The organism is Actinosynnema sp. ALI-1.44 (genome assembly GCF_001984155.1).
Lineage (GTDB): Bacteria > Actinomycetota > Actinomycetes > Mycobacteriales > Pseudonocardiaceae > Kibdelosporangium.
The window spans coordinates 1-55,794 of sequence record NZ_MTQO01000041.1; the positions used below are offsets into that span (position 1 = coordinate 1).

Sequence of the window (55,794 nt, forward strand, 5' to 3'; positions counted from 1 at the left end):
CTGCGTCCGGCTGGAGGATTACGCCAGCCGCAAGATCGAGTACCAACTCGGTCAGATCCCCGCGCTGCTGCATACCGAGGCCTATGCGCGCACGACCATCGCGCAGCAACGCCCATCGCCCTGCTGCGCCCCAGCCGCTATCGCGACTGATGGCTGGAGTATCAGCTGCTGACGATGTCCGCCGGGCTGCTCGACGTGCGTGTCATGCCATCCGACAACGCCCGAGTATTCGGCGAACTGCATGAAGCACAGCGAGCCTTGTCGAACACAGCCTGCCCACCGTCACACGCCCGACGTTCCTTTGCCGTCGCCAAGCTACCCTGAAAGCAGCACTACCCGAGACGTGAGCCGTGTCTGGGGGTAGCACGCCAGACCTACGAAGATGGGCAGGTCGTGATGAGCGATCAGACGGGCATTGGCGCGAACATCAAGCGGCTGCGCGGCAAGCTGTTCACCCAGCGGGAGCTTGCCGACAAGGCCGCTGTCAGCGTGGATCTCATCAGGAAGCTGGAGCAGGGCCAGCGCCACACGGCTCGCATCTCCAACCTGCACAAGATCGCGCGGGCCTTGGACGTGCCGCTCGTGCGTCTGCTCGGCAAGCACAGCGCCCTGCCAGGCAGCGATGGCGGCGTGATGGCCATACGTCGCACCATCACCCCGGTTGACGATCTGCTCGACCCGAACGACCTCGACGACGAACCACTGTCACTCGCCGAGGCCGAGCGCGAGGTGGACTATCTCTGGGGTCAGTACTGGACCGGCAAGTACGAAGAACTCGGCAGCCTCATCCCTCTCACGCTCCCACGCGTCCGGGCAACCCATCGGGCGGTGGCGGCCAACGAAAGGGCCCGCGCGGCCCAGGCGCTTGCTCGGGTGTACCAAGTCGCGGGCGACACCCTGGTCCACTTCGGACAGCAAGACGGGGCCTTCCTGGCGATCCGCGAAGCCCTTACGGCGGCGAACAACGGAGAAGACGAACTACTTGCCTCAGCCATGTGCGTTTCGGTGGCGTGGCAACTGTTGGTGCAGGGCCGCTCCGCGGAGTCTGAAGGTGTGGCCCGCAGAGCCGCCGGACAGATTGAGCCGGGCGGGACGGTGCACGACTCGCAGCTCGCGGTGTACGGCCTCCTGACGGTCACTGCCGCCACCGCAGCAGCTCGCAACCAGAAGCGCGACAGCGCCAACGAACTGCTGGACGTCGCAGGTGAGGTAGCACACCGGCTTGGCTACGAGCGTACGGACCACCAAACCACGTTCGGCCCAGCCAAGGTGTCCATGCTCGCCGTGGATGTTCACGTCGTACAGGACAACTTCGTGGAAGCACTGAGCGCTGCGAAGTCTCTGCCCCGTGACGCGGCCCTCCCGCTCGCGTCCCGTGCCCGCCACCTGGCCGACGTGGCGCTGTCGCATCTTCGGCTCGGCCACCGCCAGCGCGCGACAGACGCGATCTTCGCCATGGAATCCCTCGCCCCGGAGTGGAGCAAGTACCAGTCGCTGCCGAAGCAGATAGTAAACGAACTGCTGGAACACGAGCGTCCCAGCCGCCTGCGGGAGTTGGCGGGCCGAATGGGCGCAGGCGTGGACTAGGACACTGTGTCCTACTGCCTGATCGGGTAGTAGGACACAGTGTCCGAGCCAGACGTCCACGGGCCTTCATATCGTCACCGTCAAGATGCGGAAGGTGACGACTTTGAGCACACGAATCGGCAGTTCACAAACGGCGGGCGTTGCCGAACGCGGGCCAATCGGGTGATCGTGTGGAGACACCTGACGCCGTCGTCTGGGGAACCAACCCCTCTGGCAGTAAGTACTACGCCGGTCGCGTGCACATAGTGTCGTTCAACGACGACGTGCCAATCGCGGTGTGCGGACTCCCCGTCGAACACGTGTGGGAGCACCGTCCCCGTACTCCTGACTGGTTGTGTCCGGAATGCTGTCAGATCGCGATCGCCTTGCTATATCCCGCTACGACACAGCAACGCCTGCGGCACGACACTACCGGCCAAGGCGACTCGTTCCACGGGCAGCAACGAGTGTTGCTGCCGTCCACATAAATGGGTGTTGACCCGGTATACCTAGTCCACAGTAGATACAACGCGACATCGTGCCACCCATGACACGCCGTGGTCGCGGTATCGCTGGAGGAACAAGCATGGCAGGGTCGATCCCACCCCTGAACTACCACGGCCGCAAGCTCGTGCGGGTGTTGAAGAAGCTTCGTGAACAGGGCAGGTGGACCCAGGAGTAGGCGGGTGAGCGTGCTCGCATCGAGCCGAAGAAACTCGGTAGGCTCGAACGTCACCAATTGCCGACGTACCACGAACTGGTCATCCTGTTGGACGCCTACGGTGTTCTCAGCTGTGACTACACGCCGTACGCCGAACTGTGGGAGCTGGCCAAGCAACGGCCGTGGTGGCAGGAGTTCGACCTCGACGACGTCCGCTGCGTCCGGCTGGAGGATTACGCCAGCCGCAAGATCGAGTACCAACTCGGTCAGATCCCCGCGCTGCTGCATACCGAGGCCTATGCGCGCACGACCATTGCGCAGCAGTGCCCGTCCTTGGTCGCCAAGCGGGTCGCGTTCCTGACGCGGCAACAGGAGCGTCTGACCACGCAACCGTTGCTGGAGTTCCACGCGTTGATTCATGAGTCCGTGTTGGGGCATGGGGTGGATCGCGCTCAACTGGCCAAGCTGGTCGAGTGCGCGCAGTTGCCGAACGTGACGATCCAGATCGTGTCGGAGCGACCTGTGAGCGTCGGGCTCACCAGTTCCGTGTGCGTGTTGTCCTTCGACGACCACGACGAGCCCGACTGCGTGTTCACCGAGTCGGTGATCGGCCTGCAGGAAAGCCATGTCCCCGGCCAAACCCGCAAGATCAAGCACCTGCTCGGGAACGTCGCCCGACGTGCGACGAACCCAGAACAGTCACTCGCGATGATCCGCGCCATGCTGACGTGAGCGCACGTGGAAGTGGGGCTCAGGCACGACGCACCTGAGCCCCACAGTCTTTGTGCGAGTTACTTCTTCGGGGTGAGGGTCAGGTCGATCGTGTTGCCCGGTCCCGAGGTGAAGACGCTGATGAAGTCGTTGAGGCCGCCGCAGCCCTGCAACTTCGCCAGCGTGTACTCACCGGTCAGCTTGCCGCCCGCCAGCGGGTCGAAGTTCGGGCCGGACTTCAGGTTGATGTCCGACGGCGAAACCGTCTGGCAGTCAGGTGAGTTGCTGATCGGGAAGCCGAACACGCTCACCTGCGGCAGCTTCACCTGCACCTTCGAGCTGGAGGTCAGCACGCCACCGGTCAGGCTGCCGGTGGTCTTCGCCGCCTGCTCGAACGCCACCTTCGCCGTCACCGGCAGGAAACCCAGCACCTTGAAGTCACCGGTGGTGGGGTCCAGGGTCAGGTCGGCGGTGTACTTCGCGGTCGCCAGGTCCAGTTCGGCGTCGATGCCACCGGAGAGCTTCGTCGTCCCGTTGGGGGCCTTGATGAACGACGAACCGGCGAGCGTGTAGCCGTACTTGACCGTGTTGCCGCCGCCCGGCTGCGTCTTCGCCGTCACCGGGGCGCTGGCCGCGGACGCGTTGTTGGCGGCGTCCTTGGCCTTGACCGTGAAGGTGTAGCTGGTGTCGGCGGCAAGGCCACCCACCGTCGCCGACGTTCCGGTGACGCTGGTGGCGAGGGTGCTTCCGTTGTAGACGTCGTAGCCGGTGACGGCGACGTTGTCCTTGGAGGCGTCCCATGCCAGTGACACGCTGTTGTTGGTGGTACCCGACGCACGCACGTTGGCCGGAGCGGACGGTGCCTCAGTGTCCGCGCCACCGCCGCCCTGCGTCTTCGCCGTCACCGAAGCACTGGCGGGCGAAGCGTTCCCGGCCGCGTCCTTCGCCTTCACCGTGAACGTGTAGCTGGTGTTCGCGGCGAGGTTGCCGATCGTGGCCGTGGTTCCGGTGACGCTGGTGGCGAGGGTGCTTCCGTTGTAGACGTCGTAGCCGGTGACGGCGACGTTGTCCTTGGAGGCGTCCCATGCCAGCGACACGCTGTTGGCGGTGGTGCCGGTCGAACGCGGGTTGGCCGGTGCGGACGGCGCCTCGGTGTCGCCACCGCCGCCACCCGTGATCTCGGCTGTGGCCAACTCGTTGTTCTGGCCGGGATCCTGGGTGCACTGCGAGTCGAACTCGCCGAGCCCGGTCAGCGACCCGTCCGCCTTGCGGGGCACCAGGTGCAGCAGCAGGTCGCCGACGGTGATCTTCACCGTTCCCGGCTTGGTGAACGACAGCGACGGCGTCTTGCCGTCCGCCCCGATCTGGAACTCGCCCGACGCGGGGATGTCGACCTTCTGCAGGGTGACGGGCACCTTGACCGGCAGGGTTCCCTCAGGTGCCGCGACAGCCGCGTCGGCGAGCGCGGTCCCTTCGAGTGTCTTGGCCTGAACCAGGTTCAAGCCCTGTGTCGCAGTGGCTCCGACGGTCGAGATGGTCTTGATGTCCAACTCGGGGGTCGGCGTGTTGACCGGGATGGTCTTCGGGAAGTCCGCGTCGATCTTCACCGAGATCGGCTGGACACCGATCAGGGGGAAGGGGCACTTGTAGGTCAGGGTCAGCGAAACGGGATCGGCCGCCGCGCTGCCAGCACCCAGCAGTACTGTGCCCGCCACTGTTCCCATCACCGTGGCCGCCGCGACGAGTGCCGTGCCGATCTTGGGCCCGAGCCGCCTCGACCCTCTTCGATTGTTCACAATCTTCCTCCGTGTATCAACGATGATACGAAAACCGCGGTCGAATACCCCGCGGTCCGGCAGGGGCTGTTCAATCGCCGATTTGCCGGATGGGGAAGTAGCCACCCGAACGTTAGGCTACTGGCCAGTAAGGTAACCGTTCGGCCGATCTGTCGCAAGCGTTCCTACTCTTTCCGCCCTGGGCGTCCCCGAATTTGTCGGAGCATGACATGTGCGGCTCGTCGCGTTGGCGAAACGGCATAGTTTCGCAGGTGGGGCCCTGGTCGTGCGCACTGTGCGACAAGTGTGCGCCGCCGGGTTCCTAATCTGCTGACAAAAACGTTCGACATGATTGTCGGAGCCGTCATTCGCCGGTAGCGTACCGCCGAGTAAGTTCCGATTTCCCGAAGTGGGTGGCGATGGCGCTCCGGAATGCGTTCTGCGGTGTGGCAGTGGCGTTCTCGCTGCTGTCGGCCCTCCCGGGATCGGCTGCGCCCGCCCCGGCGGCCCAGCCGGTCGCCCAGCCGGGCGCACCGGATTCGGCCGCCGCGAAACTCAAGGTCTCGTTCTACGTCAGCGGCCACTCGACGATCGCGAAACTCGGTTCCGACATCGTGCTGAAAGAAGGCACATTCGACGCCGAGATCGACATCGCCGACAACTCGATCGAAGGCACGCTGGCATTGCCGCCGTCGCCCGGTTACTTCGTGGTGTTCCGGTTCATGCCGGTCACCAACACCACGGACTTCGTCCAGGACGGCCTGGCGACGGGCAAAGTAGTGGTGACATTGCCGGACGCGCAGGCCGACATCACCCTCAAGTTGTACATAGCGCTTCGTGACGTGCGCCAGGACGGCGTCCCGCTCAACGTCGGCGCCCATTGCCGGACCGCGACACCGGCCGTGATCCGCATCAACGGCCCGATCAAACTCCTGCCGGAGGGGTCGGTCAGCGAGATCACGTCGAAGTACGACATCCCGCCGTTCAGCGGCTGCGGGGTGACCGAGGACCTCGATCCGCTGCTCACCGGCCTGGTGTCCGGACCGGGCAACACCCTCGTCACCAAACTGCGTGTGCGCTGCATCGGGTGCCCGTGATGGTCGCGATGTCGATGATTGCCGCATCCCTGCGCGCGTTCGGGCGCTTGTTCGTGATGGGCCTCGAAGTGATCGCGGGCATGTTCCGGCTTCCTTTCCAGGGCAAGGAGTTCGCGCACCAGTTCTGGTTCGTCGCCAGCGTGTCCATCCTGCCCGCGGCGCTGGTGTCGATCCCGCTCGGCGCGGTGATCACGTTGCAGCTCGGGTCGCTGACCGCGCAGATCGGCGCGGATTCCTTCAACGGCGCGGCGAGCGTGCTCGCGATCATCCAGCAGGCCAGCCCGATCGTGACCGCGTTGATCGTGGCGGGCGCGGGCGGTTCGGCGATCTGCGCCGACCTGGGCGCCCGCACCATCCGCGAGGAGATCGACGCGATGCAGGTGCTCGGCGTGTCGCCGATCCACCGGCTGGTCGTGCCGAGGGTGCTGGCGTCCATGCTGGTCGCGGTGCTGCTCAACGGGATGGTCAGCGTGGTCGGCGTGGCGGGCGGCTACTTCTTCAACGTCATCGTGCAGGACGGCACCCCCGGCGCGTTCCTGGCGAGTTTCGCCGCGCTGGCGCAGTTGCCGGACCTGTGGGTGGGCGAGCTGAAGGCGTTGATCTTCGGGTTCCTCGCCGGGCTGGTCGCGTCCTACCGCGGCCTGAACCCCAAGGGCGGGCCCAAGGGCGTCGGCGACGTGGTCAACCAGTCCGTGGTGATCACGTTCCTGCTGCTGTTCTTCGTGAACTTCGTGATCAGCGTGCTGTACCTGGAACTCGTCCCGGCGAAGGGAGCATAGGGCGTGAACTCGCTGGAACGGCTGGGCGACCAGCTCGGGTTCTTCGCCAGGTCACTGGCGTGGGCGCCGCTGACGGTCACGCGGTACTACCGCGAGGTCGTCCGGCTGCTGGCCGAGGTCAGCTTCGGCAGCGGTGCGCTCGCGGTGATCGGCGGCACCATCGGCGTGATGGTCGGCATGTCCGTGTTCACCGGCACGGTCGTCGGCCTGCAGGGCTTCTCCGCGCTCAACCAGATCGGCACGTCGGCGTTCGCCGGGTTCCTCTCGGCCTACTTCAACACACGCGAGATCGCGCCGCTGGTCGCCGGGCTCGCGCTGTCGGCGACCGTGGGATCCGGGTTCACCGCGCAGCTGGGCGCGATGCGGATCTCCGAGGAGATCGACGCACTCGAAGTGATGGCCGTGCGCAGCCTGCCGTACCTGGTCACCGCCCGGATGATCGCCGGGTTCATCGCCATCGTCCCGTTGTACGTCCTGGGCCTGCTGACCTCGTACCTGGCGGCGCGCACGATCACCGTGGAGGTCTACGGGCAGTCCGCGGGCACCTACGACCACTACTTCAACCTGTTCCTGCCGCCGGAGGACGTGCTCTGGTCCTTCGTGAAGGTCCTGGTTTTCAGCGTCGGCATCATCCTGACGCACTGCTACTACGGATTCCGCGCGGCGGGCGGGCCCGCGGGCGTCGGTGTCGCGGTCGGCCGCTCGGTGCGCACGTCGATCGTGATGGTGAGCATCCTGGACTTCTTCCTCAGCCTCGCGATCTGGGGCGCGACCACGACTGTGCGGGTGGCCGGATGAGCCGCAGGCGCAACATCCGTGTCCGCAACCACATCCTCGGCATCGCGTTCCTGCTTGTCCTGGTTTTCCTGGCCTGGCTGGCGATCGCTGTGTACGACAAGCGCTTCACCACCACCGCGGCGATCACGCTGCGCGCCGACCGGGTCGGCAACCAGCTCAAACCCCACGCCGACGTGAAGGTCCGCGGCATGGTCGTCGGCTCCGTGCGCGCGGTCCGGGTGACCGACGCCGGTGTCGACGTCGAGATGGCGTTGCAACCGGACAAGCTGGACCGGGTGCCGCGCAACGTTTCCGCCCGGTTGCTGCCCAAGACCCTGTTCGGCCAGCGGTACGTCAGCCTGATCATCCCCGACGCGCCGGACCGGCACCGGCTGGCCGACGGGGACGTGGTCGACCAGGACCGCACGCCGCACGCGATCGAACTGGAGAAGGCACTGCGCGACCTGATGCCCGTACTGCAGGCGGTTCAGCCGCAGAAGCTCGCGGACACGCTCGGCGCGATCTCGCAGGCGCTGGACGGCCGTGGCAAGCAGATCGGTACGACGATCACCGACCTGAACGCGTACTTCGCCCAGCTGAACCCGAAGATGCCCGAGCTGCAGGCCGACATCACCAAGTTCGCCGACACGCTGGCGGGCTACGAGAAAGCCGGTCCGGACATCGTCGAGGCGTTGTCGGAGATGACCACGACCAGCAGGACCATCGCCGAGCAACGGCAGTCGGTCGCCGAACTGCTGACCGCGATGACGTCCGCGTCGGACGACCTGACCGGGTTCGTCAAGTCCAACAAGGACACCCTGATCCGCCTGTCGGACACCAGCAGGCCGACGCTGGAGCTGCTGGCGCGGTACTCGCCGGAGTTCCCGTGCCTGCTCGAATCGGTGAACAAGCTCAAGCCGTCGGTGGAGAAGGTGCTCGGCGCGGGCACCAACGAGCCGGGCCTGCACGTCAACCTCCTGGTCAAACCGTCGCGCGGCCCGTACGTGCCGGGCAAGGACAAACCGGTGTTCACCGCGACCGGCGGCCCGAAGTGCTACGGCGCGAACGGAACCGCCACCCAGGTGGCGAACTCGCCGGAGGAGAACCGCTTCATCGCCGAACTGTTGGCGCCGGTCCACGGCACCACCCCGGCCGAGATGCCCCAGTGGGGCAGCCTCCTGGTCGGTCCCCTGCTGCGCGGAGCCGAGGTGACGATCCGATGAAATGGGCCATCGTGAAAGGCGCGGTCTTCGTCGTGCTGACGCTGGCGGCGACCGCGCTGCTCGGGATCACGATCGCCAACCAGGGCGGCGGGGACACAGTGTCCTACCGCGCCCGGTTCACCGACGTGACCTCGGTGAACCCCGGCGACGACATCCGGATCTCCGGTGTTCGCGTCGGCCAGGTCGACGAGGTGCGCGTGGTCGAGCAACGCGTCGGCGAGGTGGAGTTCTCCGTGTCCAGCGACCGCTCGCTCACCACCACGACCACCGCCACCATCAAGTTCCGCAACCTGATCGGCCAGCGGTACGTCTCGCTCGAACTGGGAACGGGCAACGACGTGCTGGCGCCCGATTCGCAGATCCCGCTCGAGCGCACGAAACCCGCGCTCGACCTGACCGCGATGCTCAACGGGTTCCGCCCGCTGTTCCAGGCGTTGTCGCCGCAGGACGTCAACCAGCTGTCGATGGAGATCATCCAGGTCCTGCAAGGCGAAGGCGGCACGGTGGACAGCCTGCTCGGGCACACGGCGTCGCTGACCAAGGCGCTGGCCGACAAGGACCGCGTGATCGGCGAGGTGGTCACCAACCTGAACACGGTGCTCGACCAGGTCAACGGGCGCGGCGACAAGCTGTCCGCGTTGATCACCACGACCCAGGACCTGGTCTCCGGCCTGGCCAGCGACGCCAAACCGGTCGGCGACGCGGTCGACGGACTGGCCGCGCTGACCACGGCCACCGGCGACCTGCTGCGCGACGGCCGGGAACCGCTGCGCAAGGACATCGCCCAACTGGGGCGCCTGTCGCAGGTCCTCGCCGACAACTCGCCGGTGTTCGAGGCGTTCGTGGCGAACCTGCCGACCAAGTACGAGGCGATCGGCCGGACCGCTTCCTACGGGTCGTGGCTGAACTTCTTCCTGTGCTCCGCGGTTTCCGACGCGCCGCGGGCGCCGGGCGGCCCGCCGGTCGGCGTGCCGAACACCGAGGCGAGGTGCAAGGGATGACATCGCTGCGCAACCGCAACCCCGTGACCGTCGGCCTGATCGGCGCCGCGGCGATGCTCATGGTCGGCCTGCTCACGTTCTTCTGGTCGGACCTGCCGTTCGTCAGCGGGACCGAGTACACCGCCGAGTTCGGTGAGGCGGCCGGGATCAAACCGAACGACGAGGTCCGCGTCGCCGGGGTGAAGGTCGGCGAGGTCACGGACGTCGAACTGGACGGCGACCACGTGAAGGTCACCTTCCGCGCCCAAGGCGTGTGGCTCGGCGACCAGACCGTGGCCGTGATCCGGATCAAGACGTTGCTGGGACAGAAGAACCTGGCGCTGGATCCGCTGGGGACACAGCCGCTCGACCCGGACGTGCCCATCCCGCGCTCCCGGACCGTGACGCCCTACGACGTGAACGACGCCTTCGGCGACCTGGCCAAGACCACGGGCGCCATCGACACCGCGCAGCTCGCGACGAGCTTCCGGACCCTGTCGGAGACGTTCTCGAAGACCTCGCCAGAACAGGTCCGCGCCGCGTTCGACGGGCTGTCCAGACTGTCCACCACGATCTCCTCGCGTGACCAGGAACTGCGCAAGCTGCTGGGCAACACCAGTTCGCTCGGCAGGACCGTCGCCGACCGCAACGCCCAGTTCGAGTCGTTGATCTCCGACGGCGGGGTGCTGCTGGCCGAGTTCGCCAAGCGCCGCGAGGCGATCGCGTCGTTGCTGGCCGGGACACGGGAACTGGCCAAGCAACTGGGCGGTGTGGTGGCCGACAACCAGGCCCAGCTCGGGCCGGCGCTCGCCCAGCTGGAACGCGTCACCACTGTGCTGCAACGCAACCAGGACAACCTCGACCGCGGCCTGCGGCTGGCCGGGCCGTTCTACCGGCTGATCGGCAACGCCGTCGGCAACGGCCGGTGGATCGACACGTACGTCTGCGGGCTCGTGCCCAGCCCGAACGGGTGCGTACCGCCGAAGGGAGCGGGTCGCTGATGCGCCGCAAGTACCTCAAGATCGGCGCGCTGGTGGCGGTTGTCGCCGTGCTGGCCGTGACGGTCGCCATGGTGACCGGGCGGGACGCCAAACTCGTCTACGCGTACTTCACCTCGGCGGTCGGCGTCTACCCCGGCTCGGACGTGCGCGTGCTGGGAGTGGCGATCGGCCGGATCGACGCGGTCGAACCGATGGGGGAGCAGGTCAGGGTCACGATGGCACTGGATCGCGGCGCCGCCGTCCCAGCCGGGGCCAACGCCCTCGTGGTGACGCCCAGCCTGGTCAGCGACCGGTACGTCCAGCTCGCGCCCGTCTACCAGGGCGGCGAGCAGATCGCCGACGGTGCTGTCATCCCGGTGCCGAAAACCGTGGTGCCGGTGGAGTTGGACGAACTGTTCGGCAGCCTCGACAAGTTGACCACCGCACTGGGGCCGCAGGGCGCCAACTCCGACGGCGCGTTGAGCGAGTTCATCGAGGCGGGCGCGAAGAACCTGGACGGCAACGGCACGCAGCTCAACCAGACCATCCGGGAACTGGGCAAGGCCAGCCGGACGCTGAGCGGTTCCCAGGAGGACCTGTTCGGCACGATCGACAGCGTGCAGAAGTTCACCACGATGCTCGCCGCCAACGACACCCAGGTCCGTACGTTCAACAACCAGCTGGCCCAGGTCTCCGGGATCCTGGCCGACGAACGGGACGCCTTCGGTGCCGCGCTGCGGGAACTGGCCGGGGTGGTCGACCAGGTGCGCGCGTTCGTCGAGGACAACCGGGGCCGCGTCAAGTCCAATGTGGACAAACTGACCGGTGTGACGAAGGTGCTGGCCGACCAGAAGGCGTCGCTGTCCGAGGCGTTGGACACCGCGCCGCTCGCGCTGGGCAACCTGCTCAAGGCCTACGACCCGGCCGCGAAGACCATCGACGGCCGCGCCAACATCCTGGAGTTCTCCGGAGCGCCCCTCCCGGTCCCGATGGTCGGTGGCCGGTGATGCGCCGGGGTGTTTCGGTCGTTGCCGTCTGCCTCATGGTGGCCGGGTGCAGCTCCACCGCCGGGCTGTACGACGTGCCGCTGCCCGGCGGCGCGGACATCGGCGACCACCCGTACCGCGTGACGGTCGGCTTCCGCGACGTTCTCGACCTGGTCCCGCAGTCCGGTGTGAAGGTCAACGACGTCCCGGTCGGCCGCGTCGAACGCATCACACTGGCCGCCGACGGCCGGACCGCCGAGGTCACCCTGGCCGTCAACGGCACGGTTCGACTGCCGGGCAACGCGATTGCCCGGCTGCGGCAGTCCAGTGTGCTCGGTGAGAAGTTCGTCGAACTGGCCGCGCCGTCCGGTACGGCGGAGGGTGTGCTCGGGGACGGCGCGGTGATCCCGGTCGAGCGGACCAACCGCAACCCGGAGATCGAAGAGGTGTTCGGCGCGTTGTCCATGCTGCTCAACGGCGGTGGCGTCGGCCAGATCCAGCAGATCACCCAGGAGCTGAACCTCGCGCTGGGCGGCAACGAGACCGCGATCCGGTCCTTCCTGACCAATGTGGACACGTTCGTCGCCGGGCTCGACGCCCGCAAGGGCGACATCACCAGGGCGATCGACGGGATGAACAAGCTGGCGGGCGAGTTCGGCGCGCGCAAGGACAAGATCGCCGACCTGCTGGACAACCTGGGGCCCGGGATCGAAGTGCTGGCCAAGCAGCGCGGCTCGATCGTCGGGATGCTCAAGTCGCTCGACGCGTTGTCCTCGGCGGCGGTCGGCACGATCAAGCAGTCCAAGGACGACCTGATCGCCGACCTCAAGGCGTTGGAACCCACGCTGCGCCACCTGGCCGACGCGGGACAGAACCTGCCGCAGGCCATGGAGATGCTGCTGACGTTCCCCTTCCCCGACTCGGTGCTCAAGGCGTTGCAGGGCGACTACCTCAACGTGCACTTGAAGCTGGACAGCAAAGGCGGGCCCGCGTTGCCCCTGCCGCCGGTCGACCAGGGAGGGCGCTGATGTTGAGCAGGACGGTCCGCATCCAGGTGATCGTCTTCGTGATCATCGCGATGCTGGGTGTCGGCTACGTCGGCGCGCGGTACGTGGGCGTGTTCGGCGGATCCGGCTACGTGGTCAAGCTCCGGCTCGCCGACTCCGGCGGGATCTTCACCAACGCCGAGGTCACCTACCGGGGGGTGGCGATCGGGCGGGTGGGCCAGCTGCACCTCGCCGACCAGGGCATCGAGGTGGACCTGCGGATCGAGGACGGCGCGCCGCCGGTGCCGGTCGACGTGGAAGCCGTCGTCACCAACCGGTCGGCGGTCGGTGAGCAGTACGTCGACCTGCGACCGCGCCGCGACGCCCAGCCGTATCTCGCCGACGGCTCGGTGATCGAGATCAAGCAGACCAAGCTGCCGCTGCCGACCGAGACAGTGCTGCTCAACCTGGATCGGCTCGTCGAATCCGTCCCGACGGACGCGTTGCGCACGGTCGTCGACGAACTGCACGAGGCCACCAGGGGAGCGGGCCCGGACCTGCAGGCGCTGCTGGACTCGACGACGAGCTTCACCAAGCTGGCCACCACGCACCTGCCGCAGACCACCCAGCTGATCACCGACGGCGGCACGGTGCTGACCACACAGGTGCAGACGTCGGAGGCGATCAAGTCGTTCGGCACCAACGCGAAGCTCATCGCCGAACGGCTCAGGGCGTCCGACGGCGACATCCGCGGCCTGCTCAAGTCCGTTCCCGCGGTGGCCGGGCAGGTGAGCGGGCTCGTGCGGGAGACCGGGCCGAACCTCGGTGTCGTGCTGGCGAACCTGCTGACCACGTCGAACGTCGTGGTCACCCGCCAGCGCGGCCTGGAGGAGCTGCTGGTGGTCACCCCGGCGGCGGTGTCCGCCGCGTCCCAGGTCATCCGGCCCGACGGTGCGAACTTCGGTCTCGCGGTCACGTACTTCGAGCCGCTGCCGTGCACGACGGGCTACGGCGGCACGCCGTACCGCAACGGCCGTGACACCGCGCCCGCGCCGCTGAACACGGCCGCTCGGTGCGCGCTCCCACCCGGTAGTCCGACCGGGGTCCGTGGCTCGCAGAACTCGCCAGGAGGCTGACGTGCTCAGGACGATCTGCGTCGCGGCGGTGGTGGTGGCCGCGGGGTTCGCGGGGTGGAGCGGCTGGACGTGGTTCACCGCCGACCAGACGGCCGATCGCGAGGTCGCCCTCGACAGCGGCCGACGGGCGATCGCCACGTTCAACACCCTGGACTACCGCAGGATCGACGAAGGACTGGAGCGGTGGCAGCGCGTGTCCACCGGCGCGTTGACCGACGAACTGCGGCAGACCGAGGAAGGCAGCCGCAAACAGATCGAGCAGGCGAGGACGGTGACCGAAGGCCGGGTGCTGGACGCGGCGATCACCGAGTTCGACCCGTCGAGGGCGGTCGTGATCGCCGCGGTGGAGATCGTGGTCACGCCGGACGGCGGGCAGCCGGTGACCAAACGCAGCCGGATGCGCGCCGAGCTGGTGCGCACCGACGCGGGCTGGAAAGTCGGCGCACTGGGCCAGATCCCGGCTGGAGCTGTCTGATGAGGACACTGCGCAGGGCACCGAAGCCGCAGAAGCCGCAGTCCCCGCCCCGCCGCCGGGCCGTCGTCGCCGGGACCAGGCGCCGCCCCGAACCCGGCCCCGAACCTGGCCCCGAACCTGGCACCGAGCCGCAAGTCGAAGTGCCGCAAGAGGCCGCGGCTGAGCCAGTCACCCGGCGGTTTCCCTATGTGCTGCTGGCGATCGCGGTCGCACTGACCAGCGTGGGACTGTGGCTGCGGACCGATCGTCCCCACGACGACCTCGCGGCGGTGACCGCGCAGGTGCGCGACTCGCTCGAGCAGGTGTTCTCGTACCACTACGACGACACCACGACCACCGAGCGCGCCGCGCGGGAAACGTTGACCGGCGAGGCACAGGGCCAGTACGCCAAGCTGTTCGAGCAGATCAAGGCGCACGCCGGGGAACAACGCATCACCGTGACGTCCAAAGTGGTCAGTGTCGGCGTCGTTTCGCTCGACGGCGACCAAGCGCGGCTGCTCGCGTTCGTCGACCAGTCCGCGACACGAGGCGACACCCACACGACAAGTGCGGGCGCCGCCCAGCTCTCGATCTCGGCCCGCCGGATCGACGGCCGATGGCGAATCAGCGAACTCATCCCCCGTTAGCTGTGGCCTGAAGGCACCGGACCTGCTCTGTCAGGTTCTCTGCCTCAGAGTCCGGCCAGCTTGGCCAGTCGTCGCATCAGGTCCAGTTCGGTGTCCAGGTCGACTGAGACGTTGTTGGCGAACAGCACCTGGTCGACGCGGTGGCCGTCCAGGGTCGCCAGGTCCTCCACGATCTGCTCGGGCGAACCGGCGAGGAACGGCCGTTCGCCGTCGATCGGCTTGTCGGTGATGTCCACGTTCGCGCGGCCGATCACCGTCAGCTCGTCCGGGTCGCGGCCGAACTCCTTGGCGGCGTTCAGGAACGACGACGAGACCTGCAACAGCTGGTCGCGGGAGAACACGACCGGGTTGACACCGTCGGCGATCCGCGCGGCCCGTTCGATGCCCTTCGGCGTCACCGCGCCGACCACCACCGGGATCCGGTCCTGGACCGGCTTGGGGTTGATCTCCGACGGCGCGATCTTGTAGAACCGGCCGTCGAACGACACCGGGTCCGGCCCCCACGCCGCGCGCACCGCGGCGACCACCTCGTCGAATCCCGCGCCCTTGCGGCTGGTGGGCACGTTCGCGGTCTCGAACTCCTCCTTCATCCAGCCCTGGCCGAGCCCGGCGATCACCCGGCCGCCGCTGAACTGGTCCAGCGTGGCGAACCGCCGCGCCAGCAGCACCGGCGGGTGCAGCAACGCGTCGATCACGCTGGTGCCCAGCTTGACCCGGCTGGTCGACGCGGCCACGTGGCTGAGCGTGACCAGCGGCTCGTAGACGTTCCGGTAGCTCTCCGGCAGCTCCTGCGGCTCGTCCATGCCGAGCATGGCGACCTTGCCGACCGGCCGCAGCAGCCGCTCGAAGGTCCACACCGCCGCGTATCCCAGTTCCTCCGCCGCCTGGGCGACCTTCACGATCGCCTCCGGTGACGCGATCGCGCCCGCCGTCGGAAGCCCGACCCCAAGTTCCACGATTGCCCTCCCAGTGTCAGTCCTCGGCGCAGTCCGCCGAGTCGTGCGGCGCGGCGAGCCTGCGCAGCAGGTCGTCCAGCCGGGCCAGTTCGGCCGGGTCGAAGTCGGCGAACACCGCGCGTTCGACCTCGTCGACGGCCGCTTTGATCCGGCCGACCACCTCGCGGCCGTGCTCGGTGAGCACGACGACGTGTCGGCGCCGGTCGGACGGTTCACGTTGCCGCGTGGCCAGATCACGCTGTTCCAGTTCGTTGAGGATCGACACGAGCACGCTCGGGTCGACCTCGAGTGCCTGTGCCAGGGCGAGTTGGCTCATCCGCCCGTCCTCGGCGAGCACCATCAGCGTGAGGCACTGCCGGGGCTTGAGCCCGGTGACCGTCATCGCCGACCGCAGCCGCGCGTTCACCGCCAAACCGACCCGCGCCAACCGGAAGCAGGGCCGCTCCGCCGCAGGCTCGTCAGACGCCATGCGACAACGTTAACGGGCCTCAGTGATTGACGCCAGTAATTAATTGAAGGACATCAATGATTGACTGGCTACCACTCCAGCACCCGGTCGAGCGCGGCGTAGCCCGCCGGTTCCCACGTCGGCTTGCCCCCGGGGAGACCGAGCCTGCCGTTGCGCCCGATCCCGATCAGCCCGAGGGCGCGCAGAACAGCCCAGCCACGGGCCCGGGTGACGGTCGCTTCGTCGGCCTGGCCGTACGCGTCGAAGAACCGCGCCGCCGCGCCGTCGGGCAGCAGGATCCAGGCGGCTGACAGGTCGGTCGCGGGATCGCCCGCGCACATCTCGCCGAAGTCGATCACCCCGGCGAGCGTGCCGTCCCGGACGACGACGTTCGCCGGGTGCAAGTCGCCGTGCAGCCAGCGCGGAGTGCCACGCCAGTCCGGCGCCGCCAGGGCTTTCTCCCAGACTTCCCGCGCGCCGTCCGCGTTCGCGTGTCCGGCGATGAGGTCGAACCACGTGTCGGTCCCGTCCCGCATTCCGGCAAGGGGAATGCCTCGCGTGGGGTTGACCGGTGCGTCGGCTGGTGCCTGCTTGTGCAGCGCGGCAAGGAACTCCGCCAGAACCTCGGCTGCTCCGACTCGGGTGACCGGCGCGCGATCGGCCGGGTCGCCGTCGACCCAGCGCACGATCGTCCAGGTGTGCTCGAACAGGCTCGACGGTTGTCCGACACGCACCGGCGTGGGCGTCGGCAACGGCAGACGTTCGGCCAACACCGGCAGCCACTTCTGCTCGGTGCGCAGCAGCCCGGGCGCGCGCTGCGTGCGTGGCAGGCGCACAGCCAGTTCGGCGCCGAGCCGGAACTGCTGGTTGTCCCAGCCGCCCTCGACGTCCTGGAGTTCGAGGTCCGCGAGATCCGGGTGTTGGTCCCGCAGCAGCGACCGCACCAGGTCCGGCCCGAAGGTGATCTTGTCCGTCACCCGCACATCGTGTCAGTCGTCGAACCGGGCGCGTTCGGCCCGCAGCGCGACCTCGATCTCGAACCGCATGTCGGCGTCCTCCAGGCTGTCGCCGAACAGGCGCTTGAGCTGACGCATCCGGTAGCGCACGGTCTGCGGGTGCACGTTGAGCATCTGCGCGATCTCCACCGCCGTGCGCCTGGTTTCCAGCCAGATCAACAGGGTGTCGCCCAGCGTCGTGCGTTGGGTCGGGGTCAGGCCGTCCAGCGGCGCCAGCACACGCGCGGCGATCTGCTGGACCATGAACCGGTCGTTGAGCAGCCACAACGTCGACAGCTGCTCGTCGAACCACGTCACCGGCGCGTCCGGCAACGAACCGCACTGCACCAGTTGCGTGATCCGGCGGGCCCACCGCAACGACTTGCGTGCGTCACCCAGCTCGGTCGCCGGGCCGACCGCGGCGCGCCACCCGGGCATGATCATCGGCAGGGTGTCCACCAGCTCGCTGTGCTCCTCCGCGACCAGCAGGCACGGCGCCGACCCCTCCAGGTCGACCAGGATCCGGCTGTCCAGCGCGGGTTCCTCCGGGTCCGGCCACGCGTCACGCACGTCGAGCGACACCGCCAGCACGCGTTCGGGCAACGGCCAGTGCGCCGCCTCCGACAGCCGTGCCAACGCCTCGTGCGTCGCCCCGCCCAGCAGCAGTTCGAGCAGTTGCCTGCGCCTGCGCTCCAGCGCACCGGCTTCGCGGATCCTCCTCGACACGCTGCCTTCGACCGACAACGCGGACAACTCGTCGATGTACACGAAGATGGTCTCGGCGAGCAGGCACAGCGTGTCGGTCGGGACACCGATCTTGGTGCCCTCGTCGGCCACACGCCGCCACGCGACCCTGGCGCCGACCCGGTACGCGCTCTGCAGGATGTCGAGTATCGGGCTGCCCTGAATGTCGTCGTGCAGCGCCAGTTGGCGGAATCGTTCGGCCGCGTAATCACGGGGACCGGTCGGGTCGGCCAGTCGGTCGACGAATTGCGTGACCGCCTGCTGGATATAGCCGGTGACTTTTCTCGTGCAGGCGTCGCCCATCTGGCCGAACGCGGGCACGGTGCGCCGCAGCTCGTCGGCTATCTCACCGGCCAGTTCGGGGATCCGCGGCCGGTACAGCACCGCGAGCTCGGCGGGCAGGCGGAACCACAGCGTGGCCGACGATCCGTCACCGGACGCCGACAACAGGGAATCGAACGCGATCCGCTGCGCGGGATCGGGGGTTCCAGTCACCGTGGGCCTTTCCCGCCGAATGGATTTCCCTGAACCTATGATTGTGCGGCCGGATATGTCAATTATCGATATCTGCGGATCGGGCCCGGCGGTTTTGTGTGTTATCGATGGTTTTCGGTTCCGTCATTGTCCGGTGGTGTGCCGCGTCTCTAGTGTCGTTTTCATGAATCGTCTCGCGGTGCTCGCCGTCGCTGTCGTGCTGGCCGCCGGGTGCTCATCGGGTGATGACGGGCTCAACCGCCCGGCCATCGCGTGGGCGGACCAGGTCTGCCAGACCGTCCAGGACGGCGGTGCGAAACTGTCCCAGTTGCCGCGGATCGACGCGGCCGACCCGCGGCAGGCCAAAGCCAGCCTGCTCGCGTACCTCGGGTCGATCGGCGCCGCGATCGACTCGGTGTCCGCTCGGCTCAGACAGTCGGGACCGCCGCCCGTCGCCGAGGGCCAGGCCGCGGTCGACAAGGCGATGGCGACCCTGGACTCCGCTCGCGGCACGCTCGACTCCGCCCGCGGCAGACTCGAGCAGGCGCAGGCGAACGACCCGGTGTCCTTCCAGAAAGCCGTCGAGTCCGTCGGCTCGGGCCTGGAACCGCTGAGCGGCGCGGTCGGCCCGACCAAGGACCTGCGGGCGAACAAGGAGTTGGACGCGGCCTTCTCACACGCCCCCGCCTGCCAGCGCCTGGACGGCCAGAAAACCGGGTGACCCGGCAGCGGGGGATGATCTAACCTGCTGGACGTGATGCAAACACCTATGTACCTCTGAGCGACGACGCCTCCACCGGTGCCGCGGACCGAGAACGGGTCCTGCGGTGCCGTCCTCGTCCTGCTCACGCATCACCTCTAGCTGGAGGCATTTCCCATGTCATCCCCTGTTGCGCTGGCCCCTGCCCGCGCGGCGCACGTCCGCGCGTCCGGCGTCCACCTTTCCTTCGGCGGGCGGCCCGTGCTCGCCGGGGTCGACCTTGTCGCCGCAGCGGGCGACCGGGTCGCCATCGTCGGTGAGAACGGCCGCGGCAAGACCACCCTGCTGCGGGTCCTGGCCGGGCAGTTGCCCGTCGACCACGGCGAGGTCTGGCACGCGGGATCGGTCGGCGTGGCCGATCAGCAGATCCCGCTCGCGGCCACGGACACCATCGGCGATCTGATCGACCTCGAACTGGCTGCCGTACGCACCGCGCTGGCCGATTTGGACAAGGCGACCGAAGCCCTCACCGAGGGCGCACCCGGCGCCGACGACGCGTACGCCGACGCGCTCGCGGTGGCCGAAGCGCTCGACGCGTGGGACGCCGACCGGCGAGTCGAGATCTCGTTGGCAGCACTGAACGCTGTCGGCGACCGCGACCGTCCACTCGGCACACTGTCGGTGGGGCAACGGCACCGCGTGCGGCTGGCGTGCCTGCTCGGGGCACGGCATTCCATCCTGTTGCTCGACGAGCCGACCAACCACCTCGACGCGGGCGGCCTCGATCACCTCACCGAACAACTGCGCGCGCACGTGGGCGTGGTCGTCATCGTCACACACGACCGCGCGTTGCTCGCGGACGTGGCCACGACAGTGATCGACCTCGACCCGTCCAGCGACGGCAGGCCACGGGTGTACGGCGGTGGCTACGCCGCGTACGTCGAAGGCCGCCGAGCCGAACGCGCCCGCTGGGAGGCGTCGCACGCCGACCAGGTCGCGGAGCGGCAACGGCTGGCCGACGACCTGTCGGCGGCGCAGAACCGGCTCAAGGACGGCTGGCGTCCGGCCAAGGGCACCGGCAAACACACCCGCGCCACCCGCGCGCCAGGTCTCGTGCGTGCCGTGCACCGCAGGCAGGAGGACCTGGAGGCGGCGGTGGTGGCCGTCCCACCGCCGCCCACCCGGTTCGCCATGCCGCAGTTGCCGGAGTACCGCGGCGCGACCCTGCTGCGAGCCGACGACGTGACCGTGACCGGACGACTGGAGCGCCCGGTGGCACTCGCATTGGACTCGGGAGACAGGTTGGTGGTCACCGGCCCCAACGGTGCCGGGAAGTCCACGCTGCTCGCGGTGCTGGCCGGCTTGATCGAACCGGACACGGGCGCGGTCAGGCGTGCCAAACCGGTCCGGGTCGGGCGGCTGGGCCAGGAATCGGACACGCCACCCCGCCGCACGGCCCGGCAGTTGTACGAGGAACTGGTGGCCCGGTCGGGGATTCCCGCACCGGGGCTCGGCGAACTCGGCCTGCTGGACCGCGGTGACACGCACCGGCCGCTCGGTGAGCTCTCCGTCGGCGCACGGCGACGTGTGGACCTGGCGCTCGTCTTGGTCAGCCAGCCGCACGTGCTGCTGCTCGACGAGCCGACCAACCACCTGTCCGCAGCGCTCGTCGACGAGCTGACGGCGGCGCTCACCACGACCCCCGCCGCGGTCGTGCTCGCCACGCACGACCGGCAACTGTTGCGGGACACGCGATCCTGGCCACAGCTGACCCTCTGACCCGGTGCTGGCGGACGCCGGACAACCCCCGGCGTTCGCCACCGACTACGACTGTCCTTTGTCGAGCGTGGCCAGCTGGGCCAGGATGGTCGCGGTGGTGATGTCGGGTTCTTCTGTGTACGTGAGGTTGACGTTCGCGAGGATGGCCAGCGCGGCGTTCCAGTGCTCGCGGCTTCGGTCGGTGTCACCCAGGGAGCTGAGGGCATGGGCGATACCGTTGTGGGCACGCGCTTGCACACTGGGTTGGCCGAGTTCGTCCGCCAGTTCGAGCGCTGTTCGATGGTGGCTGAGGGCGTCGCAGTGGCGTCCGTCGGCTTGATGGACCCGGCCGATGCCTTGGTGTGCCTCGGCTTGGAACATCGGGTCGCCGGTTTTCATGGCGATGGTCAGTGCTTCCTGGTAGTAGTCGACGGCCTTCCGGTACTGCGCCAGTTGCCGGTGGACGTTGCCGAGGGCGCGGAGCGTGAGCTGTTCGCTGATGGGGCTGCCGGAGGCCCTGGCCATGGCCAGAATCTCGTGGTAGGTGTCCACGACTGATCCCGGTTCGCCTTGCAGCCATTGGAGGTTGGCGATGCAGCGCATCGCGTGTTGCACAGCGCGGTAGTGTCCGATGCCGCGGCTCACGGTGAGTGCGCGCTGGTACCAGGCGGCAGCCTTGTCGTAGTCGCGCAGCGACTGGTGGGCGCCACCCAGGCTGAGCGTCGTGCCCAGTTCGGCGACGCGGTTGCCGGTTTCCACCGCGATGTCCAGCGCCCGCTCGAGGTAGTCGGTGGCGGAAGTGAACTGGTTGCGCTGCATGTGGACCTCGGCGATGCCGTGCAGTGCGTCCTGTTCGCCCGCGCGGTTGCCCGCCGCGCGGGCCAGGACCAACGCCTGCCGGGCCTGGTCGGCGGAAAGGTCGTACCGGCCGTACCACAGATGAACGGCGCTCAGGCAGGCCAGGGCGTTGTGGATGGCGACGTGATCGCCCCCAGCGCGGGCGTGGTGGAGCGCGAGGTCGTTGATGGCCAGGGCGTCGGTGTAGAGGCTTCGGATGCGCAGGTAGCGGTGCAGGATGGTGGCCTGGTGGCTGGTGTGGTCCGGCCGCCCGTGGCCGGGTGCGTGGTGGGCGGTGGCGAGGATGTTGCCTAGTTCGGTGTCCAGCCAGAGCAGTGCTTGTGCCTCGTCCTCGAGAGGCGGCGTCGGTGTGCCGGGGGCCGGTATGGGCGGGCGTTCATCGATTTCCCACGGGTAGGCGGCGTCCCACGGGTAGGCCACCGCCAGGGCGGCCGATGTGGTGTACGCGTAGAAAGCGAAGACGCGATCGAGCGCGGCCCGCTGTTCGGCTTCGGGGGAGCCGCGGGCCAGTCTGGTGGCGTAGCTGGCCACGAGGTCGTGCAGCGTGTAGCGGTGGTAGTCGGTTTGGATGACCAGGCTGGCCGTGTGCAGGTGCTCCAGCAGTCGCCGTGCCTCGTTGATCGTCGTGTCGGCCAGTGCGGCGAGGGCGTACGGCTCGATGTCGACGCCGGGGTGCAGGCCGAGTAGCCGGAAGGCGTGCTGCTGGTCCGGGGCGAGGTGGCGGTAGGACACCCCCAGCGCGGCGCTGACCGCGCGATGCCCGTCGGACAACCAGTCCAGTCCCTGCTCGGTCGTGAGCACGTCGGTCAACTCGGCGAGCAGCCGTGCTGGTGTGCCTGCCTGGTTGGCGCGCAGACGGGCGGCGACGATGCGGATCGCCAGGGGGAGATGCCCGCACAGCGCCACGATGCCCGCGATGGTGCGTGCGTCCGCTGGGGTTGCCCGGTCGGCGACGAGGGCGCGGAACAACGCCGCTGCCTCGCCTGCGGGAAGAACCGGCAGGTTGAGGTGGACGGTGTCGTCCAGACCGACCAGGTGCCGCCGGCTGGTGACCAGCACGCCGCACCCGCGCGCCGCGGGCAGCAGCGGTCGGAGCTGGGCTTCGTCGGCGGCGTTGTCCAGCACGATCAACACTCGCCGCCGGGCGAGGACCGATCGGTAGAGCGCCGATCGCGCGTCTCGGTCCGACGGGATCTGGTTGCCGGACAGCCCCAGGCCCCGCAGGAGGTACTCCAGTGCGTGTTCCGGGGCGACCGGGTCCACACCGGGAGTGAACCCGTGCAGGTCGATGAACAGCACGCCGTCGCTGAACCGGTCGGCCAGCCGGTGCGCGGCGTGGACGGCCAAGGTGGTCTTGCCCACCCCCGCCATGCCCTCCACAGCGGAGATCACCACCGTCCCCCGCGCCCGTCCGTCGCGGTGGACGGGCCAAAGCCGGAGCAACTGACTGACCAGGTCGTCGCGGCCGGTGAAGTGAGCGGTGTCGGCAGGCAGCTGAAACGGCACGGCCGTGCTGTCGGGCTGCGGTCCCGCCGTGACCGCGACGGGCTGCCGCGCGGGGTCCTCCGCCAGTATCCGCTGGTGGAGCTCCCGCATGCCGGGACTGGGCCGGACGCCGAGTTCCCTGCCGAGCAGGTGGTGGACCTCCTGGTAGACCGCGAGCGCGTCGGACTGCCTGCCGCTGCGGTAGAGCGCGAGCATCAGGTGTTCGCGGAGCCGTTCGCGCAGCGGGTGTGCCGTGATCAGCGAGGTGATCCGGGGGATGAGCCCGGCGGACTCGCCGACGGCGAGCTTCAGCTCGATCTGGTGTTCGGCGGCGGCGAAGTACTCCTCGTCGAGGCCGGCCATGTGCTGTCCGAGCGTGCCGGTCCACTCTTCCCGCGCGCGTGCCCGCCACAGGCCCAGACCCGCGTCGAGGTTGTCGATGGCCTCGGCGAAGTCGCCGCCTGCCGCGGCGGCCCGGCCGCGCTCCACGTGCGCCCGGAACCGCTCGAGATCCAGCTCACCGGGCTGGACACGGATCGCGTACCCGTTCGGCTGCGCAACGATCCGTTCCGCCGTGCCGGGCTCGATGTCGGCGAACGCGCGGCGGATGCGGGAGACATAGGTGCGCAGCGCCGCGACAGCCGTGTTCGGCAACCGGTCGTCCCACACCGCCTCGATGAGGTGTTCGTGGGACACGCCGCGGTTGGCTTGCAGAAGCAGGGTGACCAGCACGGCGGTCGGCTTGCCGGTGAGCCGCATCCGCCCGTGCTCGCCGTGGACCTCCAGCGGCCCCAGAATGTGGAACTGCATCGACAACTTTCGCCGGATACGGTGTCTGGTCCCTTATCGAGGGGATCAGCCCATGCCGAACCGGCGAACTGCCCCCCGGCCGGACACAGTATCGCCAACAGCGTTCACGTGCCGGTGTGTGGACGCCCGGTGGGACCACCCCCAGCGGTCCCACCGGACGTCCTCTCTCGCCGGCGTCGGCTTTGCCCCGCTGTCGTCCCCCGGTCGACTGGCAGTGCTTCTCATCGTCGTACCTAGTGCGTATTAACCGCGTACTCCGGTAACTCCCGTGCGGACTTCGCCCAGTCGGCCACCACGTCGGCCAGGACCGGCATGGGCAGCGTGCCCCCGCTGAGCAGGACGTCGTGGAAGGCGCGGATGTCGAACCGGTCGCCGAGCGCGTCCTGTGCGGCCGTCCTGATCCTGGTGATCTCCATCCGGCCGACCATGTACGCCAGCGCCCGACCGGGCAGCGCGACGTACCTGTCGACCTCCGCTCCGACCTCCACCTCCGGGATGGCCGTGTTGGCGCGCAGGTAGTCGACGGCCCGCGCCCGGCTCCAGCCCTCCGCGTGCAGACCGGTGTCCACGACCAGCCGCACCGCCCGCATCGCGTCGAACACGAGCATCCCGAGCCTGGACAGCTCGTCGGAGTACAGGCCCATCTCGTCGGCCAGCCGCTCCGCGTAGAGGCCCCAGCCCTCAACGTACGCGGTGCTCAGCGGCAGCCTGCGCAGCATCGGCAGGTCACGCCGTCCCTGGGCCCTGGTGACCTGGAGGTGGTGACCGGGCACGGCCTCGTGGAACGCCATGGCCTCGGCGGCGTGGCGGTAGCGCTCGGTGGGGTGGCTGATGTTCGTCGAATAGGTGCCCGGCCGTGTGCCGTCCGGCGAGGGCATCAGGTACATCGCCGACGGGACCGCCGCCTCCTCGGCCGGGGCGACGGGCTCGACCACGCACCGCTGCTCCGGCACGACCGTGAACCAGTTCGGCGCCTCGGACTCGGCCTTCCGGATCGCCGTACGGGCCGCGTCGAGCATCTCCTGCCCGTCGCGCCACCGCAGCGTCCGGTCGTCCCGCAGCCTGCGGAAGACCTCGTCGACGCCCCGCGACCCGAACAGCCGCGCACCGCACTGCTCGATCTCCGCACGCAGGTCGGCCACCAGGCGTTCGCCGGTGCGGTGCAGCACGCGCGCGGCGTGGTCGGTGTCGGTGTGCACCCTGATCAGGCTCGCGTAGATCGACTCGCCGCCGGTGATCCAGCACAGACCGGGCTTGTCGTCGTCGCGGGCGCTCGGTGCGATCCCGCCGAGCACGGCGCGGTACCTGGCCAGCGCGGGCCGGATCTCGGTTTCCAGCAGCCGCAGGCCTTCGTCGGCGTACCGTTCCATGCCCTCGTGACGGATCGGGTCGAGCAGCGGGTCGTCCGCGCCGAGCGCCAGAGCCCGATCCAGTTGGACCGTCGCGGCCCGCGTCAGCCGCCCCACCGGCAGCCGTCCCGCGACTGTCCCGCCGACGTGCCGGTTCGCCGCCGCGGCCAGGTACCCGCTGAACGCCGACAGCCGCCGCAGGTACGCCTCCGCCTGGTCGCCGTCCGCGATCCGGACACGCGGCAGGTAGTGGAACACGCGCGCGGCGGGCGCGACGAAATGATGCGTGACCGTGTACTCCACCGCACGGGAGTCGAGCCGGTGCACGACCGCCTCGGCTTGTTGCTGGACAACAGCCCTGGTCACGCGGTCGGCCGCGGGCAGCAGGCGGTCGTCGAGTTCGCGTGCGCGGGTCGCGGCGGCGGCGGCTCGGGCCCGCAGCCTGCCCTCGGCCTCCTCGGACAAGTCGGCCAGCGCGCTGTCGGTGTCCCCGATGCCGTACATCGTCGCCAGGAGCGGATCCTCGTCGGCGATGATCTCGACGAGCTCGTCCGCGAGCGTCTTGACCAGTTTCCCGGGCACCTCACCACCTCACCCGATGGCGCGTACTTCTCGCGTACTCGGGACTAGGATCGACAGCACGTCGCTTGACCCGAGACTCCGACGGGGGGCGTGAATGGTGGGAGACACCGACTTCCGCCTGTTGGGAACGCTGGACGTGGCGGTGTGGGGCAACGAGGTCACGGTCCCCGCCGGGAAACAGCAGGTGGTGCTGGCCGGGTTGCTCCTGCGTGGCAACCAGATCGTGCGCGTCAGCGAACTGATCGACTGGTTGTGGGACGACGAGACGCCGGACAACGCCGCGTCGACCGCGCAGGCCTACGTCCGCCGGTTGCGGCAGACGCTCAAAGCCAGGGACCTGATCACCACGATGCCGCACGGGTACCGGATCAACATCGAGCCGGACGAACTCGACCTGTTGCGGTTCCGCGCGCTGGCGGGCAGGGCCGACCTGGCCGACGACCCGGCCGAGCGCTCCGAGCTGATCACCGGCGCTCTCGCGCAGTGGCGCGGGCCGGCGCTGGCCGACATCCCGGCGTGCTCGTTCCGGGAACGCGAGGTCCAGCGGCTGACCGAGGAGCACCTGCGGGCGACCGAGGTGCGCATCGACTGCGACCTCTCACTCGGCAGGCACGCGGAACTCCTGCCGGAACTGCGCACCCTGGCCACCCAGCACCCGTTCCGGGAACGGCTGCGCGGTCAGGTGATGCTCGCGTTGTACCGGTCAGGCCGCCAGGTCGAGGCGCTGGCCAGCTACCAGGAAGTCCGCGCCACCCTGGCCGACGAGGTCGGCGTCGACCCGGGTGAGGAGCTGCAACGGCTGCACCAGCGGATCCTCACCAACGACCCGGCGCTGTCGCTGAGACCCACCCCGCCACCGGTGCAGGCACCCCCCGAGGTGATCCACCAGCCCGCGCCGCGTCCCGTGCCCCGGCAGCTGCCCGCGGGCCTGCGTGACTTCGTCGGGCGTGAAGAGACCTACGAGCAGATCATCGACCTGATGTCAGGCAACGACGACGACCCCGGCATGGACACCACCGTCGGCGCCGCCGTCGTGGCGATCTCCGGCCAGCCCGGCGTCGGGAAGACCGCGTTGGCCGTGCAGGCCGCACACCAGTTGCGCGGCCAGTTCCCCGACGGCCAGCTGTTCGTCGACCTGCTCGGCAACGCGCTGGACCGCGAGCTGACCCCGGAGCAGGTGCTCGGCCGGTTCCTGCAGGCGTTCGGCCTGCGCCCCGACCAGCTGCCCGACGACCACAACGGGCTGGTCGGCGCGTACCGGACCCTGCTGGCCGACCGGCGGGTCCTGGTGGTGCTGGACAACGCCGTCAGCGCCGGGCAGGTCCGCAGTCTGCTGCCGACCATGCCGGGCTCCGCGGCGCTGGTCACCAGCCGCAAGACGTTGCGTGGCCTGGCCGCCCTCGGCGGGGCCAGGCTGGTCAACCTGGACGTCCTGCCGCCGCACCAGTCGGTCGAACTGCTCGACACGATCGTCGGGCAGGACCTCGAACGACCCGATCCCGGGGCGCTGGACGAGATCGCCCGGCTCTGCGGGCACCTGCCGCTCGCGTTGCGCATCGCGGGCGCGAACCTGCTGCTGCGCGACGACGACTCGATGCACGCGTACGTCACCGACCTGCGGCACGGCAACCGGCTGACCGCGCTGGAGATCGAGGACGATCCCGGCGCGGCGGTGCGCGCCGTGTTCGACCTGTCCTACCTGACGCTGAAACCCGAGGCCGCGCGGCTGTTCCGGCTGCTGGGCCTGGTGCCGGGACCGGACTTCTCCCGGCACGCGGTCGCGGTGCTCGCCGGCCTGCCGGGCGACCGGACCGACAAGCTGCTGGCCGAACTGGCCACCGCCAGCCTGATCCAGCGGATCGGCTCGCACCGGTTCCGGTTCCACGACCTGCTGCGGCTCTACAGCCAGGAACGCTGCCAGATCGAGGAGAACAAGGACGAGTCGGACGCGGCCCGTGCCCGCCTGTTCGCGTTCTACGTGCGGCGGCTGGACGCGATCGCCGACGTGCTCTACGGGACGTGGGTCCGGCTGCCCCGCACCGAGTTGGAGGAGTCGTTGCCCCGCCCGGTGTTCGCCGACGCCACGGCGGCCGTCGAGTGGATGGACCAGGAAGGCCCGAACATCATCGCCGCGATCCTGTACGCGGCGGGAAACGGGCCCGCGTACGCCGCGTGGCACCTGGTCGAGTCCCTGCGCGCCTACCTGGCGACCCGGGGCCGCTACCGGGCCGAGAGCCTCGTCGCCGCCCGCGCCGCCCTGCACGCCGCGCGCGTCGCGAACGAGCCCGACGCGGAAGCCGCGATGCACCACGTCATCGGCTCGATGTACCTGCGCGTCCAGGAACTCGGCAAGGCACTCGAGCACCTGGTGGCCGAACTGGACGCGTACACCAGGGCCGGTTCGCAGGCGGGCCGCGCGGGGGCGATGATCAGCATCGGCACGATCCACCAGGCGGACGGCAAGCTCAGGGCGGCGGCCGAGGAGGTCGAGCGCGGCGTCCGGCTGGCCGAGGAACACGGCTTCGACAGCATCCGGCTCTTCGGCCTGATCAACCTCACCATCATCGAGGAGCAGCGCGGACGCCTAGACCGGGCCGAGCGGTACGCGCACGACGCGCTCGCGCTGCTGCCGTCGAGTCCGAGCCCGTCGGTGGAGGGCACCACCCGGGCCAGCCTCGGCCACATCATGGTCCGGCAGGGCCGGTACGACGAGGCGGTCGTCCAGTACGACAAGGCTTTGGTGTGCTACCGGGAAACCGGGACCCAGCACTACGAAGCCGAGACACTGCGCGGCCTCGCCGATGCCAACCGGCTGGCCGGTGACCACGCCGCGTCACTCGTGCACGCCCGTGCCTCGGTGGCGCTGGCCGCGCAATCCGGGGTGGAACAGGACCAGGTCGACGCCATGGTCACGCTTTCCGCGACACACCAGGGAATGGGGGACGTCGACGACGCGGCTGCCTGTGCGCGCAAGGCGCTCGAGCTGGCTCGTCGGCTGTCCTATCTGCCCGGTGAGATCTCCGCGTTGCTGCGGATGGCGTCGCAGAGTCGTGAGCGGGGAAACCTGACCACGGCGAGGGAACACGCCACCAACGCGGTGGAGTTGAGCCGTGACGCCGAGTTGCTGGGGTTCGAGGGCCGCAGCGAGAAGCTCCTCGCCTGGCTGGCGTACGACGCCGGCGACCTGGCCGCCGCGCGTGACCACGCCGAGAAGGCGTTGGCCGTCAACCGAAGCGCCGGTGCCCAGTTCGGCCAGGCGCAGGCTCTGCACGTGTTGGGGCTGGCGTGGGACGCGGACGGCGACCGCGCCACGGCACGGGCCTGCTGGGAGGAAGCCCTGGTCTGCATCGGCGGGCTGGAGATCCCCAACGCGGACGAGTTGCGGCGCCTGCTGGCCAGGCCCTGACGTCAGGGCCTGGTGCCGATCGCGGCGCAGCCCATCACCACTTCGTGGCTGGCTCGCACCCCGAGCAGGTCCTCGACCAGTTCGTCGCGCATCGCCGATGTGAACGTCACACCCAGCCCGAGCGAGGTCGCCAGCAGGTACACCGTCTGGCTGACATGACCGATGTCCATGTGCAGCAATCGATACGTGCGCGGGGCGTGGTAGCGCCACATGCTGCGGGCCAGGACGCACGTGAAGAAGACGAGCATCCCGGCTGTGCCGACCCACGGCTGGTCGCCGACGATCGTGCCGAGTTCGTCGTCGGTGCGCGTCCCGCCGATGCGTTCCAACGTGTGCTTGCCGGGGTTGTAGTGGTACGTCCCGGGTTCGACGCCTTCGATCGCCCTGGCGTAGACGTAGACCTCGGTCGGGTGCCGCCCTCCGCCGGAGGGTGAGGTTTTGAACACCGTCTGTGTTCTCTCGTCCTTGGCGACAATGCCCACGGCGATCTGCAGCAATGCCGCGGCCGACGTCAACGGGATCGGTGTCTCGGCGAATTTCCGGTCGCTGCGACGCTGGTAAAGCACTTCGACCAGGTCGCGTTCCTGCCAGGTCGCCGCCGACCGGTCCGGCAGGTCGACGACATCGGCGTCGGCGAAGGTGTGGTGCGCGCACGGCGCGGGCTGCTTTTCGAGTTTTCCCTCCAGCAGCACGTGGTACTCGTCGTCCGATTTGAACATGCCGTCGGCGAGCGAGCGGGTGGAGAAGTGGAACGCCGACGCCAGCCGTCCCCACGGCCGCCATGCCGCGTCCGTCGACTCCTCGAACCGGTGCCGTTCCGAGCCTTCGGCGACGAGGATGTCGTTGTCCAGGAAGATCCTGGCAACCTTGGCGTAGCGAGCCAGTCGAGCCGGCTCGCCAGCCATGTCCGATATGGACTCCAGTGGCTTCCATTCGCTGAACCAGCGCAGCACCGGTTCGGTCCCCTCGGTCAGCGCGAACCGGCGATGGCGAACGGTGTCGTCCCAGACGAGTTGCCCGGAGTTCCAGTAGGAAATACCGCACGAGGACACTCGGACTCGTGCGGTACTGTCATTCCCCATTTCGCGTGCGGACTCACTCAGCGTGGCGGCCGCGGAATGGTGGGGACGTGCACTTCATCCACTCCGTAGCTGTTGAGTAACTCCTCGAACGCGACCTCGGCGTCCTCATCGTCGTCGTACATGTGAAACCCCCAGTTTCGATTCGGGACGCGTCTGCGTGTGCCTGGAATTCGGCTGCGCTCCCGATACTCTCGACTGTACCGAAACGGCCGAGCCTGTGGCAGGGATTTTTGCCAGCCGGCAACCAACGTATCTGCCGCTGTCCCGCCGGGCGTGCTTCACTGATCGTATGCTGCCTTGGGAAGTCGATCTGGCCGGCGAGCTGGACCGGCACACCGTCGACTCGGTGTTGTTGCGGGACAACCACCTCGGCGACCCGCACGAACGGCCACTGTGGGTGTACACGCCACCCGGCTACGACTCCGGTACGGAGCGTTACCCCGCTGTGTATGTGATCCAGGGTTACTCCGGTCACATCTCCATGTGGGCCAACCGCACCCCTTTCCGCCAGCCGTTCCTGGAGACCGCCGACGCCGTTTTCGCCAACGGCACACCCGGTTGTGTCGTGGTGTATGTGGACGCGTGGACCAGATACGGCGGTTCACAGTTCGTCGACTCGCCCGGCACAGGCCGTTACCACTCGTACCTGTGCGACGAGATCGTTCCGTGGGTGGACGGGCACTACCGCACCATCGCCCACCGGGACTCCCGGGCGATCACGGGAAAGTCCTCCGGCGGGTTCGGCGCGATGATCACGCCGATGCTGCGCCCGGACCTGTTCGGCGCGCTGGCCACGCACGCGGGCGACACCCTGTACGAACTGTCGTACGCCAACGACATCGCTGTTGCCGTGCGCGCGTTGCGCAACTACGACAACGATATCTGGGCGTTCCTGGCCGACTTCCGCAGCCGCCCGGCGCTCACCAGACAGGACGACATGACGCTGATCGAGATGCTCTGCCTCTCGGCGTGTTTCTCCGCGGGCGACGACGGCACACCGGAGTTGCCGTTCGACCAGGAGACCGGTGTGCTCAGGCCGGAACACTGGCAGCGCTGGCTGGACTGGGACCCGGTCCGGATGGTGCCGAGGTACGCCGACGCGGTCCGGTCGCTCAACGCGGTGTGGATCGACGCGGGCACCAAGGACGAGTGGCATCTCGACGTCGGTGCCGCGGCGTTCCGCGCCGAACTGCTGAAGGCGGGCGTGCCCGCGGACCGGATCCACTTCGAACTGTTCGACGCCGGTCACGCGGGCATCGACCACCGGTACCCGCTGTCGTTGGCCTGGCTGGCCGAGCGGCTGGCGCGGTAGCGGCCGGGATGCGGTTTACTCCTGCTGTGCCCGAACGTGCCGTGACCCTCACCCCGCTGGACGAGGCGGGTCTTGCCCGGCTGCTCGACGCGGCGGTGGCCGACTCCGACCCGCTGGAGGTCATGCCGCCGGTCGACGGACCGGACGGCTGGACCTCCCGCCGCAGGGAGGCTTTCCTGGCCTTCCACCGGAAGCGGACGCTCGACCCGGCGACCGCCGTCGAGCGGACCTGGGTGATCGACGTGGACGGCGTCGCGGCGGGCGCGGCCCGGCTGGAACGGCACGGCGACGACGTCGAAGCCGGGATCTGGCTCGGCCGCACCCGCCGCGGCCGGGGAATCGGCAAGCGCGTCATGGACCTGTTGCTCGACGCCGCGAAACACAGCGGTGCCAAGCGGTTCGTCGCTTCGACGACGACAGGCAACCACGGCGCACGTGGCCTGCTCACCGGTCTGGGCGCCGCCATGTCCGTCAACCAAGACGAGGTGCACGCGGCCCTTTCGTTGCTCGAGTCCGGCTGATCGCGTACGCCGTCGCGCCGAGCACCAGCGCGGCGGCGACCAGGATCGCGCTGACCACCAGCGGCGCCCGATTCCCACCGAGGCCGACGGTGAACGCCACGCCGCCGAGCGCGGGACCAGCGGCGGCCCCGACGTTGAACGCGGCGGTGGCGAACCCGCCTGCCAGGGTGGGCGCGTCCGTCGCCGCGTAGAGCGCCTGGGTGATCAAAGTGGACCCGACGCCGAACGACAACATCCCTTGCACCACCACAAGCACCAGTGCGGCAACGGGCTGGGCGGCGAGGAGCACGAACGCCAGCCAGCCCACGAGCAGCGCCGACGTGCCGACAGCCAGCAGTGGCATCGGGTGGGCGTCCGCCAGCCCGCCGACCGTGACCCCGACGAACGAACCGATCCCGAACAACGCCAGCACAGCGGGAACCCAGCCGCTGCCGAGACCGGTCGCGCCCGTGATCACCGGTGCGAGGTAGGTGAAGGTGCAGAAGGTCGCGCCATTGACCAACGCACCCAGCACAAGGGTGACGATCAACCGTGGCGTGCGCAGCGCGCGCAGTTCATGGCGTGCGCTGGGAGCGGCAGGGTCTGCCGGGGTCGCGGGGACAGCGCGGAGGATCGCGAACAGAGCGGGCACGGAAACCGCGGCGACGGCCCAGAACGCCGACCGCCATCCCCAGAATCCACTCAGGACAGCACCGAGCGGGACACCCGCGATGCAAGCCAGTGTGATACCGCTCAGCAACACCGACGTGGCGCGTCCCTTGCCCCGCGGGCCCGCCAGACTCGCCGCGGTGGCCAGGCCGACGGCCAGGAAGCCCGCGTTGGCCAGCGCGGCGATGACCCGTGTGGCGAACAGGACCTCGAAGCTGGTGGTGACGGCACCGATGACGTGCACGGCGAAGAACGTGGCCAGGAAGGCCAGCAGCGCCCCGCGCCGGGGCCACCGCAGGCTCAGCAGCGCGACCAGCGGCGCGCCGACGATCATCCCGACCGCGAACGCGGGCGTCAGCGACCCCACGGCGGGAATGGAAACACGCAGGTCACCGGCGATGTCGTGGACAAGACCGGACAGCATGAACTCGGAAGTCCCCTGGGCGAACACGGCCAGCCCGAGGACATGGACAGCGAAAGGCATGAAGAGGCTCCACAGCGGCATCGCGGATCGATGAGAACGCCACAGGAGGAAGAGGAGTGGCGTCGAAGTGGCCTGGAGTGATGTGCCCAGGCGAAAACCCGTGACGACGGTGATCCGGATGGCGATGCGGAAGGGACGCCACCGGACTACCGGTGGCTAGCCTCTGTCAGCCTCAGGGGTGGACACGCCCCGCAGGGTAGCAATCACGCCAACGGGGTGTCCAACGGCTTTGCCGTGTAAGCGGCATGGCCGTGGGTACACCGGAATCCATGACTGCCTATCACCGCACACGGACGTTGCACGCCGGTGAGGACCGCGTGTTCGAGTACCTCGCCGACGTGCACAACCTGCCGAAGTACTTCGACCAGATGACAATGGCCAAGCCGGTCGGCGACGACAAGGTGGACGTCGAGGCCAAGGTGCACGGTAAGACCGAGCGTGGAAAGGCGTGGTTCCGGGCGGACCGGACGGCGCGGCGGATCCAGTGGGGCTCGGAGACCAGTCCCTACTCCGGGGTACTGGACATCACGGCGGACCAGGACCGGACCGTTGTGGACATCGAACTGCACACCGAGCACACCACGGACACCGAGATCAACCAGGCGCTGGACGCCACTCTCGACCACATTCAGGACCAAGTGGAAGGCAAGGCCTAGAGGTACAACTGGACCGCGGCCACGAACAGCAGCAGCAACGGGCCGCGCAGCAGCTGGCGGACCATGTTGGGCTGGAACAAGCCGAACGGTGTGTCCACCGCTCCGCCGGAGTAGTCGAACGACGGCTGGGAGGCCCGCCGGTACACGAACGCCACCGCACCGACCGGTACGAGCGCCGAGGCGAGCGCGAAACCCGAAGCCGGACTCGTGCCGACTGTCCACAACAGCGCCATCACCGTCGGCACCACGAGGTGGGCCAGGCGCAGGCCCGCGTCGCTGCCGCCGAGGGACCGGCGCATCGCGGCCGAGCGGCAGATGTGACGCAGCCCGGCGGCAAACGGGTTCACCGCCACCGCGCAGGCCACCAACTGCACGGTGGGCACGAACGTCTCCGGCAGCAGCCGTTGCGCCGCGTACGGCGCCAGCAACAGGCCTGCCCAGACGTAGAACGCCGCCCGGTTCCGGGACAGCCTGCGGACGTCGGCGAACACCATCGCCTGGTAGCGCGCCCCGCGCAGGCCACGGCTGCGCACCTTGCCGACCGCGCGCCACTTGCGCGCCGACGCGATCCCGGTGAACAGGGAGATGTCCATCCAGTTCACCGCGACCCGACTCGCCGCGAGCAGTTCCGCACCACCGGCCAGCGCGGCCCGGTCGAGCGTGCCGAGGGCCCGGTATGCCAGCACAAGCACCACGATCGGTGCGACGAGGACGACGGCCGCCACCACCGGCAGATCCAGCACCGGGGGAGGGGCGAACACGGCGACCCCGGCCACCGACGCGCCCGTCACGACCAGCACAGTGGACAGACGATTGCCGTTGTGTGCCTTCTGTTGCAGCAGAGCACACACCGCCACCGCACCGGCGGCCATCCCCGCGCAGATGGACGTGCTCAGCAGCTTGCCCACCAGGTCGGCCTTGAGCAGCGCCGACACCGCCAGTCCGGCCACGCCACCGGCGACCGCGCCGATCACGGCCAGCCACCAGAACCTGCGACCGAGCAACGACCGGCGGTTCAGTGGCGTCGACAGCAACCAGAACTGGAACGGCCCACTGGCCACCACCGGGCCGAACACCAGCAACGCCCGCACGAGCAGGCCGAGCCCGAGAACCGCGCAGCCGACGAACAGCCACTGCGCGACGGGGAGATTGGGCGGCGCCGGGCCGACCGGCGGCGCCTCGATCATCCGCCGCACGGCCTGCACGAGGATGCCGCCGTAGACCACGATGCCGAGGATGACCAGGTAGATGGTGTCGTTGCGCTCCCTGCGGGCCTGCACCGGCCGCGACCGCAGCCGCGCCGCCCTGATCTCCGCCCGGATACCGCGGACTGTGACCGTCGCCATCAGCCCAGCTCGATCCGGGCGTCCGCGACCGCGTCCACCAGGTGCGGGTCGTGCGACGCCAGCAGGATCGCGCAGCCGTCGGCCTTCTCGTCCTGCAGCTTCTCCGCCAGCCACGCCCGGCCCGCGGCGTCCAGCCGCTGCTCCGGCTCGTCGAGCACCAGCAGCCTGCGCGGTCGCACCAGACAGGCACCCAGCGTGAACCGCCTGCGCTGGCCACTCGAAAGGGTGATCGGCAGCTGGTCGCGCTGCTCGCCGAGATCGAGCTCGGTCAGCACCTCGTCGACCACTCCACCCGGCTCGTCGACGCCGTGCGCCCTGGCCAGCAGTTCGAGGTGTTCGACCACCGACAGCTCGGGGAAGAAGTCCGCGTCGTCCAGCGCGCACGCCAGGGCGGCCCTGACCTGGGGGTCGCTCTCGACCAGCCGCTCGCCGTCGAACACGACCTCGCCGTCGTCGGCGATGTCCGCGCCGACGACGCACCGCAACAGGGTGGTTTTGCCGGAGCCGTTCGGGCCGACCAGCGCCGCGGCACGTCCACTGTGGAGCTCGAACGACACGCCGTCGAGCACCGTGACGTCGTGGAACCGGCGGGTGAGCCCTTGGACTTCGAGCAGAGGTCGCACCCTGCCAACGGTACCGTTGACAGGGTGCTCACCCGGCGGTGATCGGGTCAGTCAGGCGGCTCGGGCGTCCGCTCCTCGGCGGCCATCGACCCGCCCGCCTGATCGGCGCTCTGCCCGCGGTCGGCGGCCTCCTGTGCGATCTCCTCGTCCAGCGGCGGCAGGTCGCTGACCGACTCCGCCTGGTCCTCTTCCTCCTCGAGCCGCTCGCCGAACGGCCGGGGGTGGGACTGCTCGTACGGCGTCATGCCGTACTTGTCCACGCCGGACCAGCGCTCCGGCGGATCCATCCCGGCTTCCAGCGGGTCGGCCTGCAAACGGTCCTCGTCCAGTTCCTCGGAGACGTCCTCCCGCGGAACCGGCGCGTCGTGTTCCGAAGACACCGGTGGTTCCTCTCGGTCGAGTGTCCCCACCGGGTTCCCGATCTGCCGCCACGTAACCATGTGGTCAGTCCGCTGCGACGAACCCCTCACGGGCCAGCCAGTCGCGGGCGACCACGGCGGGATCCTTGCCGTCCACATCGACCTCGGCGTTGAGCTTGCGCATGGTGTCGTTGTCCAGCCTGGCCACCACCGGCGCCAGCACCTGCGCGACCTGCGGGTGGGCGTCGGCGAAGTCCTTGCGCAGCACCGGTGCCGCGTTGTACTGCGGGAAGAACTTCTTGTCGTCCTCCAGCACCACCAGGTTCAACGCCAGGATCCGGCCGTCGGTGGTGAAGACCTCACCGAAGTTGCAGTTGCCGCTGGACGTCGCCGTGTAGATCGTGCCGGTGCCGAAGACCTTCACCTGGACCGCGCGCGCGTCGAACCCGTACGCCTTCGCCACGCCCGGGAAACCGTCGCTGCGGCTGACGAACTCGGTCTCCAGGCAGAACACGCCCTTCGCCGGGTCCTGCCGGATCAACTCGACCATGTCGCTCGTGGTCTTGAGGTTGTTGGCTCGCGCGAAGTCCTGGGTGACGGCGAAGGCGTACGTGTTGTTCACCTTCGAGTACGGCAGCCAGACCAGGTTGTTCTTGGCCAGGTCGGCATCACGGACCGCTTCGTACTGCGCCTTCTCCTCCGGGATCGGGTCGGTGTGGCCGAGGTAGGAGATCCAACCCGTCCCGGTGTAGTCCCACGACACGTCGATGTCGCCGGTCAGCAGTGCCTGCCGGGAACTGTTGGAGCCCTGGATGTTGGTCATGTCACGGATTTCCGCGCCCGCGGCGGTCAGCGCCACCTCGGTGATGTAGCCGAGGACGATGTTCTCGGTGAAGTCCTTCGACCCGACCGCGATGTCCACACCGGACAGCTCGGCGGCCGGCGTGATCGAGCCGGGCCCGACCTCGAACGGCAGCGCGTACGTCGTCTCGAGGCCACATCCGGCCAGCAGACCCGCTGTGGCGAGCAACGCCGTCAGGCGTGTGCGCGTCCTCACCTGATTCCCTTCGGTCCGAGGTACTGCTCCGCGACGGTGCCGAGCCAGTCGACCAGCAGCGCCAGCGCGACCGCCAGCACCGAGCCGGTGATCAGCACGGTGATGCGGGACAGCTTGTACCCGGTGTCGATCAGCAGGCCGAGCCCGCCGCCGTTGACGAACACGGCCATCGTGGCCACGCCGACGGCGTGCACGAGAGCCGTCCGCAGACCGGCGAGGATCAACGGCACCGCGAGCGGGATCTCGATCCGCCGCAGCACCGCGAACGCGGACATGCCGATCCCGCGGCCCGCGTCGACCAGTGCGGGATCGACCTGCTGCAGGCCGACCATCGTGTTGCGCAGCACCGGGAGCAGTGTGTAGAACGTGATCGGCAGCGCCGCCGCCCACAGCCCTTCCCAGCCGGACACCAGGAAGAACAGCACGAGGATGCCGATCGCCGGCGACGCCTGCCCGATGGTCGCGATCGCGAGGAACACCGGCGCGCTCGCCCTGGCCCACTGCCTGGTCAGCACGATCCCCAGCGGCACCGCGATGATCAGCACGAGCGCGGTCACCACGAAGCTGATCACCAGGTGGTCCCACACCGCGTCGAGCAGGACGGGCGCGTTGATGCTCTGCTTCTCGATCGCGTCGAGGTCCCGTGTGAACGCCCACACCAGCACACCGACGACCAGCACGACCACCACGATCGGCTGGGCGAACATGCGCAGGCTGGACGCCTTCTTCGTCTCCTCGCGTTCGGTTGCCCCGCGTTCGGTCGCCACCGCGGTGCTGGTCATACCGTCTCCCGCAGGTCACGGATCACGGCCATCACGGTGTCGATCTCGACCAGTCCCTTGAACTCGCCACGGGCGCCGGTCACGACCGCGTTGCCGCCTTCGGTGAGGATGGCCTCCAGCGCGTCCTGGACGGTGGACTCGGCCGCCACCATGTCCCGGATGGGCCGTCGCACCCGCGGTTCCCGCACGTGCACCCACGCCACCGGACGACGCCTTGCGTCGAGCATCAACGCGTAGCTCCTGCCCGCGTCGGTCAGCCGCCGCCTGATCTCATCCGGTTCGTCCTGAGTGGACACGATGACTTCCGGCTGGACCAGTTCGACGTCACGGACCCGCCGCAGGGTCAGCTGTTTGAGCGAGGCGCCCGCGCCGACGAACCCGGCGACCGTGTCGTCCGCCGGGTTGGCCAGGATCACGTCGGGCGTGTCGTACTGCAGGATCTTGGACTGCTCACCGAGCACGGCGATCCGGTCGCCGAGCTTGACGGCCTCGTCGAAGTCGTGCGTGACGAACACGATCGTCTTGCGCAGTTCCCCCTGCAGCCGCATCAGCTCGTCCTGGAGGTTGCCCCTGGTGATCGGGTCGACCGCACCGAACGGCTCGTCCATCAGCAGGACGGGCGGGTCCGCGGCGAGTGCCCGTGCCACCCCGACGCGCTGCTGCTGCCCGCCGGACAGCTGGCGCGGGAACCGGTCGTGGAACTCCGCCGCGTCGAGGCCGACGGTGTCGAGCATCTCCTCGACGCGGTCGGCGATCTTCTTGCGGTCCCAGCCGAGCAGGCCCGGCACCACGCCGATGTTCTGCGCCACAGTCATGTGCGGGAACAGACCGGCCTGCTGGATGGCGTACCCGATGGTGCGCCGCAGCTTGTCGGGATCGAGGGTGGACGTGTCCTCGCCGCCGATGGTGATCGTGCCGGACGTCGGCTCGATCAGCCGGTTGATCATCCGCATCGTGGTGGTCTTGCCGCACCCGGACGGCCCGACGAACACGACGATCTCGCCAGCGGGGATGGTCATGCTGAAGTTGTCGACGGCGGGCTTGCGGCGGCCGTAGCGCTTGGTCACGTCGGTCAACTGGATCTCACTGGCCACGGATGCCCCTCGAAGTCGTGTAACGGCCGATCAGCACGAAGATGCCGTCGAGCACCAGTGCGAGCACCACGATGCCCACTGTGCCCGCGATCGCCTGGTTGGTGGCGTTGGCGCTGCCCGCCCTGACAAGTCCCGCGAAGATCTCCACGCCGAGGCCGGGGCCGCGGGCGTACGCGGCGATGGCGGCGATGCCCATCAGCATCTGCGTGGACACGCGCATCCCGGCGAGGATCGCCGGCCACGCCAGCCGCAGCTCGACCCTGGTCAGCACACCGAACCTGTTCATCCCGATGCCGCGCGCGGCATCGGTGATCGCACCGTCCACACCGGCGAGGCCGACGATGGTGTTGCGCACGATCGGCAACAGTCCATAGAGGACAAGAGCGGCGACCGTCGGCGGCGCGCCCAGCCCGAGAACCGGGATCAGCAGACCCAGCAGGGCGAACGACGGGATGGTCAGGATGGCGCTCGTCAACGCGGTCGCGACGGCCGAGCCGAACGGGCTGCGGTACACCGCGACCCCGACGGTGACGCCGAGCAGCGCGGCGATGATCGTGCACTGGACCACGGCGCTGACGTGCAGCAACGACTCGCTGAGCAGTCTGCTCCAGCGGTCGTCGACGAAATCCCAGAAGCTCACGGCCCTCCCCGGGTCACTTGAAAGACGGGAGAAGGTGCCCAGTAAGCGTCCACTTCAAACACCTTGTCCACCTGGTGCGGGAAACTACCGCACCACGCAGGAAAGTGTCACGGAAAGTCGTCGTCAGCTGACGGAGCGGTACCGTTCTGATTCGGTGTTGCCCGCTTCCATGAACTCGGCGTAACCGCGTCCCGCGATCGGCGTCCCCGAACGGGTGCCCTGATAGTGGGGACCGCCGAAATAGCCGCGACCGGGGTCGAGTACGCGGTGAACGACTGGTGTGTGCTCGCCGCCGTGCCCAGTGCGACAGTCGCTGTCCTTCGTGGACTGTCCGTTCCTCCTCCGGTCAACCGATCCGTTCCGTGGCGCGGGCCGGTGTGAACTCCGGCAACGGCGCGGTGTCGCGGCGCTGCCGTGTGATCGCGTGCATCCCGCCAGCCAGCAGGTAGTTCAGCACGCCGCGCACGGGATGGCGGTCCGGTTTCACCGCGAGACCGCGGCCCAGCCGCCACATCTGGTCGGTGTACCAGACCAGTTCGGACATGCCGTCGAGCATCCTGATCCCGGTCCTCTTCGGACTGACCGCGCTGGCCTCGGCCCGGCCGGTCAGCAACTGCCCCGGCAGCGTCGGCTCGACGACCATCGACCGGCCGAGCCCGACCAGGTCGACCGCGCCACCCGACAGCGCGTCGTTCATCCCGCCGAGGGTGCGGAAACCGCCGGTGAGCATCAGCGGCGTCCTGGTCGTGGCGCGTGCTTTCTCGGCGAACTCGAGGAAGTACGCCTCGCGGGCCCGGGTGCTGGCCTTCTTCTTGACCGGGTTGCCGAGCATCACCGCGGGCGTCTCGTAGGTGCCGCCGGAGATCTCCACCAGGTCGATGCCGAGTTCGCCGAGCGCCGCGACCACGTCGAGCGATTCGTCCTCGGTGAAGCCGCCGCGCTGGAAGTCGGCCGAGTTGAGCTTGACCGAGAGCGGCGTGCGCGGCCCGATCTCGGCGCGGACGGCGGTCGCGACCTCCAGCAGGAACCGCCGCCGCTTCTCCGCTGTGCCGCCCCATTCGTCGGTGCGCACGTTGGTCAGCGGTGAGAGGAACTGGCTGACCAGGTAGCCGTGCGCGCCGTGGATCTGGATGCCGGTGAAGCCCGCCCTGACCATGATCGCCGCCGTGGTCGCGAACTTGCCGACCAGTTCCTCGATCTCAGCCGCCCGCAGCTCGCGCGGCTTGGCGAACGCGCCGCCGACACCGCGCATCGGCACGGCGGACGGCGCGACCGGGCGCAGGGTGATGTGCCGGGGCACCTGCCTGCCCGGGTGGTTGATCTGTGCCCAGACCTCGGCGCCACCCGCGCGTGCCACGTCCGACCACCGGCAGAGCCTGTCGAAGTCGCGGTCGTCGACGACCGCGACGTTGTGCGGCTCGGCGATCGCGGTGCGGTCGACTATCACGTTGCCGGTGACCAGCAAGCCTGCCCCGGAGTGCGCCCAGTGCTCGTACAGCCGGTACAGGTCGTCGCTCGGCGCGTGTGTCCTGGTGCCGAGCTGCTCGCTCAACGCCGCCTTGGCCAGCCGGTTCGACAGGACCCGGCCGCACGGCAGCGTCAGCGGGGCCGCGATGCCTGCGGGTGTGCTCGGGGACATGGTGCTCCCTTGCTCCAAGATCGACTATGACACTCGTAATAGAAGGCTCATGCTGTAATATGACGAGTGACATAGCAAGGGTGTATCACCCGGGTGGAGGACAAAACCGGTGGCAGGCGACAGCAGGGCACGGATGATCCACAGCGCCGTGCGGCTCCTGCGCGAGCGCGGCTACAGCGGCATGGGCTTCCGTGAGGTCGTCAAGCACAGCGGCGCCCCGCGCGGCTCGATCTACCACCACTTCCCCGGCGGAAAGGCCCAGCTCGGCGTGGAGGCGATCGGCGAGTTCGGCACGTTCGTGCGCGACGTGATCGTGGCCGTCGCCGCCGCGAACCCGGGCGACCCGGTCGGCGCGCTGCACGCGTTCATCGAGGCGTGGCGGCAGATCGTGAAAGCCGAGGACTACCGCGCCGGGTGCCCGGTCGTCGCCGTCGGCATCGAGGAACACGAGGACGCGCCCCAGCTGATGGAAGCGGTCGTGACCGCGTTCGACCAGTGGCAGACGGCACTGGCCGAACTGCTGGCCGCCGCGGGCGTGCCGGCGAGCCGGTCGGGAACCATGGCCACGACGGCGATCGCGGCGGTCGAGGGCGCGGTGATCATGAGCAGGGCCCGCCGGGACACGAAGCCGCTGGAGGAAGTGGCCGTCGAACTCGAACTGGGGCTGCGTTCCGCGCTGAACCCGACCTGACACCGCCCGGCTTGCGTACGCTGTGGCAGCCGTCCTTCGACGACGCGCTCACCGAACTCGGCGGCACGTCCGAGTTCGGGATCTTCGCGGTCCTCTCCGGGATACCCGCGTTCTTCCTGGCACTGACCTACGGCATCGGCGGCGCGACGAGGGTCGGCCGGGCGGTGGCGCAGTCCGGCGAAGCGGCGGTGGTCCTCGCCAGGACCATCTTCGGCCTCGGCGGGTTCGCCCTCGGCGCGATCGTGTTCTACTGCACCGTCCGGGGCGGCGCGAACCTGCTGCTGGGCACGTCGGATCCCTATCCGGAGGGGGGTGGGCTGGAGCCGATGTCCCCGGGCGTCGCTGTCTGGGTCGCCCTCGGCGCCGTGGTCGTCGTCCAGGTCACCGCCCAGATCTGGCTGTCGGCGAAGCCGCCCAAGCAGGCGGCGACTGCCTAGTCCGCCACCAGCTCCCACGGCTTGCCGCCGTCGTTGTCGATCGCGATCACCAACCGCCCGGAGATGTGCGCCGACAGGCCGGTGCCGTCGGAGCGGTTGGCCGGACGCAGCCGGGTGTTGATCTGGGTCGTGACGTCCGAAGGCAGTGGTCGCTCCAGCACCCCGACCAGGAACGACCCGGACGGCGAACCGAGCAGGTCCAACGGCGCCCAGTCGCCGTGCACCGGCACGTCGCCGATCTTGACCGCCGGATCGGGGGCGGTTCCGTACAGCTGGTCGGCGATGTCGTCGACGCGCTGGCTGATCCTGGTGGTGAGTTCACGCGGCGAGCCACGGTCGAAATCCCTGCCCGCGCCCTTGCGGGCAGGGGGCGGCGGAGTGTCGGCGGCCTTGCCGGGGGAGTCGAGCGCGTCCTGGTCGAACAGGTCGGTCTGGGTCGCGGCGGGCGACGGCAGCGGCTGGCCGATCGGCCCGGTCATCCCCGGCAGCCGCCCGGATCGGGTGAACAGGTCGACCGTCGTGCCGAGACCGGTGGCGTACGCCCACGTCGTCGCCACCGGGTGCGTGCCATGGTGATGTGACCACGGCAGCATGTTGTTGAGCCGTTCGCGTTGCTGCGTGGTCACACGCGTCGGCGGCGCCTCGGACCGTCCGCGTGCCTCCCCGGCGAGCGTGAGACCGGGCATGTCGAACAGCAGGTCCGGTCGTGTCTTGGTGGCGCTGAGGTGACCGGCCAACGCGGTGGGCAACGCACCGAGCTGCGCGATGGTCCCCGAAGCCGCCCGCCACTGGTACGCGGCCTGCACGGCGGCGACGAGCATGCCGATGCCGATCGACTCGCTGACGAACCGCCGGATGTGCGCGGCACTGGCCCGGAACACCTCGTCACGCAACCGGATGGGATAGCCGGGGTCGTTGTCGAGGTAGCACAGCATCAGCCGCAGCTCGTGCTGCCGCGTCTCGTACCGGACCATCCCGCTCGCGGGCGCCGCGAGGGCGTTCACGCCGACGGCGTAGCTCAGGTCGACCGGCAGCTTGCGGTCCGCCGCGACCCGGTGCACACCGTCGACCTCCGGGTGCGGATCGGCGAACCCGGGCCGCTCGGTCCAGGCGAACTGCCGCAAGGTGATCCAGCCCATCACCGAAGGCTAATCGGTCGGCCCCCGTGCTCACTGCCGAAGTTCACTGCCGAACCAGCGGCGCAGCGCCGAGTCCAGGCCCGGCCCGCCCTGCCACACCACGTAGCCGTCGGGACGGACCAGCTCCGGCCTTGTCCCGTCACGACTCTCGACCCGGTCGGTCCAGCCGCTGGGCGCCGACGCGCCGACGAGCACGGCGCGGCCGTCGGGCGCGACCGGGACGTCGGTGGCACGACCGGTGGTCCCGGGGTAGGTGATCCCAATGCCGGAGATCTCCAACGCGACCGCGTGACGTGCTTCGGGAACGGCGAGCAGGCCGGTGACGATCTCCCGGACGGCACCGACGTCAGGCGCCCCGAGCAGTCCCTGCGCACGCGTGCTCACCAGCGCCCGTGCCGCGACCGGGTGGCGTTCGTCGTGGTAGCTGTCGAGCAGGCCGTCGGGAGCGTGTCCGCGGATCCGCGCGGCGAGCTTCCAGCCGAGGTTCACCGCGTCCTGCAGGCCCAGGTTGAGTCCCTGGCCGCCGACCGGGAGGTGGATGTGCGCGGCGTCGCCCGCGAAGAGCACGCGGCCGTGCCGGTACTGCTCCACCTGCCGCGCGGCGTCGCCGAACCGGGAGGCCCAGAGCACTTGGCCCACCTCGATTTCCGGGCCGTGTGCGGCGGTCAGCGCCCGTTGCAGCTCCCCGGCCGTGACGGGCGCGTCGCGGCCGTACCGTTGCTGCTCCTCGCCGACCACGACTGTGCGGTACCGCCCGCCGGAGAGCGGCAGGAGAAATCCCGGGGTGTTCGAAGGCAGCTGCCAGTCATCGCCGACCCCGTGGGGTTTGCGCGTGAGCGTGACGTCGGCGACGACCAACGAGATCCGCGCCGAGGTGCCGGGAAACGCGGCTCCCAGCAGCTTCCGCACAGTGCTGTGGCCGCCGTCGGCCGCGACGAGCCACGTCGCCCGGTGATCCCGACCGCCTGCCGTGACGGTCACGCCTTCGCTGTCCTGCGTCACCGCGGTGACGGCCGCGTCACGCAGCACCGGTGTACGCAACCGCGCTTCGATGGCCGCGGCGACGTGGACCTGCTCGACGCCGAGTTGGTACGGGAAGTTCGTCGGCAGGTCGGTGTAGTCGATCCGGATGCCCGAGAAGTGCCCGGCAGGCAGCCGCGCGTCGGCGTGCGGCTCGATCGCGGCGAGCAGGCCGCGGTCGGCCAGCACCTCGACCGACTGGGGCTGGAGGCCGAGCGCCTTCGACTGCGTGGTGGGCCGCGCATCGCGTTCCAGCACGAGCACGTCGATCCCGGCGCGCTCCAGTTCGAACGCGACCAGCAGACCGGTCGGCCCCGCACCGGCAACCAGGACGTCAGGCATCGAGGTTCTCCTTGCGCAGGTACCAGACGTGCCACGCGATCAGGCACGCCAGCGTGCCGAACCACACCACGTTGGTGACCAAGGAGATGAGGTCGATCGGCAGCGTGTAGACGAGCACGACGTGCAGCACCGCGCTGGCCGCGAGCACCACACCCCACGCGGCTGTGTTGATCCGCAGACCGCGCCGGAACCGGGCGTCGTGGTCCCAGCGGGCCGCCCACGCGGCCGCTCCCTCGGCGCCGCGCTTGACCTCTGCGATCGTGCGGCCCAACGTCAGCTGGGCGGGCCTGCCGACGAAAACCGTGACCACCATCCACAGTCCGAACAGGCCGCCGATCGCGGCGACCCAGCCCTCCCGGATCGCGAGGGTGCGCGGGTTGTCCGACAGCAGGCCCAGCACGACGGACAGCATCAGGACGCTGATCGTGACCATGGCGATGATGTCGATCCGGCGGTTGCGCACGATGGTCCACACCACGTACGGCGCGGCCACCAGAACACCGGCCATCAGCGCCCACCACTGGCTGACGCCTGCGGCGCGCAGGCCGTAGAACAGCGCCATCGGCACGACCACCTCGAACACGACGGTGAGCACGTTGGCACGGATCAGCCGACGCAGTCCGGCGTCGGGCGCGGTCTTCTCCTCGACCATCATGCTTGTCCCCCCAAGGGATCGGGCGCGGTCGCCCGCACGTACAGATCGGCGAGCTCGCGGCCGAGACGGGTGAGCTCATCGGGTTCGGGTAGATCGGCGGCCGCGGTGACGACGACCGCGTCCAGGCCGCTGGCGAAGACGAGCGCGACTGTCCGCGTGTCGAACGGGCGGAAGACGCCCGCCTCCTGCCCGGTGCGGAAGTGCTCCTCGAACAGGTCGAGCCGCGCGTTGACGGACGCGCTTTGCGTGCCCGCGTTGCGCACCAGGTCGATCAACGCCTTCACCTCGGCGGGGTGCACACCGACCATCGCGACGTTCGACTCGACGTAGGCCCGCAGTTGGGCGACGTGTCCGACGGCGGCCTCGATGCGCGGCTCCATGTAGGCCCGCAAGACAGTGTCGATCTCGGCAACACATGCCGCGACCAGGTCTTCCTTGCCCGCGAAGTGGTAACTGATCATGCCGGTGCTCGACAGGCCCGCGTGTTTGGCGATCCGGCTGAACGACGCCTTGGCGTAGCCGACGTCGGCGATCACCTCGATCGCCGACGTGACGATCTGGGCACGCCGGGCCGACTCGGTGAAGGTTCTTGCTCGCATGAGCAAACAATAGCTCATTCGAGCAAGACCGCGTGCAGGACCCGGGAGAAGATCGCAGGACGAGCCGTTGGGGCTGGTGGGGTACGCCGAGCTTGGTCACGGGCTTAGGCGGCCCGGCGGGGCCGTACCCGAACCGGTTCCTGAGCCTCTTCGCCCTCAAGGTGTGCGACAGGCCCGACTCGAACGCCACAGCTCAGCTTCCGCCCGGCTACGAGGGCGAACGGAAACGCGTGACCGTGTCGGGTGCGTTGACGGTGAACTATGTCGGCAGCTCCGCCACGATGGCTGCGACGCCGCACAAGCGCGGTTAGGTCGTTGCCTGGCTGTCCTTCGCGGCAAGGTTGACCATGCCGAAGATCGCCTCGGCTATCTGTCGTTCCTCGGAGGGCAGCAGCAAAGGCAAACAGCGAGCGGCTTCACCCGTTCGGGGAGATTCCCATTCGGTGCGCGAGTCCGCGGAGCTCACGTCCACCGGCGTCGCGGCGAGCGCGGAGCAATTCTCCCGATACCGCCTCTCGCACGAAGACGTCACCTCGAATGTGTTGAGGCGCGAGTTTCTCGGCCTTGAGCAATGTGGCGAGGCCCTTGTCACGCGTGCGTTTCTCGCTGAGCAGGGCGCGGCCGACGTTCGCATGGAACACAGCCTGCCGGGCCGGGCTGGGAATGGCGTCGATGTGGACATCGCGCGCGATCTCGGCGACCTGGGCGCCGTCACCCAGCTCCACGCCGATCCCGAGCTGGCTCACATCCTCATGGCCTTTCGACCTGGCAACCGGGTGTGGTGATCCGGTCAGCTCAACCGGGGACACTCGCAGCGCGTGTGCCAGCGACTCAAGGGTTTTCCGCTTCGTAACGGGACGTTCACCGGTCTCGATGCGGGACAGATGCCCAACCGACATGCCGGAGAGCTCGGCCAGTGCCGTCAGGCTCAGGCCACGCCAGCCGCGGAGCTCCCGCACCCTGCGCCCGATGTGGGTCTCTTCGATGTCCACGTCGCACCTCACAGTGAGAGCCCTCGTGGTCACTCATCGTACGCGGGCATGGCGGACGACTGGCCTTGCCTGTCGCTAAGGTTTCCTCGTTCGACTCGAGCAGTCCCCACCCATGAATGGAGCATGACTGTGGCTGTTTCCGCAGATCTGGCGAAGCAACTCGACAAGGCATACGAGGAGAAGACCGTTGCCGAGCTGCTTGACGCGCCAGTCGCCGCGCTGGCGGGTGTCAGCGAGGGCGACGCGGAGAAGCTGGACGCCGCCTTCGGCATCAAGACCGTTCGTGACCTCGGCACCAACAAGTACTTCCGGCTTGCCGCGGCACTGAACGACCTGGACGCCGCCACGAAGTAGCCGAGCGAGGTCGAACCTGTGCCCCGGCGGGTGGTGCCCCGCCGGGGCACAGGTGTGTCTGAGGCGTGGGTCACTGTGGTGACCAGCGGGAATCAACCGCGGCCCCGAGTGGTTCAACTGCATGCAAATGCATATACTTTGCCTGACGGCGAGGAGGAGCCATGCAGTTCGGAGTGTTCTCGGTCAGCGACATCACTCGCGACCCGGTGTCCGGCGAGACCCCGAGCGAGGCGCAGCGGATCGACGCGATCGTCCAGATCGCCAGGAAGACCGAGGAAGTCGGCCTCGACGTGTTCGCCATCGGTGAGCACCACAACCCACCGTTCTTCTCGTCCTCGCCGACCACGCTGCTGTCGCACATCGCGGCCTTGACCGAGCGGTTGATCGTGACCACGGCGACCACGCTCATCACCACCAACGACCCGGTGCGCATCGCCGAGGAGTACGCGATGCTGCAACACCTGTCCAAGGGGCGCATGGATCTGATGCTCGGCCGCGGCAACACCGCGCCGGTGTACCCGTGGTTCGGCCAGGACATCCGGCAGGGACTGCCGTTGGCGTTGGAGAACTACAACCTGCTGCACAGGTTGTGGCGCGAGGACGTCGTGGACTGGGAGGGCAAGTTCCGCACGCCGTTGCAGGGCTTCACATCCGTGCCCCGTCCGCTGGACGACGTGCCGCCGTTCGTGTGGCACGGCTCCATCCGCACCCCGGAGATCGCCGAGCAGGCCGCGTTCTACGGCAACGGGTACTTCGCCAACAACATCTTCTGGCCGAAGGAGCACTACATCCGGCTGATCGAGTTCTACCGGCAGCGCTACGCCCACTACGGGCACGGCACCGCCAAGCAGGCGATCGTCGGCCTCGGCGGGCACGTCTACCTCGCCAGGAACTCCCAGGACGCCAAGAAGGAGTTCCGGCCGTACTTCAACGCGGCACCGGTCTACGGCAACGGTCCGTCCATGGAGGACTTCATGGAGATGACGCCGTTGTCGGTCGGCAGCCCGCAGGAGGTCATCGACAAGACGCTGACCTTCCGCGAGTACTTCGGCGACTACCAGCGGCAGCTGTTCCTGCTCGACCACGCCGGTCTCCCGCTCAAGACCGTGCTCAACCAGCTCGACCTGCTCGGCGAGGAAGTCGTTCCGGTGCTGCGCAAGGAACTCGCGGCCAAGCGCGACCCGGAGGTGGCGGACGCGCCGACGCACGCCAGCCTGGTGAAGGCCAAGTACGGTGACAAGGCGCCGCGTCAGCCGCGCCCGAACGCCAACCGGGGCGACAACGTCACGGGTGCCTCGCCGTACCAGGACAGCGCGCCGGAGCTCGAAGCCAGCTACCCGGCGCTGTGACCGTGAGCACCAGCAGCACAGCCAACGCCGCGTGGGAGGCATTGATGTCTGCCTATGCGGTGTTGATGCGGGAGTTCGCGGCCGAGGACGTATGGCGGGAAGTGTCGATGCGTGAGTACGACGTGCTGTACACCCTGTCGAAATGCCCCGAGCCGCTGCGGATCGGTGAACTGCACAAGCACCTGCTGCTCAGCCAGCCCGCGTTGTCGCGGATGGTGGACAGGCTCGTGGAACGCGGGCTGGTCGAGCGCACGACCGCGCCGGAGGACGGCCGTGGCGTGCGGCTCGCCCTCACCGACACCGGGCGCAAGGTCCAGCAGGACATCGGCCGCCCCCACGCCAGGCACGTCGCCCGCGCGGTCACCGCGCGGGTCAGTGCCGACGAACTGAGGCAACTGGAAGCCATCTGCCGCAAACTGGCGGCACAGGCGGAGGAATCATGAGCACGTACAAGCTGGTCGTCGTCTCCGCGGGGACCAGTGACCCGTCGTCCACCCGGCTGCTGGCCGACCGCGTCGCGCAGCGCGTCGACGCGCTGGCGGGTGCACGCGGCCACAGCGTCGCGCTCCGGGTGCTGGACTTGCGTGAGCTGGCAGGCGAGATCACCACCGCGTTGGTGTCGCAGCTGACCGGTCCGAAGCTGGCCGCGGCGGTCGCCGCGCTCGGCGAGGCCGACGGGATCGTGGTGAGCACGCCCGTCTACAAGGCGGGTGCCAGCGGTCTGCTGACGTCGTTCTTCCAGGTCCTGGACAACGACCTGCTGATCGCCAAACCGGTCGTGCTGGCCGCGACCGCGGGCACGGCACGACACGCGTTGGTCGTGGACGACCAGTTGCGCGGGTTGTTCGCGTACATGCGGACCACCACCGTGCCGACGTCGTTGTTCGCCTCCACCGAGGACTGGAACGACCCCGCGCTGCCCAAGCGGATCGACCGCGCGGCGTTCGAACTGGTGCTGCTGATGGAGAGCGGCTTCGCCCAGCGGATCAGGGACGAGTCGTGGAACGCCTACCAGCACGAGTTCGGCAGCGCGGGCGGCACCGAGGTCGGCATCGACCTGGACTCCGACATGATGCGCCTGGCCACCGGCGGCTCCGCGACCTGATTACGTAGGTATCACCGACGCGAGCACCCCCTCGCCGCTGCGAGTCTTCAGGCATGATCTTCCACGGAAACCGTTTCACCATCAGGCCGGAAGCCACGCCGGAGCAGCTGGAGGAGGCACTGGAGAGCCTGCGCAACCAGGGCCGCTCGATCCCGTCGGTGAAGTCCTTCGTCGTCGGCCGCGACTACGGCGGCGAGTACGAGTGGGGCGCCACCTTCGTGATCGAGGACCTGGAGGGGTACTGGGAGTACCTCGTCCACCCGGCACACCTCAACACCGACCGGGTCGGGCTGCCGCTGGTGGACAAGTTCGTGTCCTTCGACATCACCGACGACCCAGACCCCGAGATCGGCGAGAAGATCGCCGCACTGCACAAGAAGCGCTACGACACCATGTCCGACATCCGGGACCTGGTCGCCGGTCTCGGCGAGTACAGCGGCGCCGCCGCGCCGACTCCGCTTGACGAGAAGGCGGAATGACCATGACCGTGAGCGATCACCACGAGCTCACCCGGATGTGGGTCGACATCTGGAACGGTGACCTCTCACTGATCGACATCGCGGTGCACGAGGACTTCGTGTCGCACACCGCGCCGCTGGCGGGCGGACCGGTCGCGGACTCCCACGGCCGGTTGAGCCTGAGCGGCTGGATCAGCGCGAGCCACACCCTGCTCGAGGACCTGACGTTCACGGTCGAGGTCGGGCCGCTGGTCGACGAGCCGCACATCGCCCTGCGCTGGTACGCCACGGGAACCCACGACGGACGGTCCGTCGGGTTCCACGGCACCGACCTGCTGCGCGTGGCCGACGGCCTGATCGTGGAGTACTGGCTCAGCGCGGACAGCGTCTGGTTCTCCCAGCAACTGGGAGTCCGGGAGCTGGCCCCGCTCGACTGAGGCGCTCAGCTGATGTCCGGCAGGTCCCTGAGCTGCCTGCGGGAGCTGATGCCGAGCTTGCGGAAGATGTTGCGCAGGTGGGCGTCGATCGTGCGGGGGCTCAGGAACAGCCGGGCGGCGACCTCCTTGGAGGTCGCCCCGGTGGCCACGAGCCGGGCGATGTGCTGCTCCTGCATCGTGAGCTGGTCGTAGGTGGGCGAGGTGCGGCTGCGCGCCTGCTCACCCGTGGCGCGCAGTTCGTCGGCGGCGCGGGTGGCGAACGCCTCCATGCCGATGGTGGACAACTGCTCGTGTGCGGTGCGCAGGTGTTCGCGGGCGTCGGTCCGCCGGTTCTGCCTGCGCAGCCATTCCCCGTACAGCAGATGGGCCCTGGCAAAGGCCGGGGCCGCGGTGCCGGTGTCGAGGTAGTCGATCGCGGCGCGGTAGTCGTCCTCGTCGCCGGTCACGAGGGCACGGGCGTACGCCGCGACACCCAGGCCCCGCGGTGAACCGCTGGCCTGTGTCCGCTCGGTCAGCGACTCCAGTTCGGCCGCTGCGATGTCGTTCTCCCCGCACCGCACGGCCGCTTCGATCAGCTCGGGCTGGCTGATCCCGGCGACGTACAGGTCACCGGCCGCGGTGGCCTTGCGCGCCGCCGCCATCGCCGTCGGGTATTCGGCGAGGCCGTTGTGCACCACGGCAGTCGCCCAGTCCACGTTGGCCGCCAGCTGGCCGATTCCCAGCGCTGTCGCCACCGCCGACGTGGCCCCGAACAGCTCGGCGGCCTCCTGGCGCCTGCCGCGCATCGCCACGAGGTGGATCCGGGCGTACACCATCGGCGGCTCGCCCATCGCGTCGGCGATGGCTTCCTCCTCGGCGATCGCGTCGATCGCCCGGGACAGCTCGCCGCGCAGCGTCGCCGAGACCGCGGTCTGGGCGAGGCCGAGGCGCAGCACCATCGGCGAGCCCGAGGTCCGGCCGGTCTTCACCAGCCAGTCGACGACGGCGGCGTGCATGTCGTAGTCCCACAGTTCGCCCGCGACCATGGTCGCCAGCGCCGGTCTGCGCGTCCACACCGCTCTTTCGTCCGCGAAAACCTGTCGCAGCAACGGAACCGCGGTCTTGTGCCCCTCACTCGCGAGTGCCATCAAGGCGTCGAGGAGGTCGACGGTGCCCGGCTCGGACCGGACCGTGTCGCGTGCCGTCTCGAGGACCGTGTCCAGGATCCCGCTGGAACGGCCGACGAGCATGGCCATCTCCACCGCGTCGAGGAAGCACTCCCGCGCCCACGCCGGATCCACGTCGGCGAGCCGTTTCGCCGCGCGCATCATGAACTCCGGCCCGCTGTCGTCGGTGTGCCGGGTGAACGCGATCTTGCCGCGCAGCAGGTCCGCCTTCGCCTGGCCACGCGTGTCAAGCGGGCTGAGTTCTACTGTGGACAGGAGGTCCGCCGCGGTCTCGGCCCCGCCCGCGTCCAGTTTGGCCTCCACCGCCGCGAACGTCCGGTCAAGGCGTTTGTCGCTGTCGGCGGACAACGCCGCCGCCCGTTCCAGGAACGCGGCGGCGGCCGCCACCCCGCCGCGTGACCTCGCCCGGTCCGCGGAGCGCTCCAGTTCGCTCGCCACGGTCTCGTCCGGTCCCGTGCCGGACTGCGCCCGGTGCCACGCCCGGCGGTCCGGGTCGGTCTGCGGGTCCGTCGCATCCGCCAACGCGCCGTGCGCGGTGTGCCGTTGACCCGCGTCGGCCGCCCGGTACACCGCCGACCGCGCGAGCGGATGGCAGAACCGCACGCGTGTGCCGAACTCGACCAGCTCGGACGCCTCGGCGGCGCCGCCCGCGGCCGGGGCGATCCCGAGCTGCCGGGCGGCGGCCCACACCAGACCGGGGTCACCGGTCGGGTCCGCGCTGGCGAGGGTCAGCAGCAGGCGCACGTCGCCGGGCAGCCCGGCCAGCCTGGCCTGGAAGCTGCGCTCGATCCGGCTGGCCGTCGACGAGGCGTCCGGCATGGCGAACCCACCGGCTTTGGGCAGTTCGAGCAACGCCAGCGGGTTGCCCCGTGCCTCGGCGACGATCCGGTCCCGCACCTGCTCGTCCAGCGTGCTCGCGTGCAGCAGCGCCCGGGCGTCCGTGTCCGTCAGACGACCGAGCGTCACACCGGGCAGGCCATCCAGCGACGTCGGCTCGTCCTGCCCGTCTCGGGCGGCGAACACCATGGCGATCGGCTCGGAGCCGATCCGCCGCGCCAGGAACGTGAGCACTTTCGCGGACGCGTCGTCGAGCCATTGCGCGTCGTCGATGAGGCACAGCACCGGCTGCTGCTGCGCCACCCGGCCGAGCACGTCCAGGGCCGCCAGGCCGATCGCGAACATCTCCGGTGTGCCGGTGGCCAAGCCGAACGCGATCCGCAGCGGCTCGGGCAGGTCGTCCTGGTGCCCGAGCACCTGGTGCAGCACGGCGAACGGCAGCTCCGACTCGAACTGCGAGCCGGACGCCTCGATCACCGTGAAATCCGCCGCCGACTGGCGGACCCGCTCGAGCAACGCGCTCTTGCCGATACCGGGCTCCCCACGCACCACCAGCGCCCCGCCGGAGGCCTGGCGCGCGGCCCCGATCAGGTCGTCAAGGCGTCGGATCTCGTCGTTGCGGCCGATCAGCATGGCATGAACAGTACCCAGCGGCCTAGCCGGGCACCTTGTCCAGGAAGCCGTGCACGTGCTTGATCCGGCCGTCCGCCAGCACGATCACGTCGAAGCCGACCACCACCGCGTCGTCGCCGAGTTCCCAGGTGAACCGGGCGACGTCGTGGTGGCCGTCGACCGGGCCGAGCCGGAAAGCCATGCCGGCGAACTGGTTCTGCACGGCCGCGAGCATCTGGTCGATGGCCTCGTGCCCGGTGACCGACGCCAACGGGTCGGTGTAGGTGGCGTCCGGTGTGAACACCTCTTCGACGATCAGCCTGCGCTTGGCCGGGTCGGTCTCGTTCCAGCTGTCGATGTACCGCTGTGCGATGGTCTCGTGTTCGCTCATGGCACAAGCATGTCCAGTCCGGTGCCCCTGGTCGATTACGTCCGAGGTCACCGAGCCGACTACCGTGTGACCCCTCACCGGCCCCGATTGTCCACAGTGGAGTTGCCATGCCCGAGTTGCGGCGAGTGTTCGCCAAGGTCGGATCGACAAAAGCGTACGCGTCGGTCGGGCGGCTGTTCGCCCCGCTCGACCGCTGGATGATGCGCGTCACAGGCAGCAAGTTCGGCCTCGGGTCGGTGTTCGGCCTGCGGACCCTGCTGCTCACCACGGTCGGCCGGACCAGCGGCCAGACGCGCCAGGTGCCGCTGCTCTACATCGAACGCGACGGCGGCTACGTCGTCATCGGCTCGAACTGGGGCGGCGAACGGCACCCGGGCTGGTCGTCGAACCTGCTGGCCGAGCCGCGCGCGCTGGCGACCGTGCGTGGCAAGCAGATCACGGTACGCGGCAGGCTGTTGACCGGCGCCGAGCGGCAGCAGACGTGGGACGCCGTGGCCGCCTACTGGCCCGCCTACACCAAATACGCCGAGCGCGCCGAGCGTCGGGAGATCCGGGTTTTCCTGCTGGAACCCGTCGTGGAGGACTGAGCCGAGTTGCCAACCAACTAGTTGGTTGGATACCGTGCGGCCATGCGGACAGACGTGTGGGCGACGGGCCTCGGCGCCATGACACCGCTCGGCGGCGACGTCGGCACCACCTGGGCCGCCATGCTGGCCGGGGCCAACGGCATCCAGTCGTTGACCGAGCCATGGGCTCGTGACCTGCCTGTACGGATGGCGGCGCGCTTGACCGACGACCCGGCGGACGCGTTGCCCCGTGCCTTCGCGCGCCGTCTCGACCGTGGCGAGCAACTCGCGATCGTGACCGCGCGCCAGGCGTGGGTGGACGCGGCCAGTCCCGAGGTCGATCCGGACCGGCTCGCCGTGGTCATCGGCACCGGCGTCGGCGGCGTGCTGTCCACGCTCGGCCAGAACCACGTCCTGGAAACCCTCGGGCCGCGCAAGGTCTCGCCCAACACCGTGCCGATGCTGATGCCCAACGGGCCCGCGGCCTGGGTGAGCATGGACCTCAACGCCCAGGGCGGGGCGCACACGCCGGTCAGCGCGTGCGCCTCCGGTGCCGAGGCGATCGCGGTCGGCCTCGACCTGATCCGGGCCGGTCGCGCCGACGTCGTGGTCGCGGGTGGCACCGAGGCGTGCCTGCATCCGTTGCCGCTGACCAGTTTCGCGCAGATGCGTGCCCTGTCGGCCGACGACGGCGAATCAGACCGCGCCTGCCGCCCGTTCGACGTGGCACGCAACGGGTTCGTCCTCGGTGAAGGTGCCGCGATCGTGGTGCTCGAACGCGCGGGCCACGCCAAGGCGCGCGGAGCCAAGGCGCACGGCGTGGTGCTGGGCGCTGGAATCAGTTCCAGCGCAGTGCACATCACCGCGTCGGACACACACGGCCAGATCCGGGCGATCACCAAGGCACTGCGGGATTCCGGCGTCGACCCCGGCGACGTGGGGCACGTCCACGCGCACGCGACGTCCACACCGCAAGGAGATCTCGCCGAGGCGCAGGCGATCGCGAAGGCTGTCGGCGTTCATCCCGTTGTCACCGCGACGAAATCCATGACCGGGCACCTGCTCGGCGCTTCCGGTG

General features: G+C 69.1%; 55 protein-coding genes (1 of these 55 only partly in view). 31 read left to right on the forward strand and 24 right to left on the reverse strand.

The genetic code is table 11. The annotated features are described in order from the left end of the window. The first annotated feature begins 10 nt into the window (after positions 1 to 10). From ALI144C_RS59035 to ALI144C_RS15195, 3 genes are all read left to right on the forward strand, one after another. Positions 11 to 172: a hypothetical protein gene (locus tag ALI144C_RS59035; RefSeq protein WP_441297564.1), complete on the forward strand. Its 162-nt coding sequence runs from the start codon at positions 11 to 13 to the stop codon at positions 170 to 172. A 224-nt stretch (positions 173 to 396) separates the two neighbouring features. Then, positions 397 to 1,587, forward strand: a complete 1,191-nt coding sequence (locus ALI144C_RS15190; RefSeq protein WP_076987761.1) for a helix-turn-helix domain-containing protein — start codon at positions 397 to 399, stop codon at positions 1,585 to 1,587. A 718-nt stretch (positions 1,588 to 2,305) separates the two neighbouring features. Then, positions 2,306 to 2,959 (forward strand): DUF5753 domain-containing protein, encoded by a 654-nt coding sequence (locus tag ALI144C_RS15195; protein ID WP_076987762.1) that lies wholly within the window; start codon positions 2,306 to 2,308, stop codon positions 2,957 to 2,959. 59 nt (positions 2,960 to 3,018) lie between these two features. Here ALI144C_RS15195 and ALI144C_RS15200 read toward each other — a convergent pair whose 3' ends face one another. Further along, positions 3,019 to 4,734: a fibronectin type III domain-containing protein gene (locus tag ALI144C_RS15200; protein WP_076987763.1), complete on the reverse strand. Its 1,716-nt coding sequence runs from the start codon at positions 4,732 to 4,734 to the stop codon at positions 3,019 to 3,021. Positions 4,735 to 5,132: 398 nt separating this feature from the next. On the opposite strand from ALI144C_RS15200, the gene ALI144C_RS15205 reads away from it, so the two are divergent. Genes ALI144C_RS15205 through ALI144C_RS15255 form a run of 11 tightly spaced genes read left to right on the forward strand, consistent with a single transcriptional unit; the run spans position 5,133 to position 14,758 of the window. Beyond that, the gene (locus ALI144C_RS15205; protein WP_076987764.1) at positions 5,133 to 5,810 is read left to right on the forward strand and encodes a hypothetical protein; all 678 of its coding nucleotides are present in this window, start codon (positions 5,133 to 5,135) and stop codon (positions 5,808 to 5,810) included. A 14-nt stretch (positions 5,811 to 5,824) separates the two neighbouring features. Further along, on the forward strand, positions 5,825 to 6,589 hold the full coding sequence (locus tag ALI144C_RS15210) for an MlaE family ABC transporter permease (RefSeq protein ID WP_441297561.1): 765 nt from the start codon (positions 5,825 to 5,827) through the stop codon (positions 6,587 to 6,589). Between the two features lie 3 nt (positions 6,590 to 6,592). Further along, entirely contained in the window at positions 6,593 to 7,387 is a 795-nt protein-coding gene (locus tag ALI144C_RS15215) for an MlaE family ABC transporter permease (protein ID WP_076987765.1), read from the forward strand. Further along, positions 7,384 to 8,589 carry an MCE family protein gene (locus ALI144C_RS15220; protein ID WP_076987766.1) on the forward strand — a complete coding sequence of 402 codons (1,206 nt, stop codon included), beginning with the start codon at positions 7,384 to 7,386 and terminating at the stop codon, positions 8,587 to 8,589. The genes ALI144C_RS15215 and ALI144C_RS15220 overlap by 4 nt, the downstream gene beginning before the upstream one ends. Then, a complete protein-coding gene (locus ALI144C_RS15225) occupies positions 8,586 to 9,590 on the forward strand; it encodes an MCE family protein (protein WP_076987767.1) in 1,005 nt (334 codons plus the stop codon). The genes ALI144C_RS15220 and ALI144C_RS15225 overlap by 4 nt, the downstream gene beginning before the upstream one ends. After that, positions 9,587 to 10,570, forward strand: coding sequence for an MCE family protein (locus tag ALI144C_RS15230; RefSeq protein WP_076987962.1), 984 nt, complete (start codon positions 9,587 to 9,589; stop codon positions 10,568 to 10,570). The genes ALI144C_RS15225 and ALI144C_RS15230 overlap by 4 nt, the downstream gene beginning before the upstream one ends. Next, positions 10,570 to 11,556: an MCE family protein gene (locus ALI144C_RS15235; protein ID WP_076987961.1), complete on the forward strand. Its 987-nt coding sequence runs from the start codon at positions 10,570 to 10,572 to the stop codon at positions 11,554 to 11,556. Before ALI144C_RS15230 ends, ALI144C_RS15235 begins: the two co-directional genes overlap by 1 nt. Beyond that, complete coding sequence (locus tag ALI144C_RS15240; protein ID WP_076987768.1) at positions 11,556 to 12,563, forward strand: MCE family protein; 1,008 nt, start codon at positions 11,556 to 11,558, stop codon at positions 12,561 to 12,563. Before ALI144C_RS15235 ends, ALI144C_RS15240 begins: the two co-directional genes overlap by 1 nt. Continuing rightward, complete coding sequence (locus ALI144C_RS15245) at positions 12,563 to 13,657, forward strand: MCE family protein (protein ID WP_076987769.1); 1,095 nt, start codon at positions 12,563 to 12,565, stop codon at positions 13,655 to 13,657. Before ALI144C_RS15240 ends, ALI144C_RS15245 begins: the two co-directional genes overlap by 1 nt. A 1-nt stretch (position 13,658) precedes the next feature. Continuing rightward, on the forward strand, positions 13,659 to 14,132 hold the full coding sequence (locus tag ALI144C_RS15250) for a hypothetical protein (protein ID WP_076987770.1): 474 nt from the start codon (positions 13,659 to 13,661) through the stop codon (positions 14,130 to 14,132). Continuing rightward, a complete protein-coding gene (locus tag ALI144C_RS15255; RefSeq protein WP_083753048.1) occupies positions 14,132 to 14,758 on the forward strand; it encodes a nuclear transport factor 2 family protein in 627 nt (208 codons plus the stop codon). Before ALI144C_RS15250 ends, ALI144C_RS15255 begins: the two co-directional genes overlap by 1 nt. A 44-nt stretch (positions 14,759 to 14,802) precedes the next feature. On the opposite strand, the gene ALI144C_RS15260 is transcribed toward ALI144C_RS15255, so the two are convergent. The 4 genes from ALI144C_RS15260 to ALI144C_RS15275 form a co-directional block, all read right to left on the reverse strand. Continuing rightward, a complete protein-coding gene (locus ALI144C_RS15260) occupies positions 14,803 to 15,714 on the reverse strand; it encodes a TIGR03619 family F420-dependent LLM class oxidoreductase (RefSeq protein ID WP_076987771.1) in 912 nt (303 codons plus the stop codon). Between the two features lie 16 nt (positions 15,715 to 15,730). After that, complete coding sequence (locus ALI144C_RS15265) at positions 15,731 to 16,183, reverse strand: MarR family winged helix-turn-helix transcriptional regulator (RefSeq protein WP_076987772.1); 453 nt, start codon at positions 16,181 to 16,183, stop codon at positions 15,731 to 15,733. A 68-nt stretch (positions 16,184 to 16,251) separates the two neighbouring features. Beyond that, on the reverse strand, positions 16,252 to 17,139 hold the full coding sequence (locus ALI144C_RS15270; RefSeq protein ID WP_076987965.1) for an aminoglycoside phosphotransferase family protein: 888 nt from the start codon (positions 17,137 to 17,139) through the stop codon (positions 16,252 to 16,254). 12 nt (positions 17,140 to 17,151) lie between these two features. Beyond that, positions 17,152 to 18,396, reverse strand: a complete 1,245-nt coding sequence (locus tag ALI144C_RS15275) for a helix-turn-helix domain-containing protein (RefSeq protein WP_083753050.1) — start codon at positions 18,394 to 18,396, stop codon at positions 17,152 to 17,154. 163 nt (positions 18,397 to 18,559) lie between these two features. On the opposite strand from ALI144C_RS15275, the gene ALI144C_RS15280 reads away from it, so the two are divergent. Both ALI144C_RS15280 and ALI144C_RS15285 read left to right on the forward strand, forming a co-directional pair. Next, positions 18,560 to 19,096 (forward strand): hypothetical protein, encoded by a 537-nt coding sequence (locus ALI144C_RS15280; protein WP_076987773.1) that lies wholly within the window; start codon positions 18,560 to 18,562, stop codon positions 19,094 to 19,096. A gap of 156 nt (positions 19,097 to 19,252) precedes the next feature. After that, positions 19,253 to 20,854, forward strand: coding sequence for an ABC-F family ATP-binding cassette domain-containing protein (locus ALI144C_RS15285; protein WP_076987774.1), 1,602 nt, complete (start codon positions 19,253 to 19,255; stop codon positions 20,852 to 20,854). A gap of 45 nt (positions 20,855 to 20,899) precedes the next feature. On the opposite strand, the gene ALI144C_RS15290 is transcribed toward ALI144C_RS15285, so the two are convergent. Both ALI144C_RS15290 and ALI144C_RS15295 read right to left on the reverse strand, forming a co-directional pair. Then, positions 20,900 to 23,986: an AfsR/SARP family transcriptional regulator gene (locus tag ALI144C_RS15290; RefSeq protein WP_076987775.1), complete on the reverse strand. Its 3,087-nt coding sequence runs from the start codon at positions 23,984 to 23,986 to the stop codon at positions 20,900 to 20,902. 233 nt (positions 23,987 to 24,219) lie between these two features. Continuing rightward, entirely contained in the window at positions 24,220 to 25,917 is a 1,698-nt protein-coding gene (locus tag ALI144C_RS15295; RefSeq protein WP_237774150.1) for a DUF885 domain-containing protein, read from the reverse strand. Between the two features lie 94 nt (positions 25,918 to 26,011). Here ALI144C_RS15295 and ALI144C_RS15300 point away from each other — a divergent pair, with 94 nt between their 5' ends. Next, positions 26,012 to 29,323: an AfsR/SARP family transcriptional regulator gene (locus ALI144C_RS15300; RefSeq protein WP_076987776.1), complete on the forward strand. Its 3,312-nt coding sequence runs from the start codon at positions 26,012 to 26,014 to the stop codon at positions 29,321 to 29,323. A gap of 2 nt (positions 29,324 to 29,325) precedes the next feature. Here the strand turns inward: ALI144C_RS15300 and ALI144C_RS15305 are convergent, their stop codons facing one another. Beyond that, entirely contained in the window at positions 29,326 to 30,405 is a 1,080-nt protein-coding gene (locus ALI144C_RS15305; protein ID WP_076987777.1) for a SagB/ThcOx family dehydrogenase, read from the reverse strand. Positions 30,406 to 30,694: 289 nt separating this feature from the next. Between ALI144C_RS15305 and ALI144C_RS15310 the strand changes: the two genes are divergently transcribed. Next, positions 30,695 to 31,717, forward strand: a complete 1,023-nt coding sequence (locus ALI144C_RS15310; protein ID WP_076987778.1) for an alpha/beta hydrolase — start codon at positions 30,695 to 30,697, stop codon at positions 31,715 to 31,717. Positions 31,718 to 31,743: 26 nt separating this feature from the next. Further along, positions 31,744 to 32,238, forward strand: a complete 495-nt coding sequence (locus ALI144C_RS15315; protein WP_237774151.1) for a GNAT family N-acetyltransferase — start codon at positions 31,744 to 31,746, stop codon at positions 32,236 to 32,238. Here the strand turns inward: ALI144C_RS15315 and ALI144C_RS15320 are convergent. Beyond that, a complete protein-coding gene (locus ALI144C_RS15320; protein WP_076987968.1) occupies positions 32,189 to 33,370 on the reverse strand; it encodes a Cmx/CmrA family chloramphenicol efflux MFS transporter in 1,182 nt (393 codons plus the stop codon). The genes ALI144C_RS15315 and ALI144C_RS15320 overlap by 50 nt on opposite strands. Before the next feature lie 269 nt (positions 33,371 to 33,639). Between ALI144C_RS15320 and ALI144C_RS15325 the strand changes: the two genes are divergently transcribed. After that, on the forward strand, positions 33,640 to 34,026 hold the full coding sequence (locus ALI144C_RS15325) for a hypothetical protein (RefSeq protein ID WP_143230664.1): 387 nt from the start codon (positions 33,640 to 33,642) through the stop codon (positions 34,024 to 34,026). Here the strand turns inward: ALI144C_RS15325 and ALI144C_RS15330 are convergent. The 8 genes from ALI144C_RS15330 to ALI144C_RS15365 all read right to left on the reverse strand — a co-directional run bounded on the left by ALI144C_RS15330 (position 34,023) and on the right by ALI144C_RS15365 (position 41,566). Beyond that, complete coding sequence (locus ALI144C_RS15330) at positions 34,023 to 35,372, reverse strand: DUF6297 family protein (protein ID WP_076987781.1); 1,350 nt, start codon at positions 35,370 to 35,372, stop codon at positions 34,023 to 34,025. The genes ALI144C_RS15325 and ALI144C_RS15330 overlap by 4 nt on opposite strands. Beyond that, complete coding sequence (locus ALI144C_RS15335; protein WP_143230665.1) at positions 35,372 to 35,995, reverse strand: ABC transporter ATP-binding protein; 624 nt, start codon at positions 35,993 to 35,995, stop codon at positions 35,372 to 35,374. The genes ALI144C_RS15330 and ALI144C_RS15335 overlap by 1 nt, the downstream gene beginning before the upstream one ends. Positions 35,996 to 36,042: 47 nt before the next feature. Next, positions 36,043 to 36,375, reverse strand: coding sequence for a hypothetical protein (locus ALI144C_RS15340; RefSeq protein WP_076987970.1), 333 nt, complete (start codon positions 36,373 to 36,375; stop codon positions 36,043 to 36,045). 64 nt (positions 36,376 to 36,439) lie between these two features. Continuing rightward, positions 36,440 to 37,411, reverse strand: a complete 972-nt coding sequence (locus ALI144C_RS15345) for a glycine betaine ABC transporter substrate-binding protein (RefSeq protein WP_076987782.1) — start codon at positions 37,409 to 37,411, stop codon at positions 36,440 to 36,442. Next, the gene (locus ALI144C_RS15350; RefSeq protein WP_076987783.1) at positions 37,408 to 38,193 is read right to left on the reverse strand and encodes an ABC transporter permease; all 786 of its coding nucleotides are present in this window, start codon (positions 38,191 to 38,193) and stop codon (positions 37,408 to 37,410) included. Before ALI144C_RS15350 ends, ALI144C_RS15345 begins: the two co-directional genes overlap by 4 nt. Next, positions 38,190 to 39,287 carry an ABC transporter ATP-binding protein gene (locus ALI144C_RS15355; RefSeq protein ID WP_076987784.1) on the reverse strand — a complete coding sequence of 366 codons (1,098 nt, stop codon included), beginning with the start codon at positions 39,285 to 39,287 and terminating at the stop codon, positions 38,190 to 38,192. Before ALI144C_RS15355 ends, ALI144C_RS15350 begins: the two co-directional genes overlap by 4 nt. After that, positions 39,277 to 39,927 (reverse strand): ABC transporter permease, encoded by a 651-nt coding sequence (locus ALI144C_RS15360; protein WP_076987785.1) that lies wholly within the window; start codon positions 39,925 to 39,927, stop codon positions 39,277 to 39,279. The genes ALI144C_RS15355 and ALI144C_RS15360 overlap by 11 nt, the downstream gene beginning before the upstream one ends. A 346-nt stretch (positions 39,928 to 40,273) precedes the next feature. Then, positions 40,274 to 41,566 (reverse strand): NADH:flavin oxidoreductase/NADH oxidase family protein, encoded by a 1,293-nt coding sequence (locus ALI144C_RS15365; RefSeq protein WP_076987786.1) that lies wholly within the window; start codon positions 41,564 to 41,566, stop codon positions 40,274 to 40,276. A gap of 109 nt (positions 41,567 to 41,675) precedes the next feature. Here ALI144C_RS15365 and ALI144C_RS15370 point away from each other — a divergent pair, with 109 nt between their 5' ends. Then, positions 41,676 to 42,257 (forward strand): TetR/AcrR family transcriptional regulator, encoded by a 582-nt coding sequence (locus ALI144C_RS15370; protein WP_143230666.1) that lies wholly within the window; start codon positions 41,676 to 41,678, stop codon positions 42,255 to 42,257. An 11-nt stretch (positions 42,258 to 42,268) separates the two neighbouring features. Further along, the gene (locus ALI144C_RS15375) at positions 42,269 to 42,694 is read left to right on the forward strand and encodes a hypothetical protein (RefSeq protein ID WP_076987788.1); all 426 of its coding nucleotides are present in this window, start codon (positions 42,269 to 42,271) and stop codon (positions 42,692 to 42,694) included. On the opposite strand, the gene ALI144C_RS15380 is transcribed toward ALI144C_RS15375, so the two are convergent. Genes ALI144C_RS15380 through ALI144C_RS15395 form a run of 4 tightly spaced genes read right to left on the reverse strand, consistent with a single transcriptional unit; the run spans position 42,691 to position 46,449 of the window. After that, a complete protein-coding gene (locus ALI144C_RS15380) occupies positions 42,691 to 43,833 on the reverse strand; it encodes a hypothetical protein (protein WP_076987789.1) in 1,143 nt (380 codons plus the stop codon). The two genes, ALI144C_RS15375 and ALI144C_RS15380, sit on opposite strands and share 4 nt — an antisense overlap. A 30-nt stretch (positions 43,834 to 43,863) precedes the next feature. Next, positions 43,864 to 45,195 carry an FAD-dependent oxidoreductase gene (locus ALI144C_RS15385; RefSeq protein WP_076987790.1) on the reverse strand — a complete coding sequence of 444 codons (1,332 nt, stop codon included), beginning with the start codon at positions 45,193 to 45,195 and terminating at the stop codon, positions 43,864 to 43,866. Further along, positions 45,188 to 45,850 carry a VC0807 family protein gene (locus ALI144C_RS15390; protein WP_076987791.1) on the reverse strand — a complete coding sequence of 221 codons (663 nt, stop codon included), beginning with the start codon at positions 45,848 to 45,850 and terminating at the stop codon, positions 45,188 to 45,190. The genes ALI144C_RS15385 and ALI144C_RS15390 overlap by 8 nt, the downstream gene beginning before the upstream one ends. After that, positions 45,847 to 46,449 (reverse strand): TetR/AcrR family transcriptional regulator, encoded by a 603-nt coding sequence (locus ALI144C_RS15395; RefSeq protein ID WP_193441191.1) that lies wholly within the window; start codon positions 46,447 to 46,449, stop codon positions 45,847 to 45,849. Before ALI144C_RS15395 ends, ALI144C_RS15390 begins: the two co-directional genes overlap by 4 nt. Positions 46,450 to 46,541: 92 nt before the next feature. Between ALI144C_RS15395 and ALI144C_RS15400 the strand changes: the two genes are divergently transcribed. Next, positions 46,542 to 46,760 (forward strand): hypothetical protein, encoded by a 219-nt coding sequence (locus ALI144C_RS15400; RefSeq protein ID WP_076987793.1) that lies wholly within the window; start codon positions 46,542 to 46,544, stop codon positions 46,758 to 46,760. A gap of 105 nt (positions 46,761 to 46,865) precedes the next feature. On the opposite strand, the gene ALI144C_RS15405 is transcribed toward ALI144C_RS15400, so the two are convergent. Beyond that, the gene (locus ALI144C_RS15405; protein WP_083753084.1) at positions 46,866 to 47,441 is read right to left on the reverse strand and encodes a helix-turn-helix domain-containing protein; all 576 of its coding nucleotides are present in this window, start codon (positions 47,439 to 47,441) and stop codon (positions 46,866 to 46,868) included. Between the two features lie 123 nt (positions 47,442 to 47,564). On the opposite strand from ALI144C_RS15405, the gene ALI144C_RS15410 reads away from it, so the two are divergent. The 6 genes from ALI144C_RS15410 (at position 47,565) to ALI144C_RS15435 (ending at position 51,144) form a co-directional block, all read left to right on the forward strand. Continuing rightward, a complete protein-coding gene (locus ALI144C_RS15410; protein ID WP_441297562.1) occupies positions 47,565 to 47,795 on the forward strand; it encodes a hypothetical protein in 231 nt (76 codons plus the stop codon). 161 nt (positions 47,796 to 47,956) lie between these two features. Then, positions 47,957 to 49,144: an LLM class flavin-dependent oxidoreductase gene (locus ALI144C_RS15415; RefSeq protein ID WP_076987795.1), complete on the forward strand. Its 1,188-nt coding sequence runs from the start codon at positions 47,957 to 47,959 to the stop codon at positions 49,142 to 49,144. Between the two features lie 44 nt (positions 49,145 to 49,188). Further along, on the forward strand, positions 49,189 to 49,587 hold the full coding sequence (locus ALI144C_RS15420; protein ID WP_083753085.1) for a MarR family winged helix-turn-helix transcriptional regulator: 399 nt from the start codon (positions 49,189 to 49,191) through the stop codon (positions 49,585 to 49,587). Continuing rightward, a complete protein-coding gene (locus ALI144C_RS15425) occupies positions 49,584 to 50,249 on the forward strand; it encodes a CE1759 family FMN reductase (RefSeq protein ID WP_076987796.1) in 666 nt (221 codons plus the stop codon). Before ALI144C_RS15420 ends, ALI144C_RS15425 begins: the two co-directional genes overlap by 4 nt. Before the next feature lie 53 nt (positions 50,250 to 50,302). After that, on the forward strand, positions 50,303 to 50,728 hold the full coding sequence (locus tag ALI144C_RS15430; protein WP_076987797.1) for a Dabb family protein: 426 nt from the start codon (positions 50,303 to 50,305) through the stop codon (positions 50,726 to 50,728). After that, on the forward strand, positions 50,725 to 51,144 hold the full coding sequence (locus ALI144C_RS15435) for an ester cyclase (protein ID WP_083753051.1): 420 nt from the start codon (positions 50,725 to 50,727) through the stop codon (positions 51,142 to 51,144). The genes ALI144C_RS15430 and ALI144C_RS15435 overlap by 4 nt, the downstream gene beginning before the upstream one ends. 5 nt (positions 51,145 to 51,149) lie before the next feature. Here the strand turns inward: ALI144C_RS15435 and ALI144C_RS15440 are convergent, their stop codons facing one another. Beyond that, positions 51,150 to 53,780 carry an ATP-binding protein gene (locus ALI144C_RS15440; protein WP_076987799.1) on the reverse strand — a complete coding sequence of 877 codons (2,631 nt, stop codon included), beginning with the start codon at positions 53,778 to 53,780 and terminating at the stop codon, positions 51,150 to 51,152. Positions 53,781 to 53,802: 22 nt separating this feature from the next. Then, the gene (locus tag ALI144C_RS15445) at positions 53,803 to 54,150 is read right to left on the reverse strand and encodes a nuclear transport factor 2 family protein (protein WP_076987800.1); all 348 of its coding nucleotides are present in this window, start codon (positions 54,148 to 54,150) and stop codon (positions 53,803 to 53,805) included. Between the two features lie 107 nt (positions 54,151 to 54,257). On the opposite strand from ALI144C_RS15445, the gene ALI144C_RS15450 reads away from it, so the two are divergent. Both ALI144C_RS15450 and ALI144C_RS15455 read left to right on the forward strand, forming a co-directional pair. After that, positions 54,258 to 54,737, forward strand: coding sequence for a nitroreductase family deazaflavin-dependent oxidoreductase (locus ALI144C_RS15450; RefSeq protein WP_143230667.1), 480 nt, complete (start codon positions 54,258 to 54,260; stop codon positions 54,735 to 54,737). 42 nt (positions 54,738 to 54,779) lie between these two features. Continuing rightward, positions 54,780 to 55,794, forward strand: partial view of a beta-ketoacyl-[acyl-carrier-protein] synthase family protein gene (locus tag ALI144C_RS15455; protein ID WP_076987801.1) — the 5' portion only. The gene runs 197 nt beyond the window's last position; 1,015 of the gene's 1,212 nt are visible here — the first part of the coding sequence; the start codon lies at positions 54,780 to 54,782; the stop codon falls past the right edge of the window.

Excerpts from the sequence above, each read along its gene's own strand:
- ALI144C_RS15190 (WP_076987761.1), top strand. The coding sequence starts at position 397 with ATGAGCGATCAGACGGGCATTGGCGCGAACATCAAGCGGCTGCGCGGC.
- ALI144C_RS15205 (WP_076987764.1), top strand. The coding sequence starts at position 5,133 with ATGGCGCTCCGGAATGCGTTCTGCGGTGTGGCAGTGGCGTTCTCGCTG.
- ALI144C_RS15210 (WP_441297561.1), top strand. The coding sequence starts at position 5,825 with ATGATTGCCGCATCCCTGCGCGCGTTCGGGCGCTTGTTCGTGATGGGC.
- ALI144C_RS15220 (WP_076987766.1), top strand. The coding sequence starts at position 7,384 with ATGAGCCGCAGGCGCAACATCCGTGTCCGCAACCACATCCTCGGCATC.
- ALI144C_RS15225 (WP_076987767.1), top strand. The coding sequence starts at position 8,586 with ATGAAATGGGCCATCGTGAAAGGCGCGGTCTTCGTCGTGCTGACGCTG.
- ALI144C_RS15230 (WP_076987962.1), top strand. The coding sequence starts at position 9,587 with ATGACATCGCTGCGCAACCGCAACCCCGTGACCGTCGGCCTGATCGGC.
- ALI144C_RS15235 (WP_076987961.1), top strand. The coding sequence starts at position 10,570 with ATGCGCCGCAAGTACCTCAAGATCGGCGCGCTGGTGGCGGTTGTCGCC.
- ALI144C_RS15240 (WP_076987768.1), top strand. The coding sequence starts at position 11,556 with ATGCGCCGGGGTGTTTCGGTCGTTGCCGTCTGCCTCATGGTGGCCGGG.
- ALI144C_RS15245 (WP_076987769.1), top strand. The coding sequence starts at position 12,563 with ATGTTGAGCAGGACGGTCCGCATCCAGGTGATCGTCTTCGTGATCATC.
- ALI144C_RS15255 (WP_083753048.1), top strand. The coding sequence starts at position 14,132 with ATGAGGACACTGCGCAGGGCACCGAAGCCGCAGAAGCCGCAGTCCCCG.
- ALI144C_RS15265 (WP_076987772.1), bottom strand. The coding sequence starts at position 16,183 with ATGGCGTCTGACGAGCCTGCGGCGGAGCGGCCCTGCTTCCGGTTGGCG.
- ALI144C_RS15280 (WP_076987773.1), top strand. The coding sequence starts at position 18,560 with ATGAATCGTCTCGCGGTGCTCGCCGTCGCTGTCGTGCTGGCCGCCGGG.
- ALI144C_RS15285 (WP_076987774.1), top strand. The coding sequence starts at position 19,253 with ATGTCATCCCCTGTTGCGCTGGCCCCTGCCCGCGCGGCGCACGTCCGC.
- ALI144C_RS15290 (WP_076987775.1), bottom strand. The coding sequence starts at position 23,986 with ATGCAGTTCCACATTCTGGGGCCGCTGGAGGTCCACGGCGAGCACGGG.
- ALI144C_RS15300 (WP_076987776.1), top strand. The coding sequence starts at position 26,012 with ATGGTGGGAGACACCGACTTCCGCCTGTTGGGAACGCTGGACGTGGCG.
- ALI144C_RS15305 (WP_076987777.1), bottom strand. The coding sequence starts at position 30,405 with ATGGGGAATGACAGTACCGCACGAGTCCGAGTGTCCTCGTGCGGTATT.
- ALI144C_RS15310 (WP_076987778.1), top strand. The coding sequence starts at position 30,695 with ATGCTGCCTTGGGAAGTCGATCTGGCCGGCGAGCTGGACCGGCACACC.
- ALI144C_RS15320 (WP_076987968.1), bottom strand. The coding sequence starts at position 33,370 with ATGCCTTTCGCTGTCCATGTCCTCGGGCTGGCCGTGTTCGCCCAGGGG.
- ALI144C_RS15325 (WP_143230664.1), top strand. The coding sequence starts at position 33,640 with ATGACTGCCTATCACCGCACACGGACGTTGCACGCCGGTGAGGACCGC.
- ALI144C_RS15330 (WP_076987781.1), bottom strand. The coding sequence starts at position 35,372 with ATGGCGACGGTCACAGTCCGCGGTATCCGGGCGGAGATCAGGGCGGCG.
- ALI144C_RS15350 (WP_076987783.1), bottom strand. The coding sequence starts at position 38,193 with ATGACCAGCACCGCGGTGGCGACCGAACGCGGGGCAACCGAACGCGAG.
- ALI144C_RS15365 (WP_076987786.1), bottom strand. The coding sequence starts at position 41,566 with ATGTCCCCGAGCACACCCGCAGGCATCGCGGCCCCGCTGACGCTGCCG.
- ALI144C_RS15380 (WP_076987789.1), bottom strand. The coding sequence starts at position 43,833 with ATGGGCTGGATCACCTTGCGGCAGTTCGCCTGGACCGAGCGGCCCGGG.
- ALI144C_RS15385 (WP_076987790.1), bottom strand. The coding sequence starts at position 45,195 with ATGCCTGACGTCCTGGTTGCCGGTGCGGGGCCGACCGGTCTGCTGGTC.
- ALI144C_RS15390 (WP_076987791.1), bottom strand. The coding sequence starts at position 45,850 with ATGATGGTCGAGGAGAAGACCGCGCCCGACGCCGGACTGCGTCGGCTG.
- ALI144C_RS15395 (WP_193441191.1), bottom strand. The coding sequence starts at position 46,449 with ATGCGAGCAAGAACCTTCACCGAGTCGGCCCGGCGTGCCCAGATCGTC.
- ALI144C_RS15410 (WP_441297562.1), top strand. The coding sequence starts at position 47,565 with ATGACTGTGGCTGTTTCCGCAGATCTGGCGAAGCAACTCGACAAGGCA.
- ALI144C_RS15415 (WP_076987795.1), top strand. The coding sequence starts at position 47,957 with ATGCAGTTCGGAGTGTTCTCGGTCAGCGACATCACTCGCGACCCGGTG.
- ALI144C_RS15420 (WP_083753085.1), top strand. The coding sequence starts at position 49,189 with ATGTCTGCCTATGCGGTGTTGATGCGGGAGTTCGCGGCCGAGGACGTA.
- ALI144C_RS15425 (WP_076987796.1), top strand. The coding sequence starts at position 49,584 with ATGAGCACGTACAAGCTGGTCGTCGTCTCCGCGGGGACCAGTGACCCG.
- ALI144C_RS15430 (WP_076987797.1), top strand. The coding sequence starts at position 50,303 with ATGATCTTCCACGGAAACCGTTTCACCATCAGGCCGGAAGCCACGCCG.
- ALI144C_RS15435 (WP_083753051.1), top strand. The coding sequence starts at position 50,725 with ATGACCATGACCGTGAGCGATCACCACGAGCTCACCCGGATGTGGGTC.
- ALI144C_RS15440 (WP_076987799.1), bottom strand. The coding sequence starts at position 53,780 with ATGCTGATCGGCCGCAACGACGAGATCCGACGCCTTGACGACCTGATC.
- ALI144C_RS15445 (WP_076987800.1), bottom strand. The coding sequence starts at position 54,150 with ATGAGCGAACACGAGACCATCGCACAGCGGTACATCGACAGCTGGAAC.
- ALI144C_RS15450 (WP_143230667.1), top strand. The coding sequence starts at position 54,258 with ATGCCCGAGTTGCGGCGAGTGTTCGCCAAGGTCGGATCGACAAAAGCG.